General features: G+C 71.7%; 58 protein-coding genes (1 of these 58 running past the window's edge). 30 read left to right on the plus strand and 28 right to left on the minus strand.

The genetic code is table 11. The features are described 5' to 3' along the window. Positions 1-104: 104 nt before the first annotated feature. Genes ACFUUZ_RS22560 through ACFUUZ_RS22575 form a run of 4 tightly spaced genes read left to right on the plus strand, consistent with a single transcriptional unit; the run spans position 105 to position 3,123 of the window. A complete protein-coding gene (locus ACFUUZ_RS22560) occupies positions 105-1,334 on the plus strand; it encodes a hypothetical protein (protein ID WP_378699266.1) in 1,230 nt (409 codons plus the stop codon). A 24-nt stretch (positions 1,335-1,358) separates the two neighbouring features. Then, positions 1,359-1,973 (plus strand): acid phosphatase, encoded by a 615-nt coding sequence (locus tag ACFUUZ_RS22565; protein ID WP_378699268.1) that lies wholly within the window; start codon positions 1,359-1,361, stop codon positions 1,971-1,973. After that, complete coding sequence (locus tag ACFUUZ_RS22570; RefSeq protein ID WP_378699270.1) at positions 1,970-2,455, plus strand: GNAT family N-acetyltransferase; 486 nt, start codon at positions 1,970-1,972, stop codon at positions 2,453-2,455. Before ACFUUZ_RS22565 ends, ACFUUZ_RS22570 begins: the two co-directional genes overlap by 4 nt. Next, complete coding sequence (locus ACFUUZ_RS22575) at positions 2,455-3,123, plus strand: endonuclease V (protein ID WP_378699272.1); 669 nt, start codon at positions 2,455-2,457, stop codon at positions 3,121-3,123. The genes ACFUUZ_RS22570 and ACFUUZ_RS22575 overlap by 1 nt, the downstream gene beginning before the upstream one ends. A 1-nt stretch (position 3,124) precedes the next feature. On the opposite strand, the gene ACFUUZ_RS22580 is transcribed toward ACFUUZ_RS22575, so the two are convergent. Beyond that, complete coding sequence (locus tag ACFUUZ_RS22580) at positions 3,125-3,514, minus strand: hypothetical protein (protein WP_378699353.1); 390 nt, start codon at positions 3,512-3,514, stop codon at positions 3,125-3,127. A gap of 114 nt (positions 3,515-3,628) precedes the next feature. On the opposite strand from ACFUUZ_RS22580, the gene ACFUUZ_RS22585 reads away from it, so the two are divergent. Then, positions 3,629-4,582, plus strand: a complete 954-nt coding sequence (locus ACFUUZ_RS22585; RefSeq protein ID WP_378699275.1) for a diacylglycerol/lipid kinase family protein — start codon at positions 3,629-3,631, stop codon at positions 4,580-4,582. 246 nt (positions 4,583-4,828) lie between these two features. Beyond that, positions 4,829-5,083: a WhiB family transcriptional regulator gene (locus tag ACFUUZ_RS22590; RefSeq protein ID WP_011211115.1), complete on the plus strand. Its 255-nt coding sequence runs from the start codon at positions 4,829-4,831 to the stop codon at positions 5,081-5,083. Between the two features lie 100 nt (positions 5,084-5,183). Here the strand turns inward: ACFUUZ_RS22590 and ACFUUZ_RS22595 are convergent, their stop codons facing one another. Next, positions 5,184-6,698 carry a sensor histidine kinase gene (locus ACFUUZ_RS22595; protein WP_378699277.1) on the minus strand — a complete coding sequence of 505 codons (1,515 nt, stop codon included), beginning with the start codon at positions 6,696-6,698 and terminating at the stop codon, positions 5,184-5,186. A 13-nt stretch (positions 6,699-6,711) separates the two neighbouring features. After that, positions 6,712-6,927 (minus strand): biotin/lipoyl-binding carrier protein, encoded by a 216-nt coding sequence (locus ACFUUZ_RS22600; RefSeq protein WP_378699279.1) that lies wholly within the window; start codon positions 6,925-6,927, stop codon positions 6,712-6,714. A gap of 93 nt (positions 6,928-7,020) precedes the next feature. On the opposite strand from ACFUUZ_RS22600, the gene ACFUUZ_RS22605 reads away from it, so the two are divergent. After that, the gene (locus ACFUUZ_RS22605) at positions 7,021-7,095 is read left to right on the plus strand and encodes a 50S ribosomal protein bL37 (RefSeq protein WP_110293457.1); all 75 of its coding nucleotides are present in this window, start codon (positions 7,021-7,023) and stop codon (positions 7,093-7,095) included. A 67-nt stretch (positions 7,096-7,162) separates the two neighbouring features. Here the strand turns inward: ACFUUZ_RS22605 and rsrA are convergent, their stop codons facing one another. Next, positions 7,163-7,465, minus strand: coding sequence for a mycothiol system anti-sigma-R factor (rsrA, locus tag ACFUUZ_RS22610; RefSeq protein ID WP_378699281.1), 303 nt, complete (start codon positions 7,463-7,465; stop codon positions 7,163-7,165). Then, the gene (locus ACFUUZ_RS22615) at positions 7,462-8,106 is read right to left on the minus strand and encodes a sigma-70 family RNA polymerase sigma factor (protein WP_378699283.1); all 645 of its coding nucleotides are present in this window, start codon (positions 8,104-8,106) and stop codon (positions 7,462-7,464) included. Before ACFUUZ_RS22615 ends, rsrA begins: the two co-directional genes overlap by 4 nt. Positions 8,107-8,304: 198 nt before the next feature. Between ACFUUZ_RS22615 and ybaK the strand changes: the two genes are divergently transcribed. Together ybaK and ACFUUZ_RS22625 are read left to right on the plus strand one after the other, a co-directional pair. Continuing rightward, on the plus strand, positions 8,305-8,796 hold the full coding sequence (gene ybaK, locus ACFUUZ_RS22620; protein WP_378699285.1) for a Cys-tRNA(Pro) deacylase: 492 nt from the start codon (positions 8,305-8,307) through the stop codon (positions 8,794-8,796). 201 nt (positions 8,797-8,997) lie between these two features. Continuing rightward, on the plus strand, positions 8,998-9,273 hold the full coding sequence (locus tag ACFUUZ_RS22625; RefSeq protein ID WP_378699287.1) for a hypothetical protein: 276 nt from the start codon (positions 8,998-9,000) through the stop codon (positions 9,271-9,273). 3 nt (positions 9,274-9,276) lie between these two features. Here the strand turns inward: ACFUUZ_RS22625 and ACFUUZ_RS22630 are convergent, their stop codons facing one another. Continuing rightward, positions 9,277-10,050 carry an SOS response-associated peptidase gene (locus ACFUUZ_RS22630; protein WP_378699289.1) on the minus strand — a complete coding sequence of 258 codons (774 nt, stop codon included), beginning with the start codon at positions 10,048-10,050 and terminating at the stop codon, positions 9,277-9,279. Positions 10,051-10,217: 167 nt separating this feature from the next. Here ACFUUZ_RS22630 and ACFUUZ_RS22635 point away from each other — a divergent pair, with 167 nt between their 5' ends. The 8 genes from ACFUUZ_RS22635 to ACFUUZ_RS22670 all read left to right on the plus strand — a co-directional run bounded on the left by ACFUUZ_RS22635 (position 10,218) and on the right by ACFUUZ_RS22670 (position 17,554). Continuing rightward, positions 10,218-11,726 (plus strand): aldehyde dehydrogenase family protein, encoded by a 1,509-nt coding sequence (locus tag ACFUUZ_RS22635; RefSeq protein ID WP_378699290.1) that lies wholly within the window; start codon positions 10,218-10,220, stop codon positions 11,724-11,726. Positions 11,727-11,856: 130 nt separating this feature from the next. Continuing rightward, entirely contained in the window at positions 11,857-13,167 is a 1,311-nt protein-coding gene (aroA, locus tag ACFUUZ_RS22640) for a 3-phosphoshikimate 1-carboxyvinyltransferase (RefSeq protein ID WP_378699291.1), read from the plus strand. Next, positions 13,116-14,165: a ribosome small subunit-dependent GTPase A gene (rsgA, locus tag ACFUUZ_RS22645; RefSeq protein ID WP_378699355.1), complete on the plus strand. Its 1,050-nt coding sequence runs from the start codon at positions 13,116-13,118 to the stop codon at positions 14,163-14,165. Before aroA ends, rsgA begins: the two co-directional genes overlap by 52 nt. 88 nt (positions 14,166-14,253) lie before the next feature. Continuing rightward, positions 14,254-14,724, plus strand: a complete 471-nt coding sequence (locus ACFUUZ_RS22650; RefSeq protein ID WP_378699292.1) for a Panacea domain-containing protein — start codon at positions 14,254-14,256, stop codon at positions 14,722-14,724. A 440-nt stretch (positions 14,725-15,164) separates the two neighbouring features. Continuing rightward, a complete protein-coding gene (locus ACFUUZ_RS22655; RefSeq protein WP_378699293.1) occupies positions 15,165-15,503 on the plus strand; it encodes a DUF732 domain-containing protein in 339 nt (112 codons plus the stop codon). A 72-nt stretch (positions 15,504-15,575) separates the two neighbouring features. Beyond that, entirely contained in the window at positions 15,576-16,214 is a 639-nt protein-coding gene (locus ACFUUZ_RS22660) for a CatB-related O-acetyltransferase (RefSeq protein WP_378699295.1), read from the plus strand. A gap of 57 nt (positions 16,215-16,271) precedes the next feature. Next, complete coding sequence (locus ACFUUZ_RS22665) at positions 16,272-16,844, plus strand: hypothetical protein (protein ID WP_378699297.1); 573 nt, start codon at positions 16,272-16,274, stop codon at positions 16,842-16,844. A gap of 26 nt (positions 16,845-16,870) precedes the next feature. Further along, entirely contained in the window at positions 16,871-17,554 is a 684-nt protein-coding gene (locus tag ACFUUZ_RS22670; protein ID WP_378699298.1) for an AIM24 family protein, read from the plus strand. Here ACFUUZ_RS22670 and ACFUUZ_RS22675 read toward each other — a convergent pair. The 3 genes from ACFUUZ_RS22675 to ACFUUZ_RS22685 form a co-directional block, all read right to left on the minus strand. Further along, on the minus strand, positions 17,542-18,546 hold the full coding sequence (locus tag ACFUUZ_RS22675) for a Fic family protein (protein WP_378699299.1): 1,005 nt from the start codon (positions 18,544-18,546) through the stop codon (positions 17,542-17,544). The two genes, ACFUUZ_RS22670 and ACFUUZ_RS22675, sit on opposite strands and share 13 nt — an antisense overlap. Positions 18,547-18,771: 225 nt before the next feature. After that, entirely contained in the window at positions 18,772-21,618 is a 2,847-nt protein-coding gene (gene secA / locus ACFUUZ_RS22680; protein WP_378699301.1) for a preprotein translocase subunit SecA, read from the minus strand. Between the two features lie 181 nt (positions 21,619-21,799). Then, positions 21,800-22,477, minus strand: a complete 678-nt coding sequence (locus ACFUUZ_RS22685) for an Rv3235 family protein (RefSeq protein WP_378699303.1) — start codon at positions 22,475-22,477, stop codon at positions 21,800-21,802. Between the two features lie 177 nt (positions 22,478-22,654). Between ACFUUZ_RS22685 and ACFUUZ_RS22690 the strand changes: the two genes are divergently transcribed. The 6 genes from ACFUUZ_RS22690 to bluB all read left to right on the plus strand — a co-directional run bounded on the left by ACFUUZ_RS22690 (position 22,655) and on the right by bluB (position 29,274). Beyond that, positions 22,655-24,037 (plus strand): wax ester/triacylglycerol synthase family O-acyltransferase, encoded by a 1,383-nt coding sequence (locus tag ACFUUZ_RS22690; protein ID WP_378699304.1) that lies wholly within the window; start codon positions 22,655-22,657, stop codon positions 24,035-24,037. 10 nt (positions 24,038-24,047) lie between these two features. Further along, entirely contained in the window at positions 24,048-24,554 is a 507-nt protein-coding gene (locus tag ACFUUZ_RS22695) for a DUF6912 family protein (RefSeq protein WP_378699357.1), read from the plus strand. A 127-nt stretch (positions 24,555-24,681) separates the two neighbouring features. Continuing rightward, entirely contained in the window at positions 24,682-25,821 is a 1,140-nt protein-coding gene (locus ACFUUZ_RS22700) for a ferredoxin reductase (protein WP_378699305.1), read from the plus strand. A gap of 45 nt (positions 25,822-25,866) precedes the next feature. Then, positions 25,867-27,237 (plus strand): fatty acid desaturase family protein, encoded by a 1,371-nt coding sequence (locus tag ACFUUZ_RS22705; RefSeq protein WP_378699306.1) that lies wholly within the window; start codon positions 25,867-25,869, stop codon positions 27,235-27,237. A 67-nt stretch (positions 27,238-27,304) separates the two neighbouring features. Further along, a complete protein-coding gene (locus ACFUUZ_RS22710; RefSeq protein ID WP_378699307.1) occupies positions 27,305-28,540 on the plus strand; it encodes a fatty acid desaturase family protein in 1,236 nt (411 codons plus the stop codon). Positions 28,541-28,653: 113 nt separating this feature from the next. Continuing rightward, positions 28,654-29,274, plus strand: coding sequence for a 5,6-dimethylbenzimidazole synthase (gene bluB, locus ACFUUZ_RS22715; protein ID WP_378699359.1), 621 nt, complete (start codon positions 28,654-28,656; stop codon positions 29,272-29,274). Between the two features lie 37 nt (positions 29,275-29,311). Here the strand turns inward: bluB and ACFUUZ_RS22720 are convergent, their stop codons facing one another. From ACFUUZ_RS22720 to cofD, 17 genes are all read right to left on the minus strand, one after another. Continuing rightward, positions 29,312-30,601 carry an acetyl-CoA C-acyltransferase gene (locus ACFUUZ_RS22720; RefSeq protein WP_378699309.1) on the minus strand — a complete coding sequence of 430 codons (1,290 nt, stop codon included), beginning with the start codon at positions 30,599-30,601 and terminating at the stop codon, positions 29,312-29,314. A gap of 105 nt (positions 30,602-30,706) precedes the next feature. Further along, entirely contained in the window at positions 30,707-31,393 is a 687-nt protein-coding gene (gene hpf, locus ACFUUZ_RS22725; RefSeq protein ID WP_378699310.1) for a ribosome hibernation-promoting factor, HPF/YfiA family, read from the minus strand. A gap of 225 nt (positions 31,394-31,618) precedes the next feature. Next, the gene (locus tag ACFUUZ_RS22730; RefSeq protein ID WP_378699312.1) at positions 31,619-32,263 is read right to left on the minus strand and encodes a ComF family protein; all 645 of its coding nucleotides are present in this window, start codon (positions 32,261-32,263) and stop codon (positions 31,619-31,621) included. A 228-nt stretch (positions 32,264-32,491) separates the two neighbouring features. After that, a complete protein-coding gene (lpqB, locus tag ACFUUZ_RS22735) occupies positions 32,492-34,297 on the minus strand; it encodes an MtrAB system accessory lipoprotein LpqB (RefSeq protein ID WP_378699314.1) in 1,806 nt (601 codons plus the stop codon). After that, positions 34,294-36,018, minus strand: a complete 1,725-nt coding sequence (mtrB, locus tag ACFUUZ_RS22740; RefSeq protein WP_378699361.1) for an MtrAB system histidine kinase MtrB — start codon at positions 36,016-36,018, stop codon at positions 34,294-34,296. Before mtrB ends, lpqB begins: the two co-directional genes overlap by 4 nt. 20 nt (positions 36,019-36,038) lie before the next feature. Then, positions 36,039-36,716, minus strand: coding sequence for an MtrAB system response regulator MtrA (gene mtrA / locus ACFUUZ_RS22745; RefSeq protein WP_067659671.1), 678 nt, complete (start codon positions 36,714-36,716; stop codon positions 36,039-36,041). Positions 36,717-36,794: 78 nt separating this feature from the next. Next, positions 36,795-37,442: a dTMP kinase gene (locus tag ACFUUZ_RS22750; protein ID WP_378699317.1), complete on the minus strand. Its 648-nt coding sequence runs from the start codon at positions 37,440-37,442 to the stop codon at positions 36,795-36,797. A 51-nt stretch (positions 37,443-37,493) separates the two neighbouring features. Then, positions 37,494-38,966 carry an adenosylhomocysteinase gene (gene ahcY / locus ACFUUZ_RS22755; protein ID WP_378699319.1) on the minus strand — a complete coding sequence of 491 codons (1,473 nt, stop codon included), beginning with the start codon at positions 38,964-38,966 and terminating at the stop codon, positions 37,494-37,496. 116 nt (positions 38,967-39,082) lie between these two features. After that, positions 39,083-39,820 (minus strand): esterase/lipase family protein, encoded by a 738-nt coding sequence (locus tag ACFUUZ_RS22760; protein ID WP_378699321.1) that lies wholly within the window; start codon positions 39,818-39,820, stop codon positions 39,083-39,085. A 38-nt stretch (positions 39,821-39,858) separates the two neighbouring features. Further along, complete coding sequence (locus tag ACFUUZ_RS22765; protein ID WP_378699323.1) at positions 39,859-40,953, minus strand: alkane 1-monooxygenase; 1,095 nt, start codon at positions 40,951-40,953, stop codon at positions 39,859-39,861. A 296-nt stretch (positions 40,954-41,249) separates the two neighbouring features. Next, positions 41,250-41,870, minus strand: coding sequence for a TetR/AcrR family transcriptional regulator (locus ACFUUZ_RS22770; protein WP_378699325.1), 621 nt, complete (start codon positions 41,868-41,870; stop codon positions 41,250-41,252). 40 nt (positions 41,871-41,910) lie between these two features. Then, the gene (locus tag ACFUUZ_RS22775) at positions 41,911-42,093 is read right to left on the minus strand and encodes a rubredoxin (RefSeq protein ID WP_378699327.1); all 183 of its coding nucleotides are present in this window, start codon (positions 42,091-42,093) and stop codon (positions 41,911-41,913) included. Then, positions 42,090-42,257 (minus strand): rubredoxin, encoded by a 168-nt coding sequence (locus ACFUUZ_RS22780; protein WP_378699329.1) that lies wholly within the window; start codon positions 42,255-42,257, stop codon positions 42,090-42,092. Before ACFUUZ_RS22780 ends, ACFUUZ_RS22775 begins: the two co-directional genes overlap by 4 nt. Continuing rightward, complete coding sequence (locus ACFUUZ_RS22785; RefSeq protein ID WP_378699331.1) at positions 42,254-43,477, minus strand: alkane 1-monooxygenase; 1,224 nt, start codon at positions 43,475-43,477, stop codon at positions 42,254-42,256. The genes ACFUUZ_RS22780 and ACFUUZ_RS22785 overlap by 4 nt, the downstream gene beginning before the upstream one ends. Positions 43,478-43,580: 103 nt before the next feature. Continuing rightward, on the minus strand, positions 43,581-44,099 hold the full coding sequence (locus ACFUUZ_RS22790; protein WP_378699333.1) for an NUDIX hydrolase: 519 nt from the start codon (positions 44,097-44,099) through the stop codon (positions 43,581-43,583). After that, positions 44,096-45,466: a coenzyme F420-0:L-glutamate ligase gene (locus ACFUUZ_RS22795; protein ID WP_378699335.1), complete on the minus strand. Its 1,371-nt coding sequence runs from the start codon at positions 45,464-45,466 to the stop codon at positions 44,096-44,098. Before ACFUUZ_RS22795 ends, ACFUUZ_RS22790 begins: the two co-directional genes overlap by 4 nt. Continuing rightward, on the minus strand, positions 45,463-46,461 hold the full coding sequence (cofD, locus tag ACFUUZ_RS22800) for a 2-phospho-L-lactate transferase (protein ID WP_378699337.1): 999 nt from the start codon (positions 46,459-46,461) through the stop codon (positions 45,463-45,465). The genes ACFUUZ_RS22795 and cofD overlap by 4 nt, the downstream gene beginning before the upstream one ends. Positions 46,462-46,969: 508 nt before the next feature. Here cofD and ACFUUZ_RS22805 point away from each other — a divergent pair. The 6 genes from ACFUUZ_RS22805 to manA all read left to right on the plus strand — a co-directional run bounded on the left by ACFUUZ_RS22805 (position 46,970) and on the right by manA (position 52,453). After that, positions 46,970-47,203 (plus strand): WhiB family transcriptional regulator, encoded by a 234-nt coding sequence (locus ACFUUZ_RS22805; RefSeq protein ID WP_157103768.1) that lies wholly within the window; start codon positions 46,970-46,972, stop codon positions 47,201-47,203. 102 nt (positions 47,204-47,305) lie between these two features. Next, entirely contained in the window at positions 47,306-47,797 is a 492-nt protein-coding gene (locus tag ACFUUZ_RS22810) for a metallopeptidase family protein (protein ID WP_378699339.1), read from the plus strand. Positions 47,798-47,895: 98 nt separating this feature from the next. Continuing rightward, a complete protein-coding gene (locus ACFUUZ_RS22815; protein WP_378699363.1) occupies positions 47,896-48,270 on the plus strand; it encodes a DUF3499 domain-containing protein in 375 nt (124 codons plus the stop codon). Positions 48,271-48,493: 223 nt separating this feature from the next. Continuing rightward, complete coding sequence (locus tag ACFUUZ_RS22820) at positions 48,494-49,870, plus strand: phosphomannomutase/phosphoglucomutase (protein WP_378699341.1); 1,377 nt, start codon at positions 48,494-48,496, stop codon at positions 49,868-49,870. Between the two features lie 112 nt (positions 49,871-49,982). Further along, on the plus strand, positions 49,983-51,182 hold the full coding sequence (locus ACFUUZ_RS22825) for a tobH protein (protein ID WP_378699342.1): 1,200 nt from the start codon (positions 49,983-49,985) through the stop codon (positions 51,180-51,182). Next, a complete protein-coding gene (manA, locus tag ACFUUZ_RS22830) occupies positions 51,182-52,453 on the plus strand; it encodes a mannose-6-phosphate isomerase, class I (RefSeq protein WP_378699344.1) in 1,272 nt (423 codons plus the stop codon). Before ACFUUZ_RS22825 ends, manA begins: the two co-directional genes overlap by 1 nt. A 64-nt stretch (positions 52,454-52,517) precedes the next feature. On the opposite strand, the gene ACFUUZ_RS22835 is transcribed toward manA, so the two are convergent. Then, the gene (locus tag ACFUUZ_RS22835; protein WP_378699346.1) at positions 52,518-53,990 is read right to left on the minus strand and encodes a phytoene desaturase family protein; all 1,473 of its coding nucleotides are present in this window, start codon (positions 53,988-53,990) and stop codon (positions 52,518-52,520) included. Positions 53,991-54,160: 170 nt separating this feature from the next. After that, positions 54,161-55,549 (minus strand): cation:dicarboxylate symporter family transporter, encoded by a 1,389-nt coding sequence (locus ACFUUZ_RS22840; RefSeq protein WP_378699348.1) that lies wholly within the window; start codon positions 55,547-55,549, stop codon positions 54,161-54,163. 112 nt (positions 55,550-55,661) lie between these two features. Between ACFUUZ_RS22840 and ACFUUZ_RS22845 the strand changes: the two genes are divergently transcribed. Continuing rightward, positions 55,662-55,784 carry the beginning of an ATP-binding protein gene (locus ACFUUZ_RS22845; protein WP_378699350.1) on the plus strand. It continues 1,473 nt past the right edge of the window, so only the first 123 of its 1,596 coding nucleotides appear in the window; it begins with the start codon at positions 55,662-55,664; the stop codon falls past the right edge of the window.

The raw sequence follows: 55,784 nt of genomic DNA on the forward strand, positions 1-55,784 counted from the left end.
GGCGCACCCCGCACGGGTGCGCCGGCGGACCCGTCTCCGTACCCCGAAGGCGAGCCACCTCCGCAGCGCCGGGCGCTGCGAACTCCTGCGCTACGCTCGCGGGCGTGCTCGAACCCGAGCGGCGGACCCGCGCCGACCTCATGACCGCCGCCGGGATCGCCGTGCTCGCGCTGCTGGCCGCCCTGGCGGTCTGGGTCGGCTCGGACGCGCGGCAGACCGACTCGGCGACGGCGGCGACGACGCTCGCGCCCCCGCCCGCGGCGGGCACCGTCCCGACCGCGCTGCGCGAGCTGTGGCAGGTCCCCGACCCGGTGTCGGACCGGGTCCTGATCTCCGGCGCGGTGCTGATCACCGGCGAGGGCGGCACCGTGACCGGCCGCGACGCCACCTCGGGCGCCGAGCTCTGGCACTACCGCCGCGACCTCCCGCTCTGCGGCCTCGAAACCCAGTTCGGCACCGTCATCGCCACCTACCGCGCCGACCGCGGCTGCAGCGAGACCACCATGCTCGCCGCCGACACCGGCGCGCGCCGCACCGCCCGCAGCAGCTACCTGGACGGCGCCGTCCAGCTCACGGTGGACGGCACCTACACCCTGGCCAAGGGCGACCGCAGGCTCGAGGTCTGGCGCTCGGACCTGGTGCGCACGCTGGAGTACGGCTACGTGGACGCCCCGGTGAACGTGAAGACCCAGCCCAGGCGCGGCTGCGAACTCCGCTCGGCGGCCTCGTCGGCGTCCCGGCTCGCGGTGCTGGAGCGCTGCCCCGAGGACGCCTCGACCCGGCTCACCGTCCTCGACCCGGCGCCGAAGGACAACACGGTCCCGGAGGAGTTCGGGTCGAGGGTGCTGACCAGCCCCGGCGCCGACGCTCCCGGCGCGCGGGTGCTCGCGGTGACCGACAACCGCATCCTGCTCGCGCTGCCCGGCGGGCCAGGGCCGGACGGCACCGTCGCGACGCCGCGGCTGGAGGTCTACGACGGCACCGGCAACGGCGTCGCCACGCACGAACTCTCCTCGCCGCTCGCCGAGTCGGCGACCCTCACCCGGATCGGCTCGGCCGCGCTGCTCTTCACCGGCAACAGCGTGATCGCCCTGAACCTCACGACGTTCGACCCGCTGTGGGTGGCCACCGAGGCGATCGGCTCCCCCGCGACGATGGCGGGCAGGCTGCTGCTGCCCGCCCCCGGCGCCATCCTGGTGCTCGACCCCATCACCGGCGAGGTGCTCGGCCGCATCCAGGTCGAGCGCGGCGCCGACGCGGGCCCGGTGGCGCTCGCGGTCTCCGGCTCGACCGTGCTCGAGCTGCGCAACGGCCGGGTGCACGCCCTCGGCTGAGCGCCGCGGGACATGATGGGAGCCATGTCAGCTCTCGACGAGGCCAGGCTGGTGCTGCTCCGGCACGGCGAAACTCCGTGGTCCACGCTGCGCAAGCACACCGGCCGCACCGACCTGCCGCTGACCGCGCTCGGCGAGCGGCAGGCCGCGGCCGCGGCGCCGGTACTCGCCGGGCTCGCGCTGCGCACCCCGCTGGTCCTGACCAGCCCCAGGCAGCGCGCGCGGCACACCGCCGAGCTGGCCGGGCTCGCCCCGGACGCGGTGGACGGGGACCTCGCCGAGTGGGACTACGGCGACTACGAGGGCCGCACCACCGAGGAGATCAGGGAGACCGTCCCGGACTGGACCATCTGGACCGGCGCCGTTCCCGGCGGCGAATCGGCCGCGCGGGTGACCGCGCGAGCGGACGCGGTGCTGGCCATGGCCGTGCCGCTGCTGCCGGAGCGCGACGTGGTGCTGGTCGGCCACGGCCACTTCTCCCGCGCCCTGATCGCGCGCTGGAACGAGTTCCCGATCGTCGAGGGGCGCCGCTTCTCGATGTCGACCGGCGGCATCTCGGTGCTCGGCTTCGACCGCGACGTCCGCACTCTGCGCGCCCACAACCTGGTCGGCACGACCGCAGAAGGAGCCCCCGAATGATCCGCCGCGCGGTCCCCTCCGACATCCCCGCCATCGTCGGCCTGGTGCACGACCTCGCCGAGTACGAGAAGGCCGCCGACCAGTGCACGCTGACCGTGGAGCAGCTGCACGGCGCGCTCTTCGGCCCCGCCCCCGCGCTCTTCGCGCACGTGGCCGAGGAGCCGGACGGCCGGGTGGTCGGCAGCGCCATCTGGTTCCTGAACTTCTCCACCTGGGACGGCGTACACGGCATCTACCTGGAGGACCTGTACGTCACGCCGGAGGCGCGCGGCAGCGGGCACGGCAGGGCGCTGCTCGCCGCGCTGGCCGCCGAGGCGGTCGACCGCGGGTACAGCCGGGTGGCCTGGTCGGTGCTGACCTGGAACACCCCGTCGCTGGAGTTCTACCGCGCGCTCGGCGCCGTCCCGCAGGACGACTGGATCGGCTACCGGCTCGCGGGCGCCGCGCTCACCGAGCTGGCCGCGGGCGCGGACCGGGGCTGATGCGGCTCGACCCGCCGGAGTTGCCCGGCGACGCCGACGCCGCCGTCGCGCTGCAGCAGCGGCTCCGGCACGAGGTGGCGATCACCCCGCTCCCCGACGGCATCCGCGCGGTCGCCGGGCTGGACTCCGCCTACACCGACGCGGGCGCGGTGGCCGCCGCGGTCGTCGTGCTGGACCTGGCCGCCCTGACCCCGGTCGCCACCGCCGTCGCGCACGGCCACACCGACTTCCCCTACCTGCCCGGGCTGCTCGCCTTCCGCGAGCTCCCCACCGCGCTGCGCGCCATCGAGCAGCTCGCAGGCCCGCCGGACGTGCTGGTCTGCGACGCGCACGGGCTGGCGCACCCGCGCCGGTTCGGCCTCGCCTGCCACCTCGGGGTGCTGACCGGGCTGCCCGCGATCGGGGTCGCCAAGAACGCGTGGGGCGAGCACGCCGAGCCGGGCCCAGAGCGCGGCGCCGCCGCGGACGTCACGGTGGACGGCGAGGTCGTCGGCCGCGCGCTGCGCACCAGGGACGGGGTCAAGCCGGTGTACGTCTCGGTCGGACACCGCGCCGACCTGGACTCCGCCTGCGCGCTGGTCCTCGCCCTGACCCCGCACTACCGGCTGCCGGAGACCACCCGCGCGGCCGACCGGCTGTGCCGGGACGCGCTGCGCACCGGCCCCTGACTCAGGGCGCCTCGACCTCGTACTCCTCGGCCATCCAGCGGTTCGTGCCCGGCGCGAAGAGCAGGACGAGCGCGGCGACCACGACGACCCCGAGCACCCCGCCGAGCAGCGGCTGGTGCGAGTCGGTCAGCAGCGACCAGGTCACCGGGAGCAGCAGCACCTGCGCGATCACGGCGATGGCCCGGCCCCAGCGCTGCCCGGCCAGCAGCCCGATCCCGGCGGCGAGCACCGCGCCGCCGAGGATGCCGAACCAGGCGGCGGTGCCGTACCCGCTGGCCTGGCTCTGGTCGTGGCCCTGCAGGCCGCGCACGACCAGCACGACGACCACCACCACCGCTACCGCGCCCTCCAGCGCCACCAGGGCCCCGGCCCCGCGCACCGAGTTCGGTATCGCGGCGCGCGCGCCCTTCGCGGGCACCTCGTTCTCGTCGCTGTCGACCACCCGCTCAGCCTAGCGATGGCCGCCCCGGTGCCACCGGCGTGATCGGCCAACTAGGCTTCCGGTGTGCGGACGCTGCTCATCGTCAACCCCAACGCCACCTCCACCACCGCCGCGACCCGCGACCTGCTGGCGCACGCACTGGAGAGCCGGACCCAGCTGACCGTCGCGCACACCCAGCACCGCGGCCACGCGGCCGAGCTGGCGCAGTGGGCGTCGACGAACGAGATGGACCTGATCGTCGTGCACGGCGGCGACGGCACGGTGAACGAGACCATCAACGGCTTCCTCCCGCTGCCCGCGGTCGACGACGGCCAGGCCTGGCTGCCCCGCTTCGGCGTGATCCCCGGCGGCTCGGCCAATGTCTTCGCCCGCGCGCTCGGCATCTCCCCCGACCCGGTCACCGCGACCAACCAGCTGATCGGGCTGCTCGGCACCGGCTCCGACCGCAGGATCGGGCTCGGCCTCGCCGAGGACCGCTGGTTCACCTTCAGCGCGGGCGTCGGGCTGGACGCCGACGTCTGCCAGGCGATCGACGCGAGCCGGGCCAGGGGCAGGGCCGCGACCCCGGCGCGGTACGTCCGGACCACGGTCCGCGAGTTCTTCCGGGCGAAGGGCAGGGAGCCGCGGGTGCGGCTGCACATCCCCGGCCACGCACCGATCGACGATGTGCATTACGCCTTCGTCACCAACACCACACCCTGGACCTACCTGGAGAGCACCCCGGTGCACACCAACCCCGGCACCAGGTTCGAGACCGGGCTCGGGCTCTTCGCGGTCCGCACCACCGCCGTGCTGCCCACCCTGATGCTCACCGCGCAGCTGCTCCGACCCGAGGGAAACCCCAAGTCACGCAACCTTTTCCGGGACGACGACGTGAAGTCGGTGCGGGTCGAGGCGCACGAGCCGATCGGCCTGCAAATCGATGGCGACTACCTCGGCAAACGCACCGCGGTCGAGTTCACCGCGGTGCCGGACATGCTCGGCGTCGTCGCGCCGCCGCCCCTCGCGCGGGTGTGATCCCCGCCAAACCCGCATGGTTGGGCTGCAGAAACCGGGTATAGCGAGTACAAAGGACCGAGCAGGATCCCCGAGGGGTTCCTTCGCAGCGTGAGCTTCCACACGGTGCACCGCGGACCTATTGACATCTACGGTGTTCGTGAAAGCATTCACAAGCAACCGTGCGGAAACATTCGATACGCACAAGTGAACTGATCACCAACAAACCAAAGCGTCTTTCGGGGCGCCCAGACAAGGAGCAGAGGAATGGACTGGCGCCACAAGGCCATCTGTCGCGACGAGGACCCCGAACTGTTCTTCCCGGTGGGTAACAGTGGTCCTGCGCTCGCGCAGATCGCCGATGCCAAGCTGGTCTGCGCTCGCTGCCCTGTCACCGCCGACTGCCTCTCCTGGGCCCTGAAGTCCGGGCAGGATGCCGGCGTGTGGGGTGGTATGAGCGAGGACGAGCGCCGGGCGCTGAAGCGTCGCAACGCCCGCACCCGCACCCGCACCGTCGTCTAGTTTCGACGACCGGCCGAACCCGAGCCCAGCCCGGCTCGGTGGCGGCCACTGGGCCCGGCACCCCCGTGGTGCCGGGCTTCTCTGTTCTCGCGGCGGTTTCCTACCGCCCCGGCCGCCTGCCGAGCGGCACCCGGAGCACCGCGTCGGTGCCGATGTCGGCGCCGGGGTGCAGCCCGATCGAGCCGCCGAGCTCGGCGGTGACCAGGGTGCGCACGATCTGCAGCCCGAGCCGGTCCGACGACTCCAGGCTGAAGCCGGGCGGGAGGCCGCGGCCGTCGTCGCTGATGATGACGTCGAGCCAGCGCGCCGAGCGCTCCGAGCGGATGGTGACGGTGCCGTTCTCGCCCGCGTCGAAGGCGTGCTCGATGGCGTTCTGCACCAGCTCGGTCAGCACCATGACCAGCGGCGTCGCCCGCTCCGCGGAGAAGACGCCGAGCGAGCCCGCGCGCCGCACCTTGATCCGCGCGGTGTGCACGGTGGCCACGTCGGCCATGATCGGCAGCAGCCGGTCCACCACCTCGTCGAGGTCGACCTCCTCGTCCACCGACATGGAGAGCATCTCGTGCACCGAGGCGATGGAGGTCACCCGGCGCACCGACTCGGTGAGCGCCACCTGCGCCTCGGAGTTCTCGGTGCGGCGGGCCTGCAGCCGCAGCAGCGCCGCCACGGTCTGCAGGTTGTTCTTCACCCGGTGGTGGATCTCCCGGATGGTGGCGTCCTTGCTGAGCAGCGCGCGGTCGCGGCGCTTGACCTCGGTGACGTCGCGGACCAGCACCGCGGCGCCCGCCAGCTCGCCGTGCGGGCGCAGCACCAGGGTGCGCAGCAGCACGGTCGCGCCGCGCGCCTCCACCTCCATCCGGCGCCCGGTGCGCCCGGCCAGCGCGGCCTGGATGTCGCCGACCACCTCCTGCGCGTCGAACGGGTCGGTGACCAGCGAGCGGGTGGTGATGGCGAGGTCCTGCCCGGCCAGGTCGCTCTGCAGCCCCATCCGGTGGTAGGCGGAGAGCGCGTTCGGGCTGGCGTAGACGACGGTGCCGTCGGTGTCCAGCCGGATGAAGCCGTCGCCCGCGCGCGGGCTGGAGTGCGTGGCCGCGCGGTCCTCGGTGGTCGGGAAGGTGCCGTCCGCGATCATCTGGCACAGGTCGTCGGAGCAGGCCACGTAGGCGGTCTCCAGCGCGCTGCGGGCCCGCGAGCGCTGCTGGTCGGTGTCCCGGCTGAGCACTGCGATCACGTCGTCGCCGCAGCGCACCGGGATGGCCTCGCGCACCGCGTGCGTGGGGTGCGGGTGGTAGACGCCCTGCGCCTCCACCTCGCTGTCCGCCCGCACGATCTGCCCGGTGCGCAGCGCCTCGAAGACCTGGGCGTGCTCGTCCCTGGAGGCGGCGGTGCCGACCCGGTCCTCCAGGTGCACGGTGGGCGCGGTGGTCGGGCGGCACTGGGCGACGCAGACGATGTCGGCGCCGTCGTCGATCGGCCCCGCCCCGACCCAGAGCAGCAGGTCGGCGAAGGAGAGGTCGGCCAGCAGCTGCCAGTCGCCCACCACCCGCTGCAGGTGGTCGACGGCGAGGCCGGGGAGGTCGGTATGTTCCGCGAGCAGCTCGCTCAGGGTGGCCACGAATATCCCGGATTCAGGAGATGACGGCGATCAGGTCGCCCTGCTGCAGGACCTGGCCCGGCTGGACCGCGATCGCGGTGACCTCGCCGTCGGACTCGGTGATCACCGGGATCTCCATCTTCATGGATTCCAGCAGCACGAGGGTCTGGTCGGTCCGCACCGTGTCACCCACCGCGACCTCGACGGTCAGCACCGTGGAGACCATCTCCGCCCGCACTTCCTCAGCCATGACACCCCATCCTCGAATCGCCCCATCCGCTGCGGATACAGCCAACCACACGTGGAAGAATGGCCGCGAATCACGTCAGAAGGGAGACTACCTATGGGTAAGCGCGGACGTAAGAAGCGCAGCCGCAAGGGGAACGCGGCCAACCACGGCAAGCGGCCCAATTCCTGAACCGCGGCCGGAACGCACGAGCGGCACGCCCCTCCACCGGAGGGCGCGTGCCGCTCGTTTTTCGTCGTCAGCCCTGGTCGGTGCTCTCGATCCGGGTGATCGTGACCGACCGCCTGATCTCCAGCGTCAGCCGGTCGCGCAGCGACTCCGGCGCCCGGTCGCCGCCGCACTTGCGGCTGAGCAGGCTCTTGATCTTCTCCTCGATGCCGTACGCCTCGATGCACGGCGAGCAGTGCTCCATGTGGTGCTGCAGCCTGGCCCTGGTCGCGGCGTCGCACTCGCCGTCCAGCATGAGCCAGACGTCGGTGAGGACCGCGGTGCAGTCCAGCTCCAGGTCGGGTTCGGGCGTGCCCTCGTCCAGCTCGCTCACTGCCTGACCTCCTGCCGATCCGCCCGGTTGAACCCCCGCTCGCGCGCCACGTCGGCGAGCAGCCCCTTGAGCTGCTTGCGGCCGCGGTGCAGTCGGGACATCACCGTACCGATCGGAGTGCCCATGATCTCGGCGATCTCCTTGTACGGGAAGCCCTCCACGTCGGCGTAGTACACCGCCATCCGGAACTCCTCGGGGAGTTCCTGCAGCGCCGCCTTGATGTCGTCGTCCGGCAGCGCGTCCAGCGCCTCCACCTCCGCCGAGCGCAGCCCGGTCGAGGTGTGCTCGGCCGTCGCCGCGAGCTGCCAGTCGGTGATCTCGTCGGTGGGGTACTGCGCGGGCTGGCGCTGCTTCTTGCGGTACGAGTTGATGTAGGTGTTCGTCAGGATCCGGTAGAGCCAGGCACGCAGGTTGGTGCCCTCCTTGAAGGACTTGAAGCCCTGGAATGCCTTGACGAAGGTCTCCTGCACCAGGTCCTCGGCGTCGGCCGGGTTCCTGGTCATCCGCAGCGCGGCGCCGTAGAGCTGGTCGAGCAGCGGGAGCGCGTCGCGCTCGAACCGCTCGGTCCGCGCGGCCTCGCTCTCCTGCCCGGCGCCGCTGTCGTCCGCGGGGCCGGCTCCGGTGTCATCGTCGCTCGTCACACGAGTCCTCTCGGTCGCCGTACCCGCCAAATCTACCGGCAGGGCCGCGGCGGCCGGGAACCGCAGGTCATTCGGCGAAGCCGGGACCCACGCCGGGCGTTCCTCGACCAGAACGGGCACCACTCCTCCTTCGGTTGGTTCGCTCTCACGGCGTGCAACAGGCGAGCATCGTCCCGTGTTCCCGCTACCGTTGCGCGCATGGCCGGAGCCGCAACCCCCGCGATCAAGGCCCTGTCCGCCGCCGGTGTCCCGCACCGGGTGCACGCCTACAGCCACGACCCGCGCTCGGACAGCTACGGCACCGAGGCGGTCGACGCGCTCGCGGGCAAGCTCGGCATCGCCGCCGAGCAGGTCTTCAAGACCCTGGTGATCAGCCTGAACACCGGCGGGCTCGCGGTGGCGGTCGTCCCGGTGCCGCGCTCGCTGGCGCTCAAGGCGGCGGCCGCCGCGCTCGGCGCCGCCAAGGCGGTCATGGCGGATGCCGCGGCCGCGCAGCGCAGCACCGGCTATGTGCTCGGCGGCATCTCCCCGCTCGGCCAGCGCAAGCGGCTGCCGACGGTGATCGATGAGACCGCGCTCGGCTGGGACCGGGTGCTGTGCAGCGCGGGCCGTCGCGGACTCGAGATCGAACTCGCTCCGACCGATTTGGTCCAGCTCACCGCCGCCCGGACCGCAGCCATCGCAGGCTGAGCCGGCCGAACCGGTCCGGCCGCCGCGGCCCGCACCGCGGCAATCGCCTGTGAGTACCGCCGCGCGGCGGCATCGGCGCCCATCCCGCCGGCGACCACTGCGCCGTGCTGATTCGCGCCGACGACCGCGATTCCGCCTCTGCCCTCGGGGTATACGTGATCCGTATCACCGCGTCCGTGCCGATCCGAGGAGTGATGTCGAATGTCCGCGTCCCGCCTGCTCGCCGCCCTGTGCACCGCCGCCGCGCTGACCGGGATGGCGGCCGCCCCGGCCACGGCCGCGCCCGCGGCGGCCCCGGTGGCCGACTTCCCGTTCGACGGCCAGGGCGCGGACGACGCCCCGAACCGCGGCGCCGACCCCGGCGACCGGGCCGCGGACTACGGCGGCAACCTGGCCGCCGAGATCATCGACCTGCTCGCCGACGCCGCCAAGTGCGGGCTCGCCGTCGCCAACCCGGCGGTGGAGTGCCCGCTGTAGCCCTCAGAGCAGGCTGATCTGCCCGGCCCGCTCGCTCGGGTCGACCGGCTCGAGCAGCTCGGGGCCGTTGTTCCGCACGCTGTTCACCAGCGGCGAGACCGGGCGCGGCACGATGTCCGCGACCGCGTCCGCGGCCGGGGTGGCGAGCAGCTCGGCCGGGGCCGGGTGGTCCGGGTCGAGCCAGGCGTCCCAGTGCTGGCGCGGCATGGGCAGCGGCATCCGGTCGTGGATGCGGGTCAGCTCGCCGACCGCGTCGGTCGTGAGGATGGTGCAGGAGAGCAGCGGCGCGGAGTCCGGCGCCGCGCGGTCCCGCCACACCGACCACAGCCCGGCCATGTAGAGCCGCTCGCCGTCGGCCTGCGCCATGAAGTACGGCTGCTTGGCGGCCTTCCCCTTCCCGGCGCCGGGCTCGACCAGCCACTCGTACCAGCCGTCCATCGGCACCAGGCAGCGCCGCTTCTTGACGGCGTCCCGGAAGGACGGTGTGGTCGCGGCCTTGTCGGCCCTGGCGTTGAACAGCGGCTTCCCCTTGACCGGGACGCCGGGCTCGGCCGCCTCGGCCCAGAGCGGGATCAGCCCCCAGCGCATCCGGCGCACCCGCAGCCGCGGCTCGTCGTCCGGCTGCTCGTGGTCGTGCCTGCGCACCACCGCGAGCACCTGGGTGGTGGGCGCGACGTTGTAGTTCGGCGTGCTCTCGGTCGCCCCGACCTCGTCGATGGCGTCCAGCTCCGCTGCCAACCGCCCTGGATCGGTCGTGGTCGCATATCGTCCGCACATCCCTCGATAGTCCCACCGGGCGCCGACAGGTCGGGAAGAATCGACGACACCAGGGGTGACCTGGTGAGAAATATGGCCTAACATTCTCTCAGCGGTGGTGACGCACGCCACCCTCACGCCGGTCGCGCACCGACCGGCCACCCACGGCTACAAGGAGAAAACCCACCGTGACAACCACCGAGACCACCCCGGCCGCACCCGAAACGGCGCTGAAATCGGTCGACCCGGCCACGGGTGAGGTCATCGCCACCTATCCGATCGCCGACGCGGACGCGGTGCGCGCGGCCGTCGCCAAGGCCCGCGCCGCCGCCCCCGCCTGGGGCGCGCTGAGCTTCGACGACCGCCGCAAGGCGCTGCTGCGCTGGTCGACCCGGCTGGTCACCGAGTCGGACGCGTTCACCGACCTGATCCACCGGGAGACCGGCAAGACGCACGACGACGCCTTCCTCGAGCTCATGCTCGCGCTGGAGCACATCGCCTGGGCCGCCAAGAACGCCAAGAAGGTGCTCGGCCCGAAGCGCATCGCCTCCGGCCCGATGATGTCCAACTTCTCCGCGCGGCTGGAGTACCGCCCGCTCGGCGTCGTCGGCATCATCGGCCCCTGGAACTACCCGGTCTACACCCCGAACGGCTCGATCGCGTACGCGCTGGCCGCGGGGAACACCGTGGTGTTCAAGCCGAGCGAGTTCTCCACCGGCATCGGCAACTTCCTGGTCGAGGCGTTCCGCGCGGCCAACCCGGAGCTGCCGGACGGCGTCTTCGTCGCGATCAACGGCTTCGGCGCGACCGGCGCCGAGCTGGTCAAGGCCGATATCGACAAGATCGCCTTCACCGGCTCCACCGCGACCGGCAAGAAGATCATGGCGGCGGCCGCCGAGCGGCTCACCCCGGTGCTGCTGGAGTGCGGCGGCAAGGACGCGGTGATCGTCGCCGCGGACGCCGACGTCAAGGCCGCCGCCGACGCGGTGGCGTTCGGCGCGGCGGGCAACAGCGGCCAGACCTGCGCGGGCGTCGAGCGGGTGTACGTGGAGCGTTCGGTGCGCGAGCCCTTCGTGGCCGAGCTCACCCGGATCCTGAAGGGCGTCAAGCCGGGCTCCGGCGACGACGCCAACTACGGCCCGATGACCATGCCCAGCCAGATCGACATCGTGCGCAGGCACATCGACGCCGCGCTGGCCAGCGGCGGCAAGGCCGTGCTCGGCGGCCCGGAGTCGATCAAGGGCGCGTTCATCGAGCCGGTGGTCTTCGTCGACGTGGACGAGTCGTCGGAGGCGGTGGTCGAGGAGACCTTCGGCCCGACCGTCACCGTGCGCACGGTGGACAGCGTGGACGAGGCGATCGAGCTGACCAACAGCTCCAAGTACGGCCTCTCCTCCGCGGTCTTCTCCAAGAGCCGCGGGCTGGAGATCGCGCGCAGGCTGCGGGTCGGCGCCACCTCGGTGAACTCGGTGCTCGGCTTCGCCGCCATCCCGGGGCTGCCGTTCGGCGGCGTCGGCGATTCCGGCATCGGCCGGATCCACGGCGAGCCGGGGCTGAAGGAGTTCGCCCGCCCGCACTCGATCGCGATCCAGAAGTTCACCGTGCCCGGCATGGCGCTGCTCAGCTTCAGCCGGACCAAGTCCACCGTGAACCTGCTGCGCAAGGTCGTGCCGGTGCTGCACGGACGCAACAAGTAAGGGGTTCGACCGCCCCGGATACGGGCGGGGGTGCGTGGCGCGACAACGGCGTCGGCCACGCACTCCATCCACGGGCCGGAACCGTCGAGGGGCGGCTCCGGCCCGTACCGCGTCACGAGCCGGCACTCACATGGGAGAAGATGGACCGGTGAGTCTCTGGCCAGCGCCCCAAGTCGACGTCCCCGTGCACGCGACCGTGACCTTGCCCGGATCGAAATCGATCACCAACCGGGCTCTCGTACTGGCCGCGCTCGCCGACGGCCCCTCCACGATCACCGGCGCGCTGCGCAGCCGGGACACCAACCTCATGATCGAGGCGCTGCGCGCGCTCGGCGCCGACATCTCCGGCGCGGGCGACACGCTGGTCGTCACCCCTGCCCCGCTGCACGCGGGCACCGTCGACTGCGGCCTCGCGGGCACCGTGATGCGGTTCCTGCCGCCGCTGGCCGCGCTGTCCACCGGCGAGGTGCACTTCGACGGCGACGCGCAGGCCAGGGTGCGCCCGCTGCGCACCATCCTGGACGCGCTGCGCGAGCTCGGCGCCGACATCAGCGGCGACACGCTGCCCTTCACCGTGCGCGGCGCGGGCGCGCTGCGCGGCGGCCCGGTGACCATCGACGCCTCCGGCTCCTCGCAGTTCGTCTCCGGGCTGCTGCTCTCCGCGGCCCGCTTCGAACAGGGCATCACGGTGCACCACAGCGGCGCGGCGCTGCCCTCCATGCCGCACATCGAGATGACCGTGGAGATGCTGCGCCAGGCCGACGTCAAGGTGGAGGCGCCGGAGGACCCGCGCGCCCCGCAGACCTGGACCGTGCTGCCCGGCCCGATCCGCGCGCTGGACCGCGAGGTCGAGCCGGACCTCTCCAACGCCACCCCGTTCCTCGCCGCGGCCGCGGTGACCGGCGGCGAGGTGAGCATCCCGCACTGGCCGCGGATCACCACCCAGCCCGGCGACGTCATCCGGGAGATCGTGGTCCGGATGGGCGGCGAGGCCGGGATCGTGGACGGCGTGCTCACCGTGCGCGGCCCGGAGCAGCTCGCCGGAATCGACATCGACCTGCACGACGTCGGCGAGCTGACCCCGACCGTCGCCGCGCTCGCCGCGCTCGCCGACTCGCCATCCCGGCTGCGCGGCATCGCGCACCTGCGCGGTCACGAGACCGACCGGCTGGCCGCGCTCTCCACCGAGATCAACCGGCTCGGCGGCCGGGTCACCGAGACCGAGGACGGGCTGGAGATCGAGCCCGCCGAGCTGCACGGCGGCACCTGGCACTCCTACGCCGACCACCGGATGGCGACCGCGGGCGCGATCCTCGGCCTCCGGGTGCCCGACGTCCGGATCGAGGACATCGGCACCACCGCCAAGACGCTGCCCGACTTCGTCGCGCTCTGGGAGCGCATGCTCGACCCGGAACCGGCCGGACAGGGAGCCGCACGCTGAGCAGGCAGCGCCGCTCCGCGGCCGGGTACGACGAATCCGATGTCCGGATCCGGCCCGGCGGCCGGTCGCGCCCGCGCACCAAGACCCGCCCGCAGCACAGCGACGCCGAGCAGGCCATGGTCGTCGCGGTGGACCGCGGGCGCTGGGGCTGCGTGCTCGCGGGCGACCCGGAGCGGCGCCTGGTCGCCATGCGCGCCAGGGAGCTCGGCCGCACCCCGATCGTCGTCGGCGACCTGGTCGACGTGGTCGGCGACCTCTCCGGCGCCCCGGACACCCTGGCCAGGATCGTCCGGGTGGCCGAACGCTCCACCGTGCTGCGCCGCACCGCCGACGACACCGACCCGTTCGAGCGGGTCGTCGTCGCCAATGCCGAGCAGCTCTTCATCGTGGTCGCGCTCGCCGACCCGCCGCCGCGGACCGGCTTCGTCGAACGCACCATGGTCGCCGCCTTCGTCGGCGGGCTGCAGCCGGTGCTCTGCCTCACCAAGGACGACCTGGCCGCCGAGTCCGAGTTCGCCGCCGACTTCGCCGACCTGGACCTGATCATCCTGCACGGCGGCATCGAGGACCCGATCGAGCCGGTGCTCGACCGCATCACCGGGCGGCTCACCGCCTTCATCGGGCACTCGGGCGTGGGGAAGTCGACACTGGTCAACCGCCTGGTACCGGATGCCTTCCGGGCCGTGGGCGAGGTGTCGGGGGTGGGCAAGGGCAAACACACCTCCACCCAGTCGGTGGCGCTGCCGGTCCCCAGCGGCGGCTGGGTGATCGACACCCCCGGCGTGCGCTCCTTCGGCCTCGCGCACATCACCCCCGACGACGTCATCGCCGCCTTCAGCGACCTCGCCGACGCCATCGAGGACTGCCCGCGCGGCTGCACCCACCTCGGCCCGCCCGCCGACCCGGAGTGCGCGCTCGACGAGCTGCCCGGCACCGAGCGCCGGGTGGCCGCCATCCGGCGGCTGCTGGTGGCGCTGAACTCGAACGACCCCTGGTGACACCGCAAAACGGCAGCGCTGCACGGTTCCGGCCGTAAACTCGGCTTGCACGACACGGGGTGGGAACGTCGATGGGCAGGAGCAATGCATGGCAACGCCGGAACCCGTGCCCTGCTATCCGGCGCCGACCATCGCCCGCTGGTTCGTGGACTGGGCCACCACCGAGGACGCAGGCGTCTCCAACCTCAAGCTGCAGAAGCTGCTCTACTACGCCCAGGGGCACCACCTCGCCGAGTACGAGGCCCCGCTCTTCACCGACCCGGTGCAGGCGTGGCGCTCCGGGCCGGTGGTCCCGGCCGTCTTCCGCGAGTTCGAGGGGTTCGGCGCGGCCTGGGTGGTGCTCGCCGAGGACGACCCGTTCCACTGGGACGCCGTCGACGCCGACACCACCCGCTTCCTGACCAAGGTCTGGAACACCTACGGCGGCATCGCGGGGTGGAAGCTGCGGAACATGACGCAGGCCGAGCCCGCCTGGCAGGAGTTCGTCGACCAGGACGAGGGCAATGTGGAGATCCCGGTCGACGTGATCGCCAAGTACTTCCACGCCCGCCGCGGCTGAGCCGAAGGAAACTTGCAGACCGCCCGGCTTCTCCCGGGGCGAGGAAACCGACCGCACCGGCCTACCGGCGAGCCCCGACCACTCGCCGGTAGCCCCCCGAACAGTCGATGTCCGGACGGGTGAAACCGGTTTTCCGGCAGTCTTTTCCGTTACCGTTCGGACCGCCGCCTGGGTGAGTACCCGATCGGCGGCGCGCTCAAGCGTGCTGCTCTCGCTCGACAGAAAGTCGTCCCGTATGTCCGGATCGTCCGACCCCGCTCCGGATACCGAGGAGGACCGCACCGGGCCGCTGCCCGAGCTCTACGGTTCGCCCGCGTATCCCGTTCGGCCGCAACGCATGACGACGGCCGCGGTGCGGCCGTTCCACCCCGTGTACGGCGCTGTACCGCAGGTTCCACCGCTCCCCGGATAGCCGACCCGAACGCTCCTCGGAAGGACCCATGCGCATCCTCGTCACCGCGATCGCCGCGACCACGCTGCTGCTCGGCGGCGGCCCCGCCGCGCTCGCCGCCCCGGAGTCGAACATCGTGGGCACCGCGACCCAGCGCAGCGCCGCGGACCGGCAGTTCCTCCGGGACAGCCACTACGACGAGGAGACCAGCGCGGTGCAGGACGCGGCCATCCGGCTGGCGCACACCCAGTGCGACTACCTGACGGCGGTCGGCAACTCCCCCGACGAGCACATCTACCTGGCCGAGTCCGCGCGCGCGACCGTCGAGTTCCCCTACCTCTTCGTCTTCGCCGCGGTCGAGGCGTACTGCCCCGAGAACCGGGCCTGAGCCGAAAAACGCTGTCGCTCCCGGCGACCGGTGGGCTACCGTCCCGGTGCCCGCCGACGCCGAGGAGCGCCCATGCCAGCCCCCGATCCGACCACCATGCACCCGATGGCCGGGCAGCCGAGGGTGGTGCTGCTGAAACCGCTCGTCACCTCCCCGCTCATCGAGGTCGGCGAGTACTCGTACTACGACGACCCCGGCGACCCCACCGCCTTCGAGACCGCCAACGTGCTCTACCACTACGGCCCGGAGAAGCTGGTGATCGGCAAGTTCTGCGCGCTCGCCACCGGTGTCCGGTTCATCATGAACGGCGCCAACCACCGCATGGACGGCGTCTCCACCTTCCCCTTCCCCACCATCGGCGGCGGCTGGGCCGAGCACGTCGACCTGCTCATGGAGCTGCCGAACCGCGGGGACACCGTGCTCGGCCACGACGTCTGGCTCGGGTACGGGGTCACCGTCATGCCCGGCGTCCGGATCGGCCACGGCGCGATCGTCGCCGCGGGCTCCGTCGTCACCCGCGACATCCCCGACTACGCCGTCGCAGGCGGGAACCCGGCCCGAGTGCTGCGCAAGCGCTACACCGACAACGACATCGCCCGGCTGCTCGAGCTGGCGTGGTGGGACTGGCCGATCGAGCAGCTCAGTGCGCGGGTTCGGGTGCTGATGTCCGGCAGCGTCGACGACCTGGTCGCCGCGCCGCCGGTAAACTGAGGTCGAATCTTAGTTGGTTCGCATCTCAGTTTGGAGCGACCATGGAGTGCGCCGGTCATGGCGGCGCTCGGCTCCTGCGACCGCCCGTTCTTCGGTCGTGCGACGAAGATGACGGTCGAGCCGCTGAATGTCGCGGACGTGCAGGCGATGACCGGGCTCGATGCCGCCACCGCCATCGATGCCGCCTCCATCACCGGCGGCTTCTCGGAGATAGTCCGCTCCTGGCAGCCGGAGCGGAGCCGCCTCGACTTCCTGCGGGACGTGGTCACCGACCCCTGGCTCCGCTGCTGGTCGTCGGTGAGCTCTCGCTGCTCGGCGGAGTTCCCGGAGGGGCAGCGGGCACGAACCGTGCTCGAGGCGATCGGCAGCGGCGAGCGCACATTCAGCGCGATCGCCGCCCGTGCGGGCGGAGCGGGCGCGCTGCCCGCGAGCACGCTGCACTTCGCCGGATCGATCAAGTGGCTGGAGGACCGCCCCTTCGACCGGCACGACTACGACGCGCTCACCCGCTCGCTCCCCGGCATCGACCGCGACACCGCGCGGGTCGCGGTATCCCGCGCCGGTACGGCGGATCGGCTGCCGATCGATGAGCACTGGGGGCCGGAGGAGCTCGTGGCGGCCTGGCGGTAGCTCCCGCGCTCCGTACCCTGGAAACCATGCGAAGCGTACTGTTCGACCAGGCCAATCTCGAAGTGCAGGCGCAGCAGCGGTTCTCCCTGCAGAACTCCCAGATGCTGCGGGTGGGGCTCGGGCCGGATGTGCTGGCGGTGAAGGGGGCGATGGTCGCCTACCAGGGCGACATCCGCTTCGACCACCAGGGCTCCGGCAGCGTCGGGAAGCTGCTCAAGCGGATGGTCACCAACGAGGACGTGCCGCTCATGCGGGTCTCCGGGCAGGGCGAGGTGTTCTTCGCCAACCAGGCCGGGCACGTCTTCCTCATCGACCTCACCGGCGACGCGCTCAGCGTGAACGGCACCAACCTGCTCGCCTTCGACGCCGCGCTGGAGTGGGACATCAACCGGGTCAAGGGGGCAGGGTTCTTCACCGGCGGGCTGTTCAACACGACGGTCTCCGGCACCGGCACCGTCGCGCTCTGCGCGGTCGGCAAACCCGTTGTGCTGGATTGCAGTTCGCAGCCAACGTTCGTGGACACGCAGGCCGCGGTCGCCTGGTCGGCGAACCTGGCGCCCAAGGTGGTCTCCAGCATGAACCTCAAGTCCATGCTGCGCGGTGGGAGCGGCGAGGCGTTCCAGTACGCGTTCCACGGCCCCGGTTTCGTCGTGGTGCAGCCGTTCGAATGGGAGCCGCCGAGCAGCACGGACAGCAATCAGTCGGCGTAGGGGTCGCGGAGCGTGATGGGGGGCAGCGCGATCTTCGGGAAACGCGGGCCCGCGACGTAGTACCGGGCCCGCGTCCGGCCGACCGGTTCCAGGATCTGCCGACGCACGAGCTCGCGCAGATCTCGTTGCGCCTGCTGCAGGTTGAGCCCCTCGCTCTGCTCGTATCGGCTCCGCCGCACGCGGCCGGACATGGCGACATCGTGCAGCGCGGTCACGGAGCGTGTGTCCACCTGCTCCGCGGCGGCGAACTGCGCCAGCGTCTCCCACACCCGGCCGGAGCGCTCGAAGCGGGCGTGCACGGTCTGCGCCTGCTGGTGATAGGCGACCAGGTTGAAGCGCAGCCAATCCGCGACGTCCTGATCCGGCCGGTAGACCGCGCCGAGGCGCCCGAGTACGCCGTAGTACTCCCAGGTGTTGCCCGGTCTGCCGAGCCACGCCTCGATGGAGGAGAACTCCGGCGCCAGCACCCCCTCCCTGGCGATCATCAACGTCTGCAGCGAGCGAGACATGCGGCCGTTGCCGTCGGGCCACGGGTGGATCGCCACCAGGTGCAGATGCGCCATCGCGGCGCGGACCAGGGTGTGCGTGCCGTCCTCGGCCTGTAGCCAATCGACCAACTCGCGCATCAGCGCGGGCACCGCTTCGGCATCGGGGGCGGTGTAGGCGGCGATGCTCGGATCCCGTGCGTCGGTGACGTACACCGGGCCGCGGCGCCACTGGCCCGCGGGTTTGCGCACGGTGTGCCGGTGGCCCTGCAGCATCCAGTGCAGCGCGTTCAGAAAGCCGGTGCTGTAGGCGAAGTCGTCCGCGTCGTGCAGCGTCTGGATATAGGTCATCATGCGCTCGTAGGCGAGCGTCTCGTCCCGGTTCTCCGGCGACACGTCGACATCATGCTCACCCGCGATGAGGTCCTCGACATCGACCGTGGAGACCTTGAATCCCTCGATCGAGTTGGAGGCCGCGACCGCGTCAGCGGTCAGAAACTTGCGCAAGCCGCCCGTCCACGGAGCCGGAGCGTTCCGTAGTTGGTGACGCAGGCGCTCCCGCATGGCATCGACCTCGGCGAGTACGTGCTCGTCGTCGCTGGTCAAGACAGGGGTCGGAAAGAGCACACCGCTCACGATATGTTGACGCAATCATTACGTCAAACGCAGCCCCGGTCGAACGGGCGAGGGCGCCCACCGGGGTGGTGGACGCCCTCGTTCGAGACGAAGAATTCAGTGCCTGCGGCGGCTCTTCGGGCCGCGCTTCCCCCTGGACTCGGTGCGCGCCGCCTCCCGCCGCTCACGCCGGGAACCGGAGTTGTCCCCGCCGCCGTACTCCTCGGCGTCGGTGTGCACGGCGGTGCGGCCGCCCTCGTCCGGCCCGGAGTAGCTGAGCCCGCGGGGCCCGGACTCGTCGATGCCCTTCGCGAGCAGGGCGGCGGGGGCGCCGCTGGGCGCCGCCTGTGCGGCCGCTTCCTGGGTGGGGAGCGGGCGGGCGGGGGCACCGGCGCCGACCGGGGAGCGCAGGCCGGGGTCGACGGCGACACCGGCGGGCTGCGGCTGCTGCACCTCGACCTGGAGGTTGAACAGGAAGCCGACCGATTCCTCCTTCAGCCCCTCCAGCATGGCGGTGAACATGTCGAAGCCCTCGCGCTGGTACTCGACCAGCGGGTCGCGCTGGGCCATGGCGCGCAGGCCGATGCCCTCCTTGAGGTAGTCCATCTCGTAGAGGTGCTCGCGCCACTTGCGGTCCAGCACGGAGAGCAGGACCTGGCGCTCCAGGTTGCGCATGGCGCCCTGGCCCGCCAGGCCGTCGATCTCCTGTTCGCGCTTGGCGTAGGCCTCGTGCGCGTCGTCGAGCAGGATCTCCAGCAGCTCGTCGCGGCTCAGGTCACCGGCCTCGCCGACCTCGGTCTCGCCGGTCAGGTCCTTGTGGTTGAGCGCGATCGGGTACAGCGTCTTGAGCGCCGTCCACAGCTTCTCCAGATCCCAGTCCTCGACGTACCCCTCGGCGGTGGCGCCGTCCACGTAGGCGGTGATCACGTCGCTGATCATGCCCTGGACCTGGCCCTCCATGTCCTCGCCGCGGAGGATCCGGTTGCGCTCGCCGTAGATGATGGTGCGCTGCTGGTTCATCACCTCGTCGTACTTGAGCACGTTCTTGCGGATCTCGAAGTTCTGCTGCTCGACCTGGGTCTGCGCGCTCTTGATCGCCTTGGAGACCATCTTGGCCTCGATCGGCACATCGTCCGGCAGGTTCAGCCTGGTCATGATGGCTTCCAGGGCGGCGCCGTTGAAGCGTCGCATGAGCTCGTCGCCGAGCGAGAGATAGAACCGGGACTCGCCGGGGTCGCCCTGGCGGCCGGAGCGGCCGCGCAGCTGGTTGTCGATGCGGCGGGACTCGTGCCGCTCGGTGCCGAGCACGTAGAGCCCGCCCGCCTCGCGGACCGCCTCGGCGTCGGCCTCGGTCTGCTCCTTGACCCGCTCCAGCGCGGGCAGCCAGGCGGCCTCGTACTGGTCCGCGGTCTCGACCGGGTCCAGCCCCTCCTTGCGGAGCAGGATGTCGGTGATGATGTCCGGGTTGCCGCCGAGCACGATGTCGGTGCCGCGACCGGCCATGTTGGTGGCGACGGTGACGGCGCCGGGCCGCCCGGCCTCGGCGATGATCGCGGCCTCGTTCTCGTGGAACTTGGCGTTCAGCACGCTGTGCGGGATGCCGCGCTTGGTGAACTGCTTGGACAGGTACTCCGAGCGCTCCACGCTGGTGGTGCCGATCAGCACCGGCTGGCCGTTCTCGTGCCGCTCGGTGACGTCGTCGACGACCGCGGCGAACTTCGCCTCCTCGGTCTTGTAGATGAGGTCGGCCTGGTCCATGCGGACCATGGAGCGGTTCGTCGGGATCGGCACCACGCCGAGGTTGTAGATCTGGTGCAGCTCGGCGGCCTCGGTCTCGGCGGTGCCGGTCATGCCGGAGAGCTTGTCGTAGAGCCGGAAGTAGTTCTGCAGCGTGATCGTGGCCAGGGTCTGGTTCTCCGGCTGGATCTCGACCTTCTCCTTGGCCTCGATCGCCTGGTGCATGCCCTCGTTGTAGCGGCGGCCGACCAGGATGCGCCCGGTGAACTCGTCGACGATGATGACCTCGCCGTCGCGGACGATGTAGTCCTTGTCCCGGTTGTACAGCTCCTTGGCCTTGATGGCGTTGTTCAGGTAGCTGACCAGCGGGGAGTTCGCGGATTCGTACAGGTTGTCGATGCCGAGCTGGTCCTCGACGAACTCGACGCCCGCCTCGTGCACGCCGATGGTGCGCTTCTTGATGTCGACCTCGTAGTGCAGGTCCTTCTTGAGCAGCGGGGCGATCCGGGCGAACTCGGCATACCACTTGGAGGAGGCGTCGGCCGGGCCGGAGATGATCAGCGGGGTGCGCGCCTCGTCGATCAGGATGGAGTCGACCTCGTCGACCACGGCGAAGTTGTGCCCGCGCTGGACCAGGTCGTCCAGCGAGTGCGTCATGTTGTCGCGCAGGTAGTCGAAGCCGAACTCGTTGTTCGTGCCGTAGGTGATGTCGGCGGCGTAGGCGTGGCGGCGCTGCGCGGGCGTCATGCCGGAGAGGATCACGCCGACCTCGAGGCCGAGGAAGCGGTGCACGCGCCCCATCCACTCGGCGTCGCGCTTGGCCAGGTAGTCGTTGACGGTGACGACGTGCACGCCCGCGCCGGAGATGGCGTTCAGGTAGGCGGGGAGCACACAGGTCAGGGTCTTGCCCTCACCGGTCTTCATCTCGGCGATATTGCCGAGGTGCAGCGCGGAACCGCCCATGATCTGCACCTTGTAGTGCTTCTGGTTCAGCACCCGCCAGGACGCCTCGCGCGCCACCGCGAAGGCCTCGACCAGCAGGTCGTCCAGGTCCTCGCCGTCGGCATAGCGCTCGCGGAACTCGTCGGTCTTGGCCCGCAGCTCGGCGTCGGTCAGCTCCTCGATCTCCGAACCGTACGCGGTGACCTGGTCGGCGACCTGGCCGAGCCGCTTCACAACGCGACCTTCACCAATCCGTAGCAACCTCGAAAGTGTCAGCGCAGGCACGGGTCTCGTCAGTCCTCTGGTCGGTATGCGGGCGTGTCGTCCGGTCCGGCCGTCCGGCCGGGCCGTTCGGCGCGGCGACCCGCGACGTCATCGGCACGTTTCATGATAATGCGGCACCCATGGTAGGCGCCGACGCGCGGCGGGCGCCGAGGCGGCGGGACCCCACCGGACCGCTCCGGCCCTACCGTACCCGCAGCGCGCCGAGCCGCCAGCCGCCGCGGTGCGCGCGCAGGCAGGCGGCGATCGCGAAGGCGCGGTCGCCGCGGTGGTACCGGCCGAAGACCTCGACCCGGCCGTGCGCGCCCGGGGCGCAGCTGACCTTCTTCAGGGCGGCGGCGCCCAGCTTGCGCTCCCGGACCGAGGTGCGGGCGTAGGTCTCCAGGACGGCGACCACCTCGGGGTCGGCGATATCGCGCAGGTGCATGGCGCGGCGCCTGCCGTCCAGGGTCTCCAGCACCAGGCGCAGGGCGCGCTCGGCGAAGAGCTGGGCATCCCGCTCGGCGCGGGAGGGTGCGGGGTTCCGCTCGGCGCGCGAGGACGCGGGATTCCGCTCGGCGCGCGAGGGCGTGGCGGGCCGCCCCGGCGCGCAGGGCGGGGCCTGCCGTCGGCTGCGCACCGAATTCGCCTGCCGCCGCGCGGGCGCACCTGCCTCCGGCACCGGCCGCGTCGCTCTGCTGGGCGCACCCGCCCGCGTACCTTCCGCGGTAGTAGTGCGCGGCGCGGTGGCGCCCGGCGGCGCCTGCCCCGCCTGCGCGCGCGGCACGCCTTCCGCGGCCACCACCCCGCGCGGCCGCGGGCGCAGCCGACGCAGCGGCGGCTCCCCGTGCGGCGCGCACGACACCGAAACCCTGCTCTCCATACCGAACCCCCCGGTTCCCGGATCGAGTCCCCCGACTCGGTTCGCGACATCCTGCCACGCGCCCCCGCCTCGGTAAAGACTGACGGGGGGCACACGACGAACTCACAGGCTACGAGCCAAAACGCTGTCCTGCCCGCACAATGGGGCGGCAGGCCATCGGAAGGAGCAGCGGACAGCGTGATCACCAGACTGACGGCGCAGGACGCGTCGTTCCACCGTCAGGAACAGAGCAGCAACCCCGTCTACATCGGTTCCCTCGCCATCGTGGAGAGCCCCCTGGACTACGACCGCCTGCTCGACCTGGTGGAGACCAGGCTGGCGATGGTGCCGCGGTACCGCCGCAAGGTGCGCGAGATCCCGCTGGCACTGGGCAGACCGGTGTGGGTGGAGGACAGCACCTTCGACCTCACCTACCACATCCGGCGCTCCGCGCTGCCCGCGCCGGGCAGCGACGTCCAGCTGCACGACCTGGTGGCCAGGCTCGCCTCGCGCCCGCTCGACCTGGACCGCCCGCTCTGGGAGATGTACCTGATCGAGGGGCTGGCGGGCGGCCGCGCCGCGGTCTTCACCAAGACGCACGCGGCGCTGGTGGACGGCGAGTCGGCGCTGGAGATCGGACACGTGATCCTGGACGATGGCCCCGACCCGCGCGCCCTCGCCCCTGACTCCTGGCACCCGCCGCGCGAGCCGGGCGACGCCGAGCTGCTGGCAGGCGCGCTCAGCCACCTGGCCGCGCAGCCGCGGGAGGCGCTGGAGGTCGCCAGGGACGCGAGCGCGGCGGCGTTCACCGTGCTCGGCGCGGCGAGCCGGGCGGTGGACTCGGTGGTGTCCGCGGTGCGCACCGCCGCCGCGGGCGCGCCGGACAGCCCGCTGAACGCCAGGATGACCAGGAACCGCCGCTTCGCGGTGGTCCGCACCGAGCTGGCCGACTACCGTCGCATCCGCGCCCGCTTCGACTGCTCGATCAACGACGCCATCCTCGCGGTGATCACCGGGGCGCTGCGCGAGTGGCTGCTCTCCAGGGACCAGGCCGTCACCGAGTCGACCACCGTGCGCGCGGTGGTGCCGATGTCGGTCTACTCCGACGAGCCGCCCGGCGACATCGCGGGCGAGGTCTCCTCGTTCCTGATCGACCTGCCGGTCGGCGAGCCGAACCCGGTCATGCGGCTCTCGCACATCACGCACGCCACCGCGGCGGCGGGCAGGCAGCGCCGCGGGGTGCGCGCCCGCACCCTGGTGCACCTGGCCGGATTCGCCCCGGCCAGCCTGCATGCGATGAGCGTGCGGGCGGCGAGTACGTTCGCAGAGCACACATTCAATCTGGTGATCACCAACGCGCCGGGTCCGCAGTCCCCGATGTACATCGCCGGGGCGCGGATGCTGGAGATGTACCCGGTGTCGCCGCTGCTGCGCAACCAGGCGCTGAGTCTCGGGCTGACCTCCTACGACGGGCGGGTCTGCTACGGGCTCAACGCCGACCGCGACGCGATGGCGGATCTTCCGGTGCTGGCCGCGTCGGTGCACGAGTCCCTGGAGGAGCTGCTCGGTGCCTGCGCCTGACGACCGCCCGCTGCGGGTCTACCTGCCCGCGACCATCGCCATGCTGCGCACCCTGGTCGCGGAGCGGGAGCTGCGCGCGGTCAGCGGCACCGCCTTCGCGGTCACCCCGGCGCTGCGCGAGGCGTACGCCTCCGGCGACGACGAGGAGCTGGCCGAGGTCGCCATGGGCGAGGCGGCGCGGGCGGCGCTGCGGCTGCTCGCCGCCGAGGCCGAGGACGCCGACACCCCGCCGGTCCAGCGCCGCGCGGTGATCGCCGCCGACGTCACCGGCGCGACCCCGCGCCCCGACCTGGACGACGCGGTGGTCCGGCTGGCCGGGCCGGTCCCGTACGCGAAGATCGCCTCCGTGCACGTCGACCTGGCCGACGCCGAGGCGGACGTGGCGAAGGCGGTCGAGGTGATCGATGCCGCCGATCTGGGCGACCCGGACGCCGAGTTCACCCTGGGTGACGCCGAGGACCACCAGCTCGCCTGGTACGCCACCCAGGAGCTGCCGTTCCTGCTCGAGCTGCTCTGATCCGGCGCTTCGGGAGTAGTCACAAAGCCGTCGCGGCCGTCTCCACAGGGCAACCTACGATGCCGTAACCTGACGGCAGGACGGGCCCCGACGGGGTCCGCGGTAACTCAGGAGACGACCGGCGACCATGGTGTTCGAGAATGTGCGGCAATGGCTGGAGGAGCCCGCGGCGGAGGTGGCCGACCGGGGTGGCCGGCTGAACGTGCTGCGCGGCGCGGTCGCCCGGATCACCACGCCGCTGCTCCCGGACGACTACCTGCACCTGGTGAACCCGCTGTGGTCGGCGCGCGAGCTGCGCGGCCGGGTGCTCGAGGTCCGCAAGGAGACCGCCGACTCGGCGACCCTGGTGATCAAGCCGGGCTGGGGCTTCGACTGGGCCTTCGAGCCGGGTCAGTACATCGGCATCGGCGTGCTGGTCGACGGCCGCTGGCACTGGCGCTCGTACTCGCTGACCTCCCCGCCGAACTGGTCCGACGACCCGGCCGGGCGCGGCAAGCGGCTGATCTCGATCGCGGTCAAGGCGATGCCGGAGGGGCTGCTCTCCAGCCACCTGGTGAACGGCGTGACCGCGGGCACCGTGGTGCGGCTGGCCGCGCCGCAGGGCGGCTTCGTGCTTCCCTCGCCGCCGCCCGCGAAGGTGCTCTTCCTCACCGCGGGCAGCGGCATCACCCCGGTGATGTCCATGCTGCGCGCGCTGGCCAGGCGCGACGTCTTCACCGACGTGGTGCACGTGCACTCGGCGCGCACCGCCGACGACGTGATGTTCGGCGCCGAGCTGACCGCGCTGGCCGAGCGGCACCCCGGCTTCACCTCGCACCTGCACCTCACCGGCGTGCACGGCAAGCTGGAGCTCGGTGAGCTCGACACCCTCTTCCCGGACTGGCGGGAGCGGCAGACCTGGGCCTGCGGCCCGGCCGGGATGCTGGACGACATCGAGAAGCACTGGGCCGCGGCCGGGCTGGCGGGCAGGCTGAACGTCGAGCGGTTCGAGGTGGAGCGCTCCGCGGTCGGCGAGGGCGGCACCGTCACCTTCGCCAGGAGCGAGCGCAGCACCGTGGTCGACGGCGCGACCAGCCTGCTGGAGGCGGGCGAGGCGGCGGGCGTGCAGATGCCGTTCGGCTGCCGCATGGGCATCTGCCAGACCTGCGTGCTCACCATCACCGCCGGGCACGCCCGCGACCTGCGCAACGGCGACGAGCGCCGGGAGGGCGACAAGGTGCAGACCTGCGTCTCGGCCGCGGCCGGCGACTGCACCCTGGACGCCTGACCCCGGTACCCTCGACGCCAGAGCAGAGCACGGAAGGGAACACCGGTGGCCATCACCGACATCGGCGCGTTCGCGCACCTCACCGCCGCCGACATCGAGAGCCTGGGGGACGAGCTCGACGCCATCCGCCGCTCGGTTGAGCTGTCGCGCGGTGAGCGGGACGCCAGGTACATCAGGCACACGATCGCCGCGCAGCGCGGCCTGGAGGTCGCGGCGCGCGCCGTGCTCTTCGGCAGCCGGAACCGGTGGGCCTGGCTCACCGGCACCGCACTGCTCTCGCTGGCGAAGATCATCGAGAACATGGAGCTCGGGCACAACATCAGCCACGGGCAGTGGGACTGGATGAACGACCCGGAGATCCACTCCGGCACCTGGGAGTGGGACCAGACCGGGCCGTCGGCGCAGTGGCGCCGGGCGCACAACTACTCGCACCACACCTACACCAACGTGCTCGGCAAGGACGAGGACCTCGGCTTCGGCATCCTGCGGATGACCAGGGACGAGCCGTGGCGCCCGATTCACCTGGTGCAGCCCTTCGCCAACCTGCTGCTCGCCGCCACCTTCGAGTGGGGCATCGCGCTGCACGACTGGAAGATCGACAAGGATCTCTCCGGGGTCCCGCGCCACCAGCTGATGTCCGAGCCGAACGTGCTCTTCGCGCGGAAGATCGCCCGGCAGCTGGGCAAGGACTTCGTGTTCTACCCCGCGCTCACCGGCCCGGCCTGGAAGAGCACGCTGAAGGCCAACGCCACCGCGAACCTGGCGCGCAACCTCTGGGCCTACGCGGTGATCTTCTGCGGGCACTTCCCGGACGGCGCGGAGAAGTTCACCATCGAGCAGCTGACCGGCGAGACCCGCGCCGAGTGGTACCTGCGGCAGATGCTGGGCAGCGCCAATTTCCGGGCGGGCCGCGCGATGGGCTTCCTCAGCGGCAACCTGTCCTACCAGATCGAGCACCACCTCTTCCCCGACCTGCCGAGCAACCGGTACCCGGAGATCGCGGTGCGGGTGCGCGAGCTCTGCGACAAGTACGACCTCCCCTACACCACCGGCTCGCTGGGCAGGCAGTACCTGCTCGCCTTCCGCACCATCCACAAGCTGGCGCTGCCGGACAGCATGCTGCGGCGCACCGCCGACGACGCCCCGGAGACCTCGTCGGAGCGCAAGTTCGCGGGGATCTCGTTGCCGACGCCGGTGGACCCGGCAACCGGCAGGCACCGCGGATTGCGTTCCGCGCTGCACGAGGCCAAGATCGTGCTGCGGCAGAAGGCGGAGCACGAGAAGCAGGTGCTGCGCGAGGCGAAGCAGGCGCTGCAGGAGAAGGCGCGGCACGAGCAGGACGTGCTGCGCGAGGCTCGAATCACGCTGCGGGACAGGGTCAGGGCGCGTCGGTGGCGGGGCCGGGCAACCACGTGACCAAGACCACAGCGGGGGACAAGAACTCGTAACCTACGGTCTCGTAACTTACGATAGAGTAACCCGCATGGCTATTTCGGATGTCAAGGAGTACGCGCACCTCACGGAGGCCGACGTCGAGGCGCTCGGCGCGGAGTTCGACGCGATCCGGCGGGATGTCGAATCCTCCCGCGGCGCGGCCGACGCGCGCTACATCCGCAACGTCATCCGGTTGCAGCGCGCCCTGGAGATCGCGGGCCGCACGGCGCTCTTCGCGAGCCGTAAGCGGCCCGCGTGGCTGGCGGGCGTCGCGCTGCTGGGCACGGCCAAGATCATCGAGAACATGGAGATCGGCCACAACGTCATGCACGGCCAGTGGGACTGGATGAACGACCCGGAGATCCACTCCAGCTCCTGGGAGTGGGACAACACCGGCCCGGCCAAGCACTGGAAGCAGACGCACAACTACCTGCACCACAAGTACACCAACGTGCTCGGCATGGACGACGACATCGGCTACGGGTTGCTGCGCGTCACCAGGGACCAGCGCTGGAAGCCGTTCAATATCGGCAACCCGGTGTACAACCTGCTGCTGCAGCTCTTCTTCGAGTTCGGGGTCGCGGTGCAGCACCTGGAGCTGGGCAAGGTCGCGGCCGGGCGGTTCAAGGGCGACGCCGAGCGCGCGGAGTTCGAGCGCAAGCGCCAGGAGGTGCTGGTCAAGGTGGGTCGCCAGGTGGTCAAGGACTACGTGGTGTTCCCGGCGCTCACCGGCCCGGCCTGGAAGAGCACGCTGACCGCGAACCTGGCCGCCAACATGGTGCGCAACGTCTGGACCAACGCGGTGATCTTCTGCGGGCACTTCCCGGACGGCGCGGAGAAGTTCACCAAGGCCGACATCGACAGCGAGTCGAAGGCGCAGTGGTACCTGCGGCAGATGCTCGGCAGCGCGAACATCAGCGGCGGCCCGGTCATCCACTTCATGACCGGCAACCTGAGCCACCAGATCGAGCACCACCTCTTCCCCGACCTGCCGAGCAACCGCTACGTGCACATCGCGGTGCGGGTGCGCGAGCTGGCCGACAAGTACGACCTGCCGTACACCACCGGCTCGCTGCCGGTGCAGTACTTCAAGTCGTGGCGGACGATCCTCAAGCTCTCGCTGCCGAACAAGTACCTGCGGGCCACCGCCGACGACGCGCCGGAGACGGCGTCGGAGCGCAAGTTCGGCGGCAATGCCGTCCCGGTCATCGACCCGGAGACCGGCAGGCGGCGCGGCCTGCGCAGCGCGCTCAGCGCGGGCAGGCAGCGGCTCAGCAGGCGCTGACCACGCCTCCCGAACGGCCCCGCATCGCACAGGTGCGGGGCCGTTCGGCGGTTCGGGGTGCGGAAACCTGATTCACTGAGAGGGTGTGTGCCAACGATGTCCACCAGCACGCCCTGAGCGTCTACGAAGCCATCCGCCTGCGCCGCGACGTGCGCGCCGAGTTCACCGGGACTCCGATCGACGACGACACCCTGTGGCGGCTGCTCGACGCGGCGCACCGCGCGCCGAGCGTCGGTAATTCGCAGCCGTGGGATTTCGTGGTGGTCAGGGAGCCCGCGACGCTGGAGCGGTTCGCCTGCCACGTGGCGGACAAACGCCGGGAGTTCCGGGAGAGCCTGCCGCCGGAGCGGGCCGCCACCTTCGACCCGATCCGGATCGAGGGCATCCGGGAGAGCGGGACCGGCGTCGTCGTCAGCTACGACCACGCCCGCGGCGGGCCGAATGTGCTCGGCCGGGCCACGGTGCCGGAGACCGGGATCTTCTCCACCGTGCTCGCCATCCAGAACCTGTGGCTCGCGGCCACCGCCGAGCAGGTCGGCGTCGGGTGGGTGTCGTTCTACGACGCCGACCACCTCGCCGAGCTGGTCGGGCTGCCGCCTGGGGTGCGCCCGGTGGCCTGGCTCTGCGTCGGCCCGGTGCGCGAGTTCCAGCAGGTGCCGGACCTGGAGCGGTTCGGCTGGCGCAGCGGGCGCACGCTGGAGCACGCGGTGCACCGCGAGCGCTTCGGGGGATAGGGCGCGCTCCGACACCGGGCACGCGGCGGGACAGTGGCTAGACGCGCTCCAGGACGGCGGAGGCGCCGATGCCGCCTGCCGCGCAGATGCCGAGCAGGGCGGTCTGCGCGCCGGTGCGGGCGAGCTCGTTCGCCATGGTGGTGACCATGCGGGCGCCGGTCGCGCCGAAGGGGTGGCCGAGCGAGACCGAGCCGCCGTGCACGTTCACCTTCGCGGGGTCGACCTCGCCGACCGCGGACTCCAGGTCCAGCCTGGTCTTCGCCCATTCGTCACTGGCCAGCGCGGACAGCACGGAGAGCGTCTGGGCCGCGAAGGCCTCGTGGATGTCGACCAGGTCGACGTCGGCGAGCGCGAGCCCCGCCTTGTCCAGCGCCCGCGGCATGGAGATGGCCGGGCCGATCAGCACCTGGTCGGTGGGGTCGACGCTGACGTAGCTCCAGGAGCGGAAGGCCGCGAGCGGGGTCAGCCCGAGCTCGCGCGCCTTCTCCTCGCTCATCAGCAGCACCGCCGAGGCGCCGTCGGTGAGCGGGCTGGCATTGCCCGCGGTCACGGTGCCGTCGGCGGCGAAGACCGGCTTCAGCTTCGCCAGCTTCTGGACGCTGGTGTCCCCGCGGACCAGGCCGTCGCGGGTGACGGTCTTCCCGTCCGGCGTGGTCACCGGCACCACCTCGGCGTCGAAGCGGCCGGACGCGATGGCGGCAGCGGCCCGCTGGTGCGAACGCACGGCGAACTCGTCCTGGGCGGCCCGGCCGATGCCGTGGATCCGCGCCATCTTCTCCGCCGACTCCCCCATCACCTCGCCGGTGGTGCGCTCGGCGATCTTCGGCCGGGTCGGCAGGATGTCGGTGAAGGGCGCCAGCTGCCGCACCGCGGCGAGGTAGTCCCTGGGCTTGGGCTTGCCGAGCGCGATCGGGGCGGCGGCGTGCACCACGTGCTGCGGCAGCTTGATCTCGGCATTGCTGGTGGAGTCGCTGCCGCCCGCGATCATCACGTCGTACTCGCCGCGCTCGATGGCGGCGGCCGCGGTGGTGACGGCCTGCAGCCCGGAGGCGCAGGCCCTGGTCACCGTGTGCCCCTCGCAGCCGGGGTCGAAGCCGAGGTCGAGCGCGACCTCCCTGGCGATGTTCGGCGCCGCGCTTGGCAGGATCACCCCGCCCCAGACGATCGCCTGCACCAGGTTCTTGTCCAGCCCGGTGCGGGCGAGCAGTCCGCCCACGGCGGCATCGGCGAGCGCGATCGAGTCGAGCCGGGTGAAGTCGGTGAACGCGCGGACGAACGGGGTGCGGGCGCCTGCGACGACGACGGCACGGCGAGCGGTGGAGGCCATGACCGTAACTTACCCCACGGTAAGGTCCGCAGGGGGCGGATTGTCCCGGACACACCGCAGGCCGGTGCGCGAGGCACCGGCCTGCGGTGGGCGGCGGGGGTTCGATCAGGCCAGTCGGATCAGGCCGTAGTCGAAGGCGTGCCTGCGGTAGACCACCGACGGCCGGTCGGTCTCCTTGTCGTGGAACAGGAAGAAGTCGTGGCCGACCAGCTCCATCTGGTACAGCGCATCGTCGACCGTCATGGGCGCCGCGGAGTGCACCTTGGTGCGGACGATGTGGCCGGGGCCCTCGCTCTCGGCGGGCGCCCACGGATCGGGCTCGGCCTCGGCTTCGGGGTGCGCGTGCGCGGCGCCGTTGCGGCCGAAGAGCGTCTCGTCGACCAGCTCGGCGGTGGCCTCGGCGACCGAGAGCGGCGTCTTCTCGCCGTAGTGCACCTTGCGCCGGTCCTTGGTGCGGCGCAGCCTGCTCTCCAGCTTGGCGGTCACCGATTCGAAGGCGGCGTAGAAGCTGTCGGCGCAGGCCTCGGCCCGGACGATCGGGCCCTTGCCGCGCGCGGTGATCTCGACGCGCTGGCAGCTCTTGCGCTGCCTGCGGTTGCGTTCGTGGAACAGCTCGACGTCGAAGAGGAAGATCGACGGGTCGAACCGCTCGAGTCGGGAGAGTTTGTCGGCGACGTAGATTCGGAAGTGGTCCGGCACTTCGACATTGCGACCCTTGACCACGATGTCCGCCCGGCTACCACCTCCCGCTGCGGTGGTCTCCGGTTCGTCCAGCGTGCCGGCGCGCGGCATCGAAGGATCTGCGTCTTGGACTGAAGGACGTGATGACGTCACGCGTACCTCCCGGATAGGGCCGCACCGTCGGAATGGCGGGCGGCGGGATGGATCGTGCCGATCGGCTCTCCGCTCGGCACCGAGTGTCCGAGGCCCCACCTCCAACTCCCGTGTCGGGTGTGTGTTCGCGACGCTAGTCCGCCCGCGACCGGTCCGCCACTGTTCACGCAAATTTTCCGTGGATCACGATCCGCATGTCACCAGCACGTGATGAATGGGTATCCGGTAGCGTCGCGCGACCCGGACCGACTCGGCCGCGGTCGCCCCGGTGGTCAGTACATCGTCGACCAGGAAGACCTGCGGATTCGCTGTCCCGGACAGCGTGGCGAGCACCGCGGGCCTGACCACGACCCCGGCCGCCAGATTGCGCCTGCGTTGCGCCGGGGTCAACCCCACCGAATCCCGCGTGCCGAGGCGCGATCGCAGCAGTGGCGCCATTCGGCAACCGGGCAGCCAACTCGCCGCCACCGCCGCGGTGCGCGCCACCGGGTCGCCGCCGCGGCGCCGGGCGGCCGCGGCCCGGCCGGGCGCGGGGATGAGCAGGAGTGGACGGCCGGGCGCGCGCAGCCGGTGCAGCCCGCGGGCGAGGGCGTACCCGAGCGGGGCCGCGAGGTCGCGGCGGCCGCGCTCCTTGAGCGCGAGCACCGCGCGCCTGCCCGGCCCCGCGTACGGGCCGAGCGCCCAGCACGGCACTCCGGGGTCGGTGCGCGGGCGCAGGCGCGTCGGCGCGGCATCCAGCGCGCTCGCGCAGCCGGGGCACCACGGGGTGCCGGGCAGGGTGCAACCGCCGCACTCGACGGGCAGGATCAGATCCAACAGGGTCCGCATGGCCCGCAAGTCTGGCGGGAGCCACCGACACGACCGGTCCGCCGCCCCGGGTCGGCAGCGCCGCCCCCGGTCCGGCCGGGGCCCGCCCGACCGGACGGGTTCGCCGCCTGAGTCGGCACCGACGCATGGCAGCCGGGGCCGAGGTGCTCGAGCCGGTCATCCGGGCAGGGGGCCGAGGTGTTCGGACCGGTCAGCCGGGCAGGACCGGGGCCGAAGCGCTCGAGCCGGTCAGCCGGGCAGGACCGGGACCACGTCCTCGCCGGTCAGCCCGGGCACCTCGCGCCAGAACCCCTCGGTGGTGACCGGCTGGCCGTACTGCAGCTGCAGCACCGCGCGGGAGTCGGCGACGTACCAGGTGTCCAGCGCCGCGCTGACCACCCGCATGGGCGGGGTCAGGTTCTGCGAGGTCTGGGTGACCTGCTCGGAGCCGTCGATGGAGACGGTGACGACCGGGTCGACATTGCCCTCGCGGGCGATGATGATGGTGTCGCCGCTGAGCCAACTCACCGAGACCGCCCTGGTACTGAGCCCGACGGCGAGCGGCTGCGGCGCGGTGAGCGCGTAGCGGCCGTCGGGGCGGCGCTCCACCACCGCCACGTACACCTTGCCGTCCGCGATCAGCGCGGCCCGCACCCCGCTGCCGGAGACCCGCAGCTCGGTGATGGGCAGCCGGGGCGAGAGCGCCGAGGTGACCGCGGTCAGCGCGGAGATGTCGACGTCCTGCTTGGTGACGGTGCCGGTGGCCCGGTCGGTGGCGGCCCTGATCACCCGCTCGCCGTCGACGACGGCCCAGGCGGCGCTGCCGTCCGAATTCCAGGACGGCCTGCTGACCGTCGCGCCCTCGGCCACCGGGAAGGCGTCGCCGCCGAAGCTGCCGACCATGAGGGTGTTGCCGCCGCCCGCCTCGGCCACCGCGGCGACCAGCTGGCCGTCCTCGGAGAGCGCCGCCGAGCGCAGGTTGTTCACCGCGCCGAAGTAGCCGGGCACCGGCGCGATACCGGTCTCCCTGACCTGCACCAGCGTGCCGCCGCGCAGCGCGAAGAGCCCGATCTTGTTGCGCAGGTGGGCATCCGGGGTGTACTGCTCGATGTCCGCGACCGACCAGCCGTTCGCGGCGAACCGCTCGTCCAGCGCCTTGCCGTCGGCGAGCAGCACGTACGGGCCGAGCACCTCGGCCGCCGAGAGCGTCGAGACCACCTGGGCCGCGAGCAGCTCCTTCTCCCGCGGCGGCAGCGCCGCGGCGCCCGCCAGGTCGATCCTGACCCCGCCGAGCCCGACCCCGACCTCCTCCGGGTCGCCGTTGGCCTTGGTCACCGCCCCGCGCAGCGCCACCGGCGGCGACACGACGGTGCGCACGTTCTCGGCGAGCGCGGGCTGCGGGCCGTCCAGCAGCAGGTCGAGCAGGCGCTGGGTGCGCTGCGCGGGCGGCACCGAGATCCAGCGCAGGTCCGGCACGAGCGAGGTGCCGTTCGGGTCCAGGAAGTAGATCGCGTTCCGCTGGTACGCCTTGGCGAAGGCGGCGTTGTCCATGACGACGCCGTCCGGCAGCTCGTCGATCCGCCACTCGCCGCCGACCCTGGTCATCTCGATCTTGTTCTCCAGCATCGAGCCGTCCGACGGCCGGTACGACCCGTCCGCGGAGAGCTCGCCGACCTTGCGCGCCCGGATGACGTAGGTCGCGGCGTCGCCGCCCCTGGATTCGCGCAGCGTGTCCGGCTTCTCCACGATCACGGTGCCCGCGGCGTCGTCCCAGCGGGTGGAGGCGGACGGGGTCAGGTACTGCCGCGCCGCCTCGTGCCGGTTCGCCGGGGCGGCGGTGGCCTGCAGGAAGTCGCGGAGCAGCAGGTCGGGGTCGCGGCCGGAGATCGGCGGCGGCGGGCCGTCCGAGGTCGGCTCGCGATCCAGCGTGCCGAGCGCCTGCGGAGCGGACGACTCCGGCAGGCTGGCGCAGCCGGTGAGCAGGACCAGCGCGGCCACGAGCACACCGATCACTCCCCGGCGCACGGCGGCGAGGGGTCGGGTACGCATCGTCATGACTGTACGTCCCGGTTCTCGGCATACCCCCGACCGGTGGGTACCGCGCCGTTCTCCGCGCCCGCGCCGACCTCGGCGCCGACGGCCGGGATGCGGATGGTGTCGGAGTCGTCGGCCTCGGGTTCGGTGCGGATCGGCACCTTGCGCGGGGCGTCGAGGGGCAGCGGGCTCGGGCCGAGCTTGGCGCCGCGGGCCATCGGCAGGGTGAGCCGGAAGCTGGCCCCGCTGCCGAGCTCGCCCCACGCCTCGAGCCTGCCCTCGTGCAGGTGCGCGTCCTCCTGGCTGATCGAGAGCCCGAGGCCGGTGCCGCCGGAGCGGCGCATGCGCGAGGGGTCGGAGCGCCAGAAGCGGTTGAAGACCAGCTTCTCCTCGCCCGGCCGGAGCCCGATGCCCTGGTCCCGGACGACGACGGCGAGCGCGTTGGCCTCCTGGTCGCCGCGCATCCGGATGAGCACCGGCTTGCCGTCGCCGTGGTCGATGGCATTGGCGAGCAGGTTGCGCAGCACCCGCTCGACCCGGCGCGGGTCCACCTCGGCGACCAGCGGGTCCTCCGGCAGGTCGGCGACGACCTCGACCCCGGCGTCCTTGGCCAGGTGCCGCACGGTGGAGATGGCGGCCTTGGCGCACATCCGCACGTCCAGCGACTCCACCTGCAGCTCGGCGACGCCCGCGTCGTGGCGGCTGATCTCCAGCAGGTCGTTGAGCAGCCCCTCGAACCGGTCCAGCTCGTTGACGAGCAGCTCGGCGCTGCGGGCCAGCGCGGGCGAGAGCTCGTCGCTGCTGCTGTGGATGAGGTCGGCGGCCATGCGGACCGTGGTGAGCGGGGTGCGCAGCTCGTGGCTGACGTCGGAGGTGAAGCCCTTCTGCAGGTTGCCGAACTCCTCCAGCTGGTTGATCTGGGTCGAAAGGCTCTCCGCCATTTCGTTGAAGGCCTGCGCCAGCTTCGCCATGTCGTCCTCGCCGCGGACCAGCATGCGCTCCTTCAGCCGGCCGTCCGCGAACCGCCCCGCGATCCGGGCGGCCGACCGGATGGGCAGCACCACCTGCCTGGTCACCAGCGCGGAGATGGCGGCGAGCAGGACCAGCAGCACGGCGCCGCCGACCAGCATGGTGCCGCGCATGAGCGCGAGGCTGCGCTCCTCGTTGACCAGCGGGAAGATCAGGTAGATCTCCAGGGTCGGGATCTCGGCGCTCGGGCTGCCGATCACCAGCGCGCGGCCGCGGTAGCCGTCCGGGTCGTCGACGGTGGCGAACTGGTAGCTGATCTGGCTGCGCTGCACGAAGCGGCGCAGCTCCTCCGGCACCTCCTGCACCGGTCCCGAGGTCATCTGCTGCGGCGGGGTGCCGCCGATGACGGTGAGCGCGGAGTCGAAGCTGCCCGCGACGCCGCCGGACTCCGCGGTGCCGCCGCGGTTGGAGAGCGAGTCCCGCGCCTCGGCGAGCTGCTGCTGCTGGATGCCGTTGCCGTGCGCGCCCGCCAGCTGGCTCTCCACCGTGTTCCTGGCGCGCTCCATCTCCTCGATCGCCGCGTTCAGCTTGGCGTCCAGCAGCCGGTCGGTGATCTGGCTGGTGAGCACGACGCCGAGCACCGTGATGACGATGAGCGAGAGGGTGAGGGTGGAGACGATGACGCGCAGCTGCAGCGATCGCCGCCACAGGTGGCCGAGTGCGACGCCCTGGCGCTGCGCCCACGCCGCGGCGATGCCGACCGCCGGGCGCAGACGCGCGATCAGGCGGTCGATCACGGCGGTCCGGCCTTGTACCCGACCCCGCGAACGGTCAGCACGATCTCCGGATTCTCCGGGTCCTTCTCGACTTTGGCGCGCAGCCGCTGCACGTGCACGTTGACCAGCCTGGTGTCGGCGGCGTGCCGGTAGCCCCAGACCTGTTCCAGCAGCACCTCGCGGGTGAAGACCTGGCGCGGCTTGCGGGCCAGCGCGACCAGCAGGTCGAACTCCAGCGGGGTGAGCGAGATCTGGGTGCCCTCCCTGGTGACCTTGTGCGCGGGCACGTCGATCACGATGTCGGCGATGGAGAGCTGCTCGGAGGGCTCGTCCTCGGTGCGGCGCAGCCGCGCCCGCACCCTGGCCACCAGCTCCTTGGGCTTGAACGGCTTGACGATGTAGTCGTCGGCGCCGGATTCCAGGCCGAGCACCACGTCGACGGTGTCGGTCTTGGCGGTCAGCATGACGATCGGCACGCCGGAGTCAGCGCGCAGCACCCGGCACACGTCGATGCCGTTCATGCCGGGCAGCATGAGGTCGAGGAGCACGAGGTCCGGCCGGATCTCCCGCACCGCGGAGAGCGCCTGGGTACCGTCGCCGACCACGTGCGGGTCGAACCCCTCGCCGCGCAGGACGATGGTCAGCATCTCGGCGAGAGCCATATCGTCGTCGACGACCAGAATCTTCGGCTTCATGATTCCTATGTTGTCATCTCGGTGGCGGGCGACGGGCCGCCACGCCAACACTGGCGATTTCGCACCGTACCCGCCGCGCTATCGGCGCGGTACCGCGGCCAGCCGGTCGGTGACCGCGGCCGGATCGTCCTCCGGGCGGTAGCGCCACCAGGGTCCGGCCCAATCGCGTTCGGCCAGCTCACGGTACACCGCACCGGTGCGCAGCTGCAGCACGGCATCGCGTTCGTAGGCGTCGAGCGCGCGGCCGGGGTCCAGATCGCCGCGGCGCCGCGCTCGCTCGGCGGCCAGCTCGGTGGGCACGTCGAGCAGGATCTGCAGCTCGGGGCGGGGCAGCCCGAACCGGCCGTACTCCAGTTCCGCTGTCCAGGAGACGATGTCGCCGTCCGCGGACTGGCCGAGCCGGGCCGCGCTGTAGGCGGCGTTGGAGGCGACGTAGCGGTCGAGCACGACGAAATCGTGCTCGGCGAGCAGCTTTTCCAGCTCGTCCTTCGCGCCCGCCCGGTCCAGCGCGAAGAGCAGCGCCATGCCGGAGACCGAGGCGGCCAGGTCGCCGTGCGCGCCGCGCAGCGCCTCGGCGGCGAGGTCGGCGTGCACCGAGCGCCCGTACCGCGGGAAAGCGAGCGTGGCGGTGCGCAACCCGCGCGCGGCCAGGTCGGCGACGACCCGGTCGGTGAGCGTGCGCTTGCCGGAGCCGTCCAGCCCTTCCAGCACGATGAGGGTGCCCATGCCGCAGGAGACTACGCGGGCCCCGCCGGCTGCCCGGCGGGGCCCGGTGCGTCAGTACCGGTAGTGCTCCGGCTTGAACGGGCCCTCCACGTCAACGCCGATGTACTCGGCCTGATCCTTGGTGAGCTTGGTCAGCGTGCCGCCGAGCGCCTCGACGTGGATCTTGGCGACCTTCTCGTCCAGGTGCTTGGGCAGCCGGTAGACCTCGTTGTCGTACTGCTCCGGCTTGGTCCAGAGCTCGATCTGCGCGATCACCTGGTTGGAGAAGCTGTTCGACATCACGAACGAGGGGTGCCCGGTGGCATTGCCCAGGTTCAGCAGCCTGCCCTCCGACAGCACGATGATCGCCTTGCCCGAGTCGAAGGTCCACAGGTCGACCTGCGGCTTGATGTTGAGCCGGTGCGCGCCGGAGCGCTCCAGGGCGGCCATGTCGATCTCGTTGTCGAAGTGGCCGATGTTGCCCAGGATGGCCTGGTCCTTCATCGCCTTCATGTGCTCGAGGGTGATGATGTCCTTGTTGCCCGTCGAGGTGATGACGATGTCGGCGTGGCCGATCGCCTGCTCGACGGTGACCACGTCGTAGCCGTCCATCAGCGCCTGCAGCGCGTTGATCGGATCGATCTCGGTGACCTGCACCCGGGCGCCCTGCCCGGCCAGCGACTCCGCGCAGCCCTTGCCGACATCGCCGTAGCCGCAGATCAGCACCTTCTTGCCGCCGATCAGCACGTCGGTGCCGCGGTTGATGCCGTCGATCAGCGAGTGCCTGGTGCCGTACTTGTTGTCGAACTTCGACTTGGTCACCGAGTCGTTGACGTTGATCGCCGGGAACACCAGTTCCCCCGCGGCGGCGAACTGGTACAGCCGCAGCACGCCGGTGGTGGTCTCCTCGGTGACGCCCTTCACCGACTCCGCGATCACGCCCCACTTGGTGGCGTCGGTCTCCAGCCGCTCGCGCAGCAGGTTCAGGAAGACCTTGTACTCGGCGGAGTGGTCGTCGTCCTCCGGCGGGACGACCCCGGCCTTCTCGAACTGCGCGCCGCGCAGCACCAGCATGGTCGCGTCCCCGCCGTCGTCGAGGATCATGTTGGCGGGCTCACCCGGCCAGGTCAGCATCTGCTCGGCGGCCCACCAGTACTCCTCCAGCGTCTCGCCCTTCCAGGCGAAGACCGGGGTCCCCTTCGGCTCGTCCACGGTGCCGTGCGGCCCGACCACGATCGCCGCGGCCGCGTGGTCCTGGGTGGAGAAGATATTGCACGAGGCCCAGCGCACCTCGGCGCCGAGCGCGGTCAGCGTCTCGATCAGCACCGCGGTCTGCACCGTCATGTGCAGCGAGCCGGAGATCCGCGCGCCGCGCAGCGGCTGCACCTCGGCGTACTCGCGGCGCAGCGCCATCAGCCCCGGCATCTCGTGCTCGGCCAGCCGGATCTCCTTGCGGCCGAACTCGGCCAGTGACAGATCAGCCACCTTGTAATCGATGCCGTTGCGCACGTCGGCGGTCAAAGCGGAAAGTTCTGAAGTCGTCATCGGCCTCTCCAGGGATTGGGCGGCGGTACCCGCCAAGGCTAGCCGCTCGGCCGGGCGTGGCTCCGGGGTGTCCCCCGCTGCGGGACCCCGGGTCACCGAGCCGAATTCGGTGCGGCTCAGCCGAACGGAATCCCGCTCGGGAAGAGCGTGGAGTCCGCCGTGATCGCGCCGTCCGGCTCGTCCACGTACTCGCCCGCGCAGTCGTCGGCGAGCGCGGAGCGGAGTTGGTCGAGCACCGCGGGCAGCACCGGTTCCAGCGAGTGGTCGGCGCCGCCGTTGCCGAGCGTGCGGAACGGGGTGAGCCTGCACTGGCCGCCGTCCAGCCTGCCGTCGCTCCACTCGCGCTCGCTGCGGATGGAGTAGTAGGTGGTGGCGCCGGGGGTGTCGTCCCCGGCGTTCAGCGCCGCCATGAAGGGGGTGCCGGGGCAGGCCTCGGGCGCGGCGGGCTGCCCGCAGGCACCCGGCGACCCGTACTGCGGTGCGCCGATCGCGACGTACCGCTCGACAACCGCGCTGCCGCCGAGTTCGCGCAGGTAGTACCGGCTGCTGAGCGCGCCGATGCTGTGCCCGACCAGGCTCACCGGCTGCCCGGGGTGCGCACCGCGGGCCGCCGCGACGGCACCGTCGATGGCGTGCGCGTCGGCCGCGATGTCGAACCCCTTCAGATCGAGGACGACGGTGTCGTAGCCCTCGGCCCGGAGCGCCGCGGCCAGCGGTTCATAGGGCAGCGCGCCGAGGTACTGGCCCGGCACGAGGACCACGACCCCGCGGTCGGGCTCGGCGTGCCCGATCCCGGCGGTGCCGAGCGTGGCGAGCGCGGCCGCGAGACCGGTGAGCAGAATCCGCTTGAGCATGAGCGCAGCCTAACCTCGCCCGGCCGCGGCGTGGGGTGCTAGGCGGCGCTGCCGTACTGCGCCAGCAGCTGCTCCCGCTTGGCGGGCTGCAGGTTGGCCCTGGTGATGTCGCCCCGGTAGTGCTCGAGCACCCGGTGGTCCATGATCCGCCGCCACAACGGCGGCACCGCCGCGAACACGATCATCGACGCATACCCCGCAGGCAACTGCGGCGCCACCTCCGAGGTCCGCAACGTCTGATACCGCCGCCCCGGATTCGCATGATGATCACTGTGCCGCTGCAAATGGAACAAGAAGATATTCGTCACCAACCGATCACTGTTCCACGAATCCCGCGGCGAACACCGAGCCCACCGACCATCGGCCTTCCGCTCCCGCAACAACCCGTAGTGCTCCACATAGTTCACCGTCTCCAACAACGCGGCACCGATCACCGCCTGCAGAAACAACCACGGCAACACCGCCCACCCGAACACCACGGCCAACCCACCGAACAACACCACCGTCATCGCCCACGCCTGCAAGATGTGGTTGCGCGGCGACCACCAACCCAACCCCTTACGCGCCAACCGTCGGCGTTCGATCGCGATCGCCGACCGGAACCCACCCGCGACGCTGCGCGGCAGGAAGGAGTAGAGCGATTCCCCCAGTCGGGCACTCGCCGGGTCTTCCGGGGTGGCGACCCGTGCGTGGTGGCCGCGGTTGTGCTCGACGAAGAAATGCCCGTACCCCGACTGGGCCAACGCGATCTTCGCCAGCCACCGCTCCAGATGCTCGACCCGATGCCCGAGTTCGTGCGCGGCGTTGATCCCGATCCCCGACACCAACCCCAACGTGGTGGCGAGCCCGACCTTGTCGACCACGCTGAGTTCGGTTCCGGCCCACATCGCACACGCGATCAACAGTCCGATCAACTGGATCGGCAGGAACAGATATGTACACCACCGGTAGAACCGGTCGGCCGAGAGCCGCTCGTAGTCCTCGTCCCGAGGATTGGAGCCGTCCTCCCCCACCACCCAATCCAACACCGGGATCGCCACCAACACGATGAACGGCCCGATCCACCAGAACACCGGCGACCCCGTCTGCAACACCAACTGCGACGGCAACAACGCCGAGGCCGGCGCGATCAACCCCAGAACCCAGAGGAGCCGTTTCGGGTCGGTCGAGGAACCCCCCCGTGAGTCTGCCGATTGCACCTTCGCTCCGCTACGTAAAGCCGTACTTCCTGTGTCATGGGAATAGTTCCAGATCACGTGTGCGTTACACCCCCCTTACGAACGAAAACGTGGCCACAAGCACAATGACAGCGGTCGGTATTTGTTCGGTTCCCCCAAGTGGTTTCACGCACGAGGTTACTTGACCTACAAGAGGTGCGCTGCGCCGCATCCGACGGGTGTGGACAACCGGCGGCCTGTGGACAACCCCGTCAGGAGGGTGCGCGGGTCGCCAGGATGGCCTCGACGTAGGGGCCGAGGAGCAGGCTCAGCTCCGCGGGGGTGTCGCGGTTCGGGGCGGGCGGAGTGGCGATGTAGCTGATGGCCAGCCGCACCATGGCGTGCGCGAGCACCGCGGACTCGGCGGGCGACGCGGCGACCCAGCTGTGCTCGAAGGCGGCGGTGAGCCGCTCCCCGGCGTGCTCCAGCAGCGGCCCGGCATCCAGGGTGATGAGGCGCAGCAGGTCCAGCTTGACCTCGCCCGCGACCAGCGAGCGGACCAGCGGGTCGGCGGCGGCGTCGACCAGGAAGTTCGCGATGCCGTCGCGGATGGCGGCGCGGGCGTCGCCCACGTTGGCGGCGATGGCCGCCGCCACGTGGTCGACCAGGTCGTCGGCGAGGCGCAGCGCGTAGGCCTGGGAAAGGCCGGTGCGGGAGCCGAACTCGTTGTAGAGCGTCTGCCTGCTCACCCCGGCGCGGGTGGCGACGTCACCCAGGGTGATCTTGGACCAGTCCCGCTCGGTGAGCAGGTCGCGCACGGCGTCCAGCACCGAGGTGCGCAGCAGCTCCCGCGCCGCCTCCTGGTAGGGAAGCCTGGATCCGGTGCGCGGCATACCCGCGACAGTGGCACGGGTGCCCGCCGCAGTCAAAATGTCACGTCCGCTCGATCTCGACCATGTAGAAGTCGGCCTTGGCGGCGCCGCAGTCGGGGCAGCTCCAGTCGTCGGGGATGTCGTCCCACCGGGTGCCGGGCGCGATGCCATCGTCCGGCCAGCCCTTTTCCTCGTCGTACTCGAAACCGCACTGGATGCACTGGTAGAGCTTGTACTCGGTCATGCCGGAACCTCCTCGAAGTCGATCTTCTCGCGTACCCCGCAGTCCGGGCAGCACCAGTCGTCCGGCACCGCCGACCACGCCGTTCCCGCCGAGAATCCCTCGTGCGGTTCGCCTTTCGCCTCGTCGTAGACGTACTCGCAGACGGGGCAGCGGTAGGCGCTCACGAACCCGCCCCGTACTTCGCGAGGACCTGCTCGCGGCGCGCGGGCAGGATATTGGCCCTGGTGACGTCGCCGTCGTAGTGCGCGAGCACCTTCGGGTCCATCACCCGGCGCCACAGCGGCGGGACGTAGGCCAGCAGGATCATGGTCGCGTAGCCCGCGGGCAGGTTGGGGGCGCCGTCCCAGCTGCGCAGGGTCTGGTAGCGGCGGGTCGGGTAGGCATGGTGGTCGCTGTGCCGCTGCAGGTGGTACAGGAAGATATTGGTGACCAGGTGGTCGCTGTTCCAGCTGTGCGTCGGCGCGGCGCGCTCGTACCGGCCGCTCGGGGTGTGCTGCCGGAGCAGGCCGTAGTGCTCCAGGTAGTTCACCGCCTCCAGCAGGCTGAACCCGACGACGGCCTGCAGCAGCAGGTACGGAAGCAGCTCGATCCCGAAGACCGCGCAGAGCGCGCCGAAGAGCAGCACCGTCATGGCCCAGGCGCTCAGCACCTCGTTGTGGATCGACCACGGGCCGGAGCCGGTCCGCTCCAGCCTGGCCTTCTCCAGCCGCCAGGACGAAGTGATCCCGCCCCACACGGTGCGCGGCCAGAAGCGGTAGAAGCTCTCGCCGAGCCGGGAGCTGGCCGGGTCCTCCGGCGTCGCGACCCGGACGTGATGCCCCCTGTTGTGCTCGATGTAGAAGTGGCCGTAGCCGGACTGGGCCAGCGCGATCCGGGAGAGCCAGCGCTCCAGCTCGACCTTCTTGTGCCCGAGCTCGTGCGCGGTGTTGATCCCGACGCCGCCGATGATGCCGACGGTGATCGCCAGCCCGATCTTGTCCACCGTCCACAGCCCGCCGTCGATGTGCAGCCAGGAGAGGTTGTCGGCGGTGATCAGGTAGCACGCCAGGATCAGCGACCCGTACTGGAACGGGAGGTAGAGATAGGTGAGGTAGCGGTAGTAGCGGTCGTTCTCCAGGTACTCCATCACCTCGTCCGGCGGGTTGTCGCCGTCCGGGCCGATGAAGACGTCGGCGATCGGGATGACCAGGTAGATCAGGATCGGGCCGAGCCAGAAGGGGACGTGCGCGGCGCCGTCCCAGCCCAGCCGGTTGAACAGGTAGATGGTCGGCAGCCCGATGAGGAAGAGCCCGGCCGGGGCGAAGAGGCCCCAGAGCCAGAAGTAGCGCTTGGTGTCGCGCCAGGCGGGCGCCTCGACGGACGAGGGTTCGGCTGCGGTGGACATCGTCGTCTCCCATCGCGATGCACGGTGTGATGTGCGTTACGGCGTTGAGTTGACGATACCGCCGATCGTGTCGGCAATCTATACAAATCGAAGAATTTGTAAATCAGGGCAGCGGGATGTCCGCTCCTTCCGGCAGCGCGTCCACCGGCCACCAGCGCAGATCGGTCGACTCGCTGCTGCGCACCGGCACCGCGCCCGGCGGCGCGGTGATCCGGAACAGCAGGTCGAGGTGGCGCGTCGGCTGCCCGAGCGAGCAGGTGATGGGGTGCGCCTGCGCGCCGGAGAGCCCGGGCTCCAGGGTCAGGTCGAGAATCCCGGACTCCTCGACGGCCTCGCGCAACGCGGCGTCGGCCACGGTCTCGTCCGACTCCTCGCAGTGCCCGCCGAGCTGGATCCAGCGCCCGACCCTGGGGTGCAGGGTGAGCAGCACCTCCCGGCCGTCGTGCGACCAGACGAGCGCAGATGCCGTCACGTGACCGGGCGCGTGCTCCCGCAGACACCCCCGCGGCGCCGAGCCGAGGAAGGCGAGCATCGCCTCGCGCAGCGAGCGCTCGCCCCGCTCGGCGGGCGCCCACTCGGTGAGCAGCGCGGTGGCCGAGCGGTGCAGCGACTCCGCGCTCACAGCTCGACCAGCGCGTCGCCCGGCGTGCGCGGGGAGCGCGCGGCGAACTCCTCCTCGGCGTGCCCGATGGCGATGGCGCCCAGCGGTTTCCAGTCCTCCGGCAGGCCGAGCACGGCGCGGGTGGTGGCCGGGGCGAAGATGGTCGACCCGATCCAGCAGCTGCCGAGCCCCTCGGTGGCCAGCGCCACCAGCAGCCCCTGCACCGCGGCGCCGACCGCGACGGTGAACATGGTCTGCTCGGCGGCGCGGCGGGTGGCGTCGGGGTAGTCGTGCGCGCCGTCCGGCACGCAGCACGGGATCACCACCTCGGGGGCGTCGAAGAGAATGCGGCCCCTGGCGATTCGGCGTTCGACGCGCTCCGGGTCGAGGCCGTCGCGGGTCAGGTCGGCGCGCCAGGCGGCGGCCAGCTCGGTGAGCAGCCGCTCGCGGAGCTCGCGGGTGCGCACCCAGACGAAGCGCACCGGCCGGGTGTGGTGCGGGGCGGGCGCGGTGAGCGCGACCCCGATGGCGGCGCGCACCCGCTCGGGCTCGACCGGCTCCGCGGTGAAGCGGCGCACCGAGCGGCGGCGCAGCACGGCCTCCCTGCGGCCCTTCTCGATCGCCTCGGCGGTGCCGAGCCAGAAGAGGTCCTCGTCGCCGCGGCGGATCAGGTCGGCGGCGGTCGAGCCGTCGTCAACGACCGGGAGCCCGCGGACCACGGCCACCGGGACGCCGCCCAGCTTGCCCTTCACCAGATCGGCGGCGGCGGCCAGCTCGTCGGCCACGGCGACCAGGGTGACCTGGAGTTCATTGCCCTGGCCGTCGACGGCGCCCGCGTAGTCGTGCAGGACGCGCAGGCCGCTGGCGCCGATCGCGGCGTCGGTCTGGCCGTTGCGCCAGGCGCGGCCCATGGTGTCGGTGATCAGCACCGCCACCCGGACACCGAGCCGCTCGGCCAGGCCGCGGCGCAGCGCGGCGGCGCTGCCGTCCGGGTCGGCGGGGAGCAGCACCAGCTCGTCGCGCTCGACATTGGAGCCGTCGACGCCGGAGGCGGCCTGCACGATGCCGAGCTTGTTCTCGGTGATCAGGGTGCGGCCCTTGCGGGCGAGCACGCGCACGGCCTCCTGCGCCACCAGTGCGCGCCGCGCGGCATCGCGCTCGTCGGGATCGCTGGGCGCGTGCGCGATCCGGCCCTCCGCCTTGGCGACGATCTTGCTGGTGACCACGAGGATGTCGCCGTCGGCGAGCCAGGGGGCCCGCTCGGCCAGGTGGGCCGCCAGGTCGTCGCCCGGCCGGAACTCGGGCAGCCCGGTGACCGGAAGGATGCGCAGCTCGCCCGCCGCGTGATCGGCCTGCGCCCCCGGCGTGTGCTCCGAATCGAAAGTCACGGCTTCACCCCCGCCAGATCCAGCGCTTCCTTGACCATTTCCGCCGTCGCGGCGGGATCGGTCATGAGCAGCGGGACGCTGCGCACCTCGACGCCGTCGACCGCGGCACTGTCGGTGCTGTGGATGAGCCAGCCGTCCAGGATGCCGGTGCCGGAGCGGGCGCCGTAGTGCGCGCCGACGGCCTCCGCGGTCGTCGGCACCCCGATCACGGAGAGGCACTCGTCGGCCATGCCGCGCAGCGGCTTTCCGTCGATGACCGGCGAGAGCCCGATCACCGGCGCGGCGGTGGTGCGCAGCGCGCCGCGAATGCCGGGAACGGCGAGAATGGAACCGATGCTCACCACCGGGTTCGACGGGGCGAGTAATACCGCATCAGCACTCTCTATGACTTCGATCACATTCGGTCCCGGTTTCGCCTCGTCCGCCCCGATTGTGGCGAATCCATGGGTCGGGATGTTCGCGCGATAGCGAACCCACCACTCCTGGAAATGGATCGCGCGACGTTCGCCGGGGTTGTCCGCGTCGTCGACAACGACATGGGTTTCGCAGCGATCATCGGTTGCCGGGAGAAGTTTCACGCCCGGTTGCCACCGATTGCAGAGCGCTTCGGTGACCGCCGACAGCGGATACCCGGCGCGCAACATTTCACTGCGAATCAGGTGCGTGGCGATATCCCGATCACCGAGCCCGAACCAGTCCGGCTGCGCGCGATAAGCCGCCAGCTCCTCCTTCGCGTGCCAGGTCTCGCCGACCCGGCCCCAGCCGCGCTCGGTATCGATCCCGCCGCCCAGCGTGTACATGCAGGTATCCAGGTCGGGGCAGATGCGGAGGCCGTGCATCCAGACGTCGTCGCCGACATTCACGATCGCCGAGATCTCGGCATCGGGCAGCAATTGCCGGACGCCCTGCAGGAAGCGCGCGCCACCGACTCCGCCGACCAGCACCGCGATCCGCCGCCCCGCGCCGGGCGCGGCATCCGCTCGTTGTCCACTCACATCCCGAGAGCCTAGGCCCTGGTGCGATCGAGTACTCTTCGCGGTATATTTGCTGCTCATTTGCTATTCCGTCGGGAGAGCCCGCGGCGTAATGCGGTGCCGGATAGTAACGGAATAGCTTCATCGGCTTGACCACCGCTGGCACCGGCGTGTCTAATCACATGCATGTCATTCCGGGTTCGCGCGAGAGATCAACGCGCGAACGAGTTTTCGAACACCTGTTCGCATCGGGACGGCACGCTCGGGGATGTCCGCGGGACTACGTCGCGGGGTAGGGCCGTCGGTGGGCGCATCGGTCCGACGGAAAGAATCTTTCTGCGCTAACACACAGTGAGGAGGCGGAGCGATGGCCATTGAGCTGGACCCTTCGGGCACCCCGGACGGCGTATCGCGAACCGATTCCACAGCAGGCGCAGCTCGTGGCGTCTGCGAAGACACCGGTCGTGGCCAGGACGACGGCGGTGCCGAGGCACCCCGGTTGAGCCTGATCATCACCGGCTTCGACGAGATGTTCGACTCGATCGAGGAGCAGTGGCAGGAGCGGGCGCTCTGCGCCCAGACCGATCCGGAGGCGTTCTTCCCCGAGAAGGGCGGCTCGACCCGCGAGGCGAAACGGATCTGCCTCGGCTGCGAGGTGCGCGACGAGTGCCTCGAGTACGCCCTGGCGCACGACGAGCGCTTCGGCATCTGGGGCGGCCTCTCCGAGCGGGAGCGGCGCCGCCTCAAGCGCGGCATCGTCTGAGCGGGCGCTCACGCCGCCCCGGCGCGCGAGCGTCCGGGTCCGGCGCGGGCGGCCGTGCCACGCGATAGCCACGGCGGCGGGCGGAGCGGCTAGGTTCGAGCCATGGCCCGTTCCCGTCACCGCCGCCCGCCGACCGCGAGGTCGGTGATCCGCCGCGGCCGCGGTCTGCGCGGTCCGGTGCTCCCGCCGACCGTTCCCGCCTGGCGGACGCGCGGGCAGAAGTTCGACCGGCTCGTGCTCGAGGCCTTCGCGCCGCTCGACTCCAAGTGGCACGACCGCCTGACCAAACTCGACATCGCCGTCGACGATGTCCCGAAGATCCGTCCGCTGCACCCGGACTCGGTCACCTGGCCGGACGAGGTGGTGGCGGACGGCCCGGTTCCGCTCTCCCGGCTGGTGCCCGCGGGCATCGACCGGCACGGCGCCGCGACCAGGGCGCGGGTGGTGCTCTTCCGGAAGCCGCTGGAGCTGCGCGCGGGCGATCCGGACGACCTGGTGGACCTGCTGCGCGAGGTGCTCGTCCAGCAGATCGCCACCTACCTCGGGGTCGACCCGGATGTCATCGACCCGGCCGACGACGAGGAGGCCGAGTAGCCCGTGGTATGCCTTTCCGCTGCCGGTGAGACGAATTACCCAGGCGTGTCTGTCCACATGACGGGGCCCGCGGGGTTACTCTCACATTCGTGATCCCCATGCGTCGCTGCGTCCGGCCCGGCTGCAAGAATCCAGCCGTCGCGACGCTGACGTTCGTCTACTCGGACTCGACCGCCGTGGTCGGGCCGCTGGCCGTGGTCGCCGAGCCGCACTCCTGGGATCTCTGTGAAACGCACGCCTCCCGGATCACCGCCCCCAAGGGCTGGGACATGGTCCGGCACGAGGGCGGCTTCAGCACCCCGGACGACGACGACCTGACCGCGCTGGCCGAGGCGGTCCGCGAGGCCGGGCTGCGCCGCAGGCCGCCCGAGCACGAGCAGCGCGGATATCGCGAGCACACGCCGCAGCCGCCGCGCCCCGGCCGCACCGGGCGCCGCGGGCACCTCCGGGTGCTCCCCGACCCGCCCAACTGACCACGCTCCGCGCGAAACACGTCCGCAGGAACCGCCCGGCGTTACCCGCACCCGCCGACTGACCGCGCTCCGCGCGCAACTGTGTCGGCGACGCCTCCGACCGCGGGCGCCCGCCGCGTGATTTCGCTCCCCGGACGGCCGCGCCCCCTTCGCGAGCGGCCGCCGCCGCCGCGCCAACGGCCACCGTCGAGGCCGCGCGCCCGCGCCTACTAGGGTGTTCCCCATGACAGTGCCCCGCTCCGCCGACGCCGTGCGCGCGGTGATCAAGGCCTACGACGTCCGCGGTGTCGTCGGTGAACAGATCGATGCCGCGTTCGTGCGCGAGGTCGGCGGGTCGTTCGCCCGGCTGATGCGGGCCGAGCAGGCGAACCGGGTGGTCATCGGGCACGACATGCGGGCCTCCTCGCCGGAGCTGGCGGACGCCTTCGCCGACGGCGTGCGGGCGCAGGGCCTCGACGTGGTGCACATCGGGCTCGCCTCCACCGACCAGCTCTACTTCGCCAGCGGCGACCTCGACTGTCCCGGCGCCATGTTCACCGCGAGCCACAACCCGGCCCGCTACAACGGCATCAAGCTGTGCCGGGCGGGCGCCAAGCCGGTCGGGCAGGACACCGGGCTGGCCGCCATCGCGGCCGAGGTGGTCGCCGGGGTGCCCGGGTACAACGGCGCGCCGGGCGACGCGGTCCGCACCGACCTGCTCTCCGACTACGCCAAGTTCCTGCGCGGGCTGGTCGACCTGGACGGCGTCCGGCCGCTCACCGTCGCGGTGGACGCGGGCAACGGCATGGGCGGCCACACCGTGCCCGAGGTGCTCGGCAGCCTGCGGCAGCTGAGCATCGTCCCGCTCTACTTCGAGCTGGACGGCACCTTCCCGAACCACGAGGCCAACCCGCTGGACCCGGCCAACCTGGTCGACCTGCAGGCGCTGGTGCGGAGCAGCGGCGCCGACATCGGCCTCGCCTTCGACGGCGACGCCGACCGCTGCTTCGTGGTGGACGAGCAGGGCGACCCGGTCTCGCCGTCGGCGATCACCGCGCTGGTGGCCGAGCGCGAGCTGGCCAAGGAGCCGGGCGCCACCGTCATCCACAACCTGATCACCTCGCGGACCGTGCCGGAGCTCGTGGCCGAGTTGGGCGGCAACCCGGTGCGCACCAGGGTCGGGCACTCCTTCATCAAGCAGCAGATGGCCGAGACCGGCGCGGTGTTCGGCGGGGAGCACTCCGCGCACTACTACTTCCGGGACTTCTGGGGCGCCGACTCCGGCATGCTGGCGGCGCTGCACGTGCTGGCCGCGCTCGGTGAGCAGCAGCGCCCGGTCTCCGAGCTGATGGCCTCGTACACCAACTACGCCGCCTCCGGCGAGATCAACTCCACGGTGGCCGACGCCGCCGACCGCACCGCGGCCGTGCTCGACGCCTTCGCCGACCGCGCCCGCGCGGTGGACCGGCTGGACGGGGTCACCGTCGACCTGCCGGAGAACGCCTGGTTCAACCTGCGCGCGTCGAATACCGAACCGCTGCTGCGGCTGAACGTCGAAGCCAGGTCGGCGGCGGAAGTAGACGCACTCGTGACCGAGATCCTGAGCATCGTCCGCTCCTGACTGGAATAGTGGAATCACAGAGACCGCATTCGCCCGAGCCCTCGGTGTGGACGCCGGGGCGGCGGGTACGGCCCGACCGATCACACCGCGATGAGGGGAGGTGGGACGCCCGATGATCGCTGGAACACCGGTGCTCGACCTCGACGATGCCGCGTCGATCGCAGCCGCCGACGGAGCCGGTCTGCTGCGCTCCGCCGCATCCGGCGGGGCCCAGGTGCGGGCCACCGCGGCGGCCGTCACCGAGAACGCGCTCGCCACACTGCCGAGATCCGGGGCCCGCAGCCTGGTGATCGTGACCGGCTCCGGCCGCGCCGCACGGGCCGCCGCGCTGCTGATCGCCGCGCTGGGGCCGCAGGCCGGGCTGCCGGTCGTCCCGGTCGCCACGCTGCCCGCCTGGGTCGGCGCGCTGGACGTCGTGCTGGTCGCGGGCGACGACGCGGGTGACCCGCGGCTGCTGGAGGCGGTGGACCGGGCCCTGCGCCGCGGCGCCGAGGTGGTGGTCGCCGCGCCGATCGAGGGGCCGCTGGCCGCCGCGGCGGGGGGAAGGGCCGCGTTGCTGGAGCCGCGGGTCCCGGTCCTCGACCACAACCGGCTGCTGCGCTACTTCGCCGCCGGGCTCGCCGTGCTCGCCGCCATCGATCCCGGCCGCGCCGGGGTCGCGGTGCCCGACCTGGACAAGCTCGCCGACATCCTCGATGCCGAGGCGCTGCGCGACGGCCCCGAGCACGAGGTCTTCCACAACCCGGCCAAGACGCTGGCCGCCAGGATGCGGCAGCACCGGGTGGTCTTCAGCGGCGACTCGCCCGCGACGGCGGCGCTGGCCGGGCACGCGGCCGAGGTGCTGCTGCAGGCGGCCGGGCAGGTCGCGGCGGCGGTGAACCTGGCCGAGGCGGTCGCCGCGCAGCCGCGGCTGGTCGCGGTGGCGGCCACCGCGGCGCCCGACTTCGACCCGCTCTTCCACGACGAGGAACTGGACGGCCCCGCCCCGGTGGAGCGGGTCCGGATCTTCGTGCTCAGCGCCGACGCCGACCAGGCGGCGGCGGGCAGGCGGATCGCGCGCTTCGGCGGCGACGGCGCGGGCCCGGTCGACGCCGACCTGGTGAACGCCGAGCTGGACCTGCTGCACAGCGGGCTGATCGACCCGGCCGCGCCCGCCACCCCGCCTGCTGATGCCGCGCCCTCGCCCGGCCGTGGCGGCGAGGTCGAGCAGCTGGCGGTGCTGGCGCTGCGGCTGGAGATGGCCGCGGCCTACCTCGGGCTGCTCGCCGCTCCCGGCAGCGCGCCGGACTCCTACGACGGGGGACGCTTCTAGTGCACGAACTGGTGGGTGCGCTGCGCTCGTACGCCTGGGGGTCGCGCACCGCGCTGGCGGAGCTGTGCGGCAGGCCGGTGCCGTCGGCGCACCCGGAGGCCGAGCTGTGGTTCGGCGCGCACCCGGCCGACCCGGCGCACGTCGTGCTGGACGGCGCGGGCACGCGCTCCCTGCTCGACCTGGTCTCCGCCGACCCCGAGCACGAGCTGGGCTGGGCCGCACCGCCCTTCGACAGCAGGCTGCCGTTCCTGCTCAAGCTGCTCGCGGCCGAGGAGCCGCTCTCGCTGCAGGCGCACCCGAGTCTGGAGCAGGCGCGCGCCGGGTTCCGCCGGGAGAACGCCGCCGAGGTCGCGCTGGACTCGCCGCTGCGCAACTACCGGGACGAGAACCACAAGCCGGAGCTGGTGGTCGCGCTGGAGCGGTTCGAGGCGCTGGCCGGGTTCCGCGAGCCGACCCGCACCGTTGAGCTGCTGCGCGCGCTGGACGTCGGCGAGCTGGCGCACTACGCCGAGCTGCTGGCGGCCCAGCCGGACGCCTCCGGGCTGCGCATGCTCTTCACCACCTGGATCACGCTGCCGCACGCCGCGCTCGCCGGGCTGCTGCCCGCGGTGCTGGACGGCTGCGTGCGCTACCTCTCCGGCCGGGGGCCGCGGCCGTTCGCCGCCGAGGCCAAGACGGCGCTGGAGCTCGCCGAGGCCTACCCGGGCGATGCCGGGGTGCTGGCCGCGCTGCTGCTGAACCGGATCACGCTGCAGCCGGGCCAGGGGCTCTTCCTCGCGGCGGGCAACCTGCACGCCTACCTGCGCGGGCTGGCCGTTGAGATCATGGCCAACTCGGACAATGTGCTGCGCGGTGGGCTCACCCCCAAGCACGTCGACGTCCCCGAGCTGCTCCGGGTGCTCGACTTCGAGCCGATCGAGCTGCCGGTGGTGCTGCCGGAGCCTGCGGGCGACGGCTCGGTGCGCTACCGCACCCCGGCGCCGGAGTTCGCGCTGCGCCGCTTCGATCTCGCCGCGGGCGCCGCGCACGTGCCGCTCACGCACGCCGGGCCCGGCATCGTGCTCTGCACCGCGGGGCGGGTGCGGCTGCACGACCACACCGGCGCCGCGGTCACCCTGGAGCGCGGCGGCGCGGCCTGGGTCTCCGCCGCCGACATCGACATTCGCGCGCAGGCGTTGGACGGGCAGGCCCAGGTGTTCTGCGCCTGCGTCGGCAGCACCGCCGAACTCCGTGTCCCGGCCCGGCCCGAGCAGAGGGCCGGGCTGGCCTAGTCCGATCGCCGCGCGCGGCGCACCGTGCCGGAGCGGCACGGGTTATCGCGAAGGGGACTGATCGCTACCGAACGCCCGCGCCCGCCTGAGCGCGGAGCAGCGTGAGCGGGTCGGTCTCGATGCCGAACCGCTCGCGCAGCGCGTGGCCCGCGGCGTGCATGCCGGACATGCCGTGCACGCCGGGGCCGGGCGGGGTCGAGGACGAGCAGAGGTAGACCCCTGGCAGCGGGGTGCGGTACGGGTTCCAGCGCGGCGCGGGCCGAAAGGCGGTCTGCCACAGGTTCATCGCGCCGGCCGAGATGTCGCCGCCGACGTAGTTGGCGTTGTGCGCGGGCAGCTGGGCGGCGGTGTAGACGTGGGTGTCCAGGATCAGGTCGCGGAAGCCGGGGGCGAAGCGGGAGATCTGGGCGATGATGTCCTCGCTGATGTCCCTGGTCGAGCCGTGCGGCACGTGCGCGTAGGTGTAGAAGGTGTGCTTGCCCGCGGGCGCGCGGGTGTCGTCCACCACGTCGGGCTGGATGGCGAGCACGTACGGGCGCGGGGCGTGCCTGCCCGCGGCGACCGCCTGCTCGGCGGCCATCGCCTCGGCCCTGCTCCCGACGACGTGCAGGGTGCCCGCGCGGTCGCAGCCGTCGGCCTGCCACGGCACCGGGCCGGAGAGCGCGAAGTCCACCTTGCAGGCGGCGCCGCCGTACTTGAAGCGGCGCAGCGTATTCGCGTAGCGCTCGGGCAGGTCGGTGGTGGCGAGCCGGAGCAGCTCGGCCGGGGCGGTGTCGAGCAGGATCGCCTTCGCCTCCGGGAAGTCGCGCAGCGAGTCGACCCGGTGGCCGGTGATCACCCGGCCGCCCAGCCGCTCCAACTCGGCGATCATGGCGTTCGGGATGGCCTGGCTGCCGCCGCGCGGGATCACCCAGCCACCCACGTGCGCCAGCGTGCCGAGCAGCAGCGCGGCGCCGACCGCGGGCAGCTTGTTCGGCGGGATGATGGCGTGCGTGGCGATGCCGGTGAGCAGCGCGGGGGCGTTGGCCTCCTGGAACCGGATATTCCAGGCCGGGCTGCCCTGCTCCAGCATGCGCAGCCCGAAGCGGATGGTGGTCGCCCTGGCGATGGGCAGGTGCCGCATGTCCGACATGGCCAGCTCGACCACCTCGGGCCAGCGCCGGACCAGCGGCTCGAAGAGCCTGCGCCAGGCCGGGCCGTCCACGCCGAGCCCGTCGACGGTGCGGTCCAGGTCGCGCCAGGCGAGCCCGGCGGTGCCGCCGTCCATCGGGTGCGCGTAGGAGACCTCGGGGGCGAGCAGCTCGACGCCGTGCGCCGCCAGGTCGAAGGCCTGGAAGAAGGGCGCCGCCAGCGCCATCGGGTGCGCGCCCGCGCAGACGTCGTGGTGGAAGCCCGGGAGCGTCAGCTCGGCGGTGCGGGAGCCGCCGCCCGCGGCCTCGTGCGCCTCGTACACCTCGACCGAGAGCCCGGCCCTGGCCAGCACAACGGCGGCGGCGAGCCCGTTGGGCCCGGAGCCGACGACAACCACATCTGCCATATGTAAACGCTACCCACGACACAGCGGCGCAACCTGTGTTCTCGGCCCGCTGGCGCGGGCGGGGTTCGCGGCCCCTGGTGTCCCGCCTCCGAGCACTCGAGTCTCGAGCCTTCGGCTCGTGCGCTTTCGAGTGCTCGGAGACGGGACGGCCGCGAACCCGGGGCAACCGGTCAGGCTCTGACGAGTTCCTTTTCGGTGGACGGGACCTGCTCGGCCTGCTCGCCGTGCTCGTCGTCGAGCATGGTCTGCTCGTCGAAGGGGAGCTTGCGGTCGAGCACCTCGGCGACCCTGGCGTTGTCGATGGTGCCGGTCCAGGTGCCGATCAGCACGGTGGCGACGGCATTGCCGGAGAAGTTGGTGAGCGCCCGCGCCTCGGACATGAAGCGGTCGATGCCGACGATCAGCCCGACGCCGTCCAGCAGGTCGGGGCGGTGGCTCTGCAGCCCGCCGGCCAGTGTCGCCAGGCCTGCGCCGGTGACCCCGGCCGCGCCCTTGGAGGCGACGATCATGAACACCAGCAGCCCGAGCTGTTCGGGCAGCGAGAGCGGCTGCCCCATGGCGTCGGCGATGAAGATCGAGGCCATCGTCAGGTAGATGGCGGTGCCGTCCAGGTTGAAGGAGTAGCCGGTCGGCACGACCACGCCGACGGTGGTGCGCTGGACGCCGAGGTGGTCCAGCTTGGCGATCAGCCGCGGCAGCGCCGACTCCGAGGACGAGGTGGCGACGATGAGCAGGTACTCGCGGGCCAGGTAGCGGCAGAGCTTGAAGATGCTCACCCGGGAGACGCTCCACATCAGCACGCCGAGCACGCCGAAGACGAAGACCAGGCAGGTGAGGTAGAAGGCGATCATCAGCGTGCCCAGCTGCAGCACCGCGTCCAGCCCGGTGCGGCCGACCACGTTGGCGATGGCGCCGAAGGCACCGATCGGGGCCAGCCAGAGGATCATCGACAGGATCCGGAAGACCAGCTTCTGGATGACGCCGATGCCGCGCAGCACCGGGTCGCCCGCGCTGCCCATGGCCTGCACCGCGAAGCCGACCAGCAGGGCCACGAAGAGCGCCTGCAGCACGCTGCCGCCGGTGAGCGCGGAGAGCAGGCTGGTCGGGATGATGCCCTGCAGGAACTCGACGGTGCCGCCGCCCGCGTGCGCCTGGTCGGCGTACTGGGCGCCCGCGCCCGCGTCCTGCCCGAGGTTCATGCCGGTGCCGGGGTCGAGCAGGTTGCCGACGACGAGGCCGATGCCGAGCGCGACGGTGGACATGATCAGGAAGTAGCCGAGGGCGAGGCCGCCGACCTTGCCGACGGTGGCCGCCTTCCGCACCGAGCCGATGCCGAGCACGATGGTGCAGAAGATCACCGGGGCGATCATCATCTTGATCAGGTTGACGAACATGGTGCCGAGCGGGGCGAGCGCCTTGCCCGCCTCCGGCGCCAGCCAGCCGACCAGGATGCCGCCGACCACGGCGATGATCACCGCGATGTAGAGCCAGTGCGTGCGGTCCCGCCGGGCCGGAGGGCCGTCCGTCTCCGGTACCTCGGTTTTCGTGGTGTCGCTCATTGCGATGTTCCTTCTGGTCGTTGCCCCCGCGCCGGCGGCCGATGCCGCCCGTGTGCTCAGGATGTTCCCCGCCAGTGACATGGGTCACTGTTTGGTGCATTACGTTCGTGTGGTGCGGTTTCCCAGCGGACAACAACGAAAGAAACGGCACGAAGGGAACAGAACCGGCCTCACCCTGGCCGGCCAGGCCTTCGTGCTGCAGCTCGCGGTGGTCGCGCTGATCGTGGCGGCGGGC

This window comes from Nocardia sp. NPDC057353 (genome assembly GCF_042667085.1).
Lineage (GTDB): Bacteria > Actinomycetota > Actinomycetes > Mycobacteriales > Mycobacteriaceae > Nocardia.

Coding starts and splice junctions, on each gene's coding strand:
- ACFUUZ_RS22575 (WP_378699272.1), top strand. CDS start 2,455: ATGCGGCTCGACCCGCCGGAGTTGCCCGGCGACGCCGACGCCGCCGTC.
- ACFUUZ_RS22775 (WP_378699327.1), bottom strand. CDS start 42,093: ATGACCGAGTACAAGCTCTACCAGTGCATCCAGTGCGGTTTCGAGTAC.
- ybaK (WP_378699285.1), top strand. CDS start 8,305: ATGGCCGGAGCCGCAACCCCCGCGATCAAGGCCCTGTCCGCCGCCGGT.
- ACFUUZ_RS22750 (WP_378699317.1), bottom strand. CDS start 37,442: ATGGGCACCCTCATCGTGCTGGAAGGGCTGGACGGCTCCGGCAAGCGC.
- ACFUUZ_RS22785 (WP_378699331.1), bottom strand. CDS start 43,477: ATGTCCACCGCAGCCGAACCCTCGTCCGTCGAGGCGCCCGCCTGGCGC.
- ACFUUZ_RS22820 (WP_378699341.1), top strand. CDS start 48,494: ATGACAGTGCCCCGCTCCGCCGACGCCGTGCGCGCGGTGATCAAGGCC.
- ACFUUZ_RS22630 (WP_378699289.1), bottom strand. CDS start 10,050: ATGTGCGGACGATATGCGACCACGACCGATCCAGGGCGGTTGGCAGCG.
- ahcY (WP_378699319.1), bottom strand. CDS start 38,966: ATGACGACTTCAGAACTTTCCGCTTTGACCGCCGACGTGCGCAACGGC.
- ACFUUZ_RS22570 (WP_378699270.1), top strand. CDS start 1,970: ATGATCCGCCGCGCGGTCCCCTCCGACATCCCCGCCATCGTCGGCCTG.
- ACFUUZ_RS22650 (WP_378699292.1), top strand. CDS start 14,254: ATGGCAACGCCGGAACCCGTGCCCTGCTATCCGGCGCCGACCATCGCC.
- ACFUUZ_RS22670 (WP_378699298.1), top strand. CDS start 16,871: ATGCGAAGCGTACTGTTCGACCAGGCCAATCTCGAAGTGCAGGCGCAG.
- ACFUUZ_RS22700 (WP_378699305.1), top strand. CDS start 24,682: ATGGTGTTCGAGAATGTGCGGCAATGGCTGGAGGAGCCCGCGGCGGAG.
- ACFUUZ_RS22710 (WP_378699307.1), top strand. CDS start 27,305: ATGGCTATTTCGGATGTCAAGGAGTACGCGCACCTCACGGAGGCCGAC.
- hpf (WP_378699310.1), bottom strand. CDS start 31,393: ATGCCGCGCGCCGGCACGCTGGACGAACCGGAGACCACCGCAGCGGGA.
- ACFUUZ_RS22660 (WP_378699295.1), top strand. CDS start 15,576: ATGCCAGCCCCCGATCCGACCACCATGCACCCGATGGCCGGGCAGCCG.
- ACFUUZ_RS22835 (WP_378699346.1), bottom strand. CDS start 53,990: ATGGCAGATGTGGTTGTCGTCGGCTCCGGGCCCAACGGGCTCGCCGCC.
- ACFUUZ_RS22810 (WP_378699339.1), top strand. CDS start 47,306: ATGGCCCGTTCCCGTCACCGCCGCCCGCCGACCGCGAGGTCGGTGATC.
- ACFUUZ_RS22720 (WP_378699309.1), bottom strand. CDS start 30,601: ATGGCCTCCACCGCTCGCCGTGCCGTCGTCGTCGCAGGCGCCCGCACC.
- ACFUUZ_RS22590 (WP_011211115.1), top strand. CDS start 4,829: ATGGACTGGCGCCACAAGGCCATCTGTCGCGACGAGGACCCCGAACTG.
- ACFUUZ_RS22805 (WP_157103768.1), top strand. CDS start 46,970: ATGTTCGACTCGATCGAGGAGCAGTGGCAGGAGCGGGCGCTCTGCGCC.
- ACFUUZ_RS22565 (WP_378699268.1), top strand. CDS start 1,359: ATGTCAGCTCTCGACGAGGCCAGGCTGGTGCTGCTCCGGCACGGCGAA.
- mtrA (WP_067659671.1), bottom strand. CDS start 36,716: ATGAAGCCGAAGATTCTGGTCGTCGACGACGATATGGCTCTCGCCGAG.
- aroA (WP_378699291.1), top strand. CDS start 11,857: ATGGGAGAAGATGGACCGGTGAGTCTCTGGCCAGCGCCCCAAGTCGAC.
- ACFUUZ_RS22665 (WP_378699297.1), top strand. CDS start 16,272: ATGGCGGCGCTCGGCTCCTGCGACCGCCCGTTCTTCGGTCGTGCGACG.
- ACFUUZ_RS22655 (WP_378699293.1), top strand. CDS start 15,165: ATGCGCATCCTCGTCACCGCGATCGCCGCGACCACGCTGCTGCTCGGC.
- ACFUUZ_RS22600 (WP_378699279.1), bottom strand. CDS start 6,927: ATGGCTGAGGAAGTGCGGGCGGAGATGGTCTCCACGGTGCTGACCGTC.
- ACFUUZ_RS22840 (WP_378699348.1), bottom strand. CDS start 55,549: ATGAGCGACACCACGAAAACCGAGGTACCGGAGACGGACGGCCCTCCG.
- ACFUUZ_RS22815 (WP_378699363.1), top strand. CDS start 47,896: ATGCGTCGCTGCGTCCGGCCCGGCTGCAAGAATCCAGCCGTCGCGACG.
- ACFUUZ_RS22625 (WP_378699287.1), top strand. CDS start 8,998: ATGTCCGCGTCCCGCCTGCTCGCCGCCCTGTGCACCGCCGCCGCGCTG.
- ACFUUZ_RS22730 (WP_378699312.1), bottom strand. CDS start 32,263: ATGCGGACCCTGTTGGATCTGATCCTGCCCGTCGAGTGCGGCGGTTGC.
- ACFUUZ_RS22685 (WP_378699303.1), bottom strand. CDS start 22,477: ATGGAGAGCAGGGTTTCGGTGTCGTGCGCGCCGCACGGGGAGCCGCCG.
- lpqB (WP_378699314.1), bottom strand. CDS start 34,297: ATGACGATGCGTACCCGACCCCTCGCCGCCGTGCGCCGGGGAGTGATC.
- ACFUUZ_RS22770 (WP_378699325.1), bottom strand. CDS start 41,870: ATGCCGCGCACCGGATCCAGGCTTCCCTACCAGGAGGCGGCGCGGGAG.
- ACFUUZ_RS22825 (WP_378699342.1), top strand. CDS start 49,983: ATGATCGCTGGAACACCGGTGCTCGACCTCGACGATGCCGCGTCGATC.
- ACFUUZ_RS22760 (WP_378699321.1), bottom strand. CDS start 39,820: ATGCTCAAGCGGATTCTGCTCACCGGTCTCGCGGCCGCGCTCGCCACG.